The sequence below is a fragment of the Cupriavidus sp. GW823-FHT06D04 genome, assembly GCF_058795055.1.
In genome coordinates, this window is sequence record NZ_JBXAHL010000008.1 from 168,524 (window position 1) to 212,010 (window position 43,487).

The following is a 43,487-nucleotide window of genomic DNA, read 5'->3' on the forward strand; positions in this document are numbered from 1 at the left end:
TGCGGCCGCTGTGGCGCGGCATTGCGCTGCTGCCGCTGTTTGCGCCGTCGCTGCTGCCGGCGATCGCGCTGGTCTACCTGTTCGGCAACCAGGGCATTTTTCGCGGCGCCTTCGGGCAGGGCGGCATCTATGGCTTCTGGGGCATCGTGCTGGGCGAGGCCTTCTACACCTTCCCGCATGCGCTGATGGTGCTGGTGGCGACGCTGTCGCTGGCCGATGCGCGCCTCTATGAAGCGGCGCGCGCGATGGGCGCCAGCCCGTGGCGCACCTTCTGCACGGTCACGCTACCGGGCGCGCGCCAGGGCCTGTTCGCCGCCGCCTGCCTGGTGCTGACGCTCGTGATCACGGACTTTGGCGTACCCAAGGTGGTGGGCGGCGGTTACCCGGTGCTGGCGCTGGAAGCATACAAGTCCGTGGTCGGGCAGCAGCAGTTTGACCGTGGCGCGCTCATCGGCATGCTGCTGCTGGCGCCCGCGCTGCTGACCTTTGCGGTGGACATGGCAATGCAGCAGCGCCAGCGCACGCAGATGGGCAGCCGCGCGCAGGTGTATGTGCCGGCGCCCGAGCGCGGCCGCGACGGCGCGTGCCTGCTGCTGGTGGCGCTGGTCAGTGCCGCGCTGCTGGCAGTGATCGCCACCGCGGTGGGCGCGTCGCTGGTCAAGCTGTGGCCGTACAACCTGGGCCTGACGCTGGCGCATTACGACTTCGACAACATGGACGGCGGCGGCTGGCTGGCCTACCGCAACAGCCTGAAGCTGTCGGCGCTGACCGCGCTGGCGGGCACGGCGGCGATCTTCCTGGGCGCCTGGCTGACGCTGCGCACGCGCGGCCCGGCCTGGCTGCACGGGGTGCTGCGCGCGAGTTTCCTGTTGCCGATGGCGGTGCCGGGGCTGGTGCTGGGCCTGGGCTATGTGTTCTTCTTCAACGCGCCCGGCAATCCGCTGCACGCGCTGTACGGCACCATGGCGCTGCTGGTGCTGTGCAACGTGGCGCACTGCTACACCACCGGCCACCTGACCGCGGCCGCGGCGCTGCGCCAGCTCGATAACGAGTTCGAGGCCGCGGCGCTGTCGCTCGGGGTGGCGCCGCTGGTGACATGCTGGCGCGTGACCGTGCCGGTGTGCCTGCCGGCACTGCTTGATATCTTCCGCTACCTCTTCGTGTCGTCGATGACCACGGTCTCGGCGGTGATCTTCCTGTACAGCCCCGACACCGTGCTGGCCGCGATCTCGGTGCTGAACATGGACGATGCCGGCGACACCGCGCCCGCTGCCGCGATGTCGACGCTGATCCTGCTGACCTCGGTGCTGGCGGCCTTGCTGCTGCACGCGGTCTCGGCCGGCTGGCTGCGCCGCGCGCAACGCTGGCGCGCCGGCTGACCCTTGCCCGATTCGCCGTACCCCTGCATTCCGGAACACTCACCGAACCCAAGGAGAAACCATGTCCCGCATCACCAACCTTGTCACGGCGCTTGCCGCCGCGGCCGCCCTGCCGATGCTGGCGGGCAACGCCAGCGCCGCCACCGTGCTGACGGTCTATACCGCGCTCGAAGCCGACCAGATCGCCGCCTACAAGGCCGCGTTCGAGAAGGTGCATCCCGATATCGAAATCAAGTGGGTGCGCGACTCCACCGGCATCGTCACCGCCAAGCTGCTCGCGGAAAAAGCCGCGCCGCGCGCCGACGCGGTGTGGGGCCTGGCCGGCTCCAGCCTGGCCATCCTGGACAAGGAAGGCATGCTCGACCCGTATGCGCCGAAGAACCTGGCCGCAATCGATGCCAAGTACCGCAGCCCGGCCAACCCGCCGGCATGGGTCGGCATGGACGTGTGGGGCGCGGCGATCTGCTTCAACACCGTGGAGGCGCAGAAGCAGGGCCTGCCCAAGCCGACCTCGTGGGCCGACCTGACCAAGCCGATCTACGCGGGCAAGGTGGTGATGCCGCACCCGGCCTCGTCGGGCACGGGCTTCCTCGATGTCAGCGCCTGGCTGCAGATGATGGGCGAGCAGAAGGGCTGGCAGTACATGGATGGCCTGCACAAGAACATCGGCCTGTACACGCACTCGGGCTCCAAGCCGTGCAAGATGGCCGCGCAGGGCGAGTTCCCGATCGGCATTGCGTTCGAGTACCGTGCCATGAAGTCGAAGAAGGAAGGCGCGCCGATCGATATCGTGCTGCCGAGCGAAGGCCTGGGCTGGGACATCGAGGCCACCGCCATCGTCAAGGGCAGCAAGAACCTGGACGCCGCGCGCAAGCTGGCTGACTTCTCGGCCTCGCGCGAAGCGATGGCGCTGTATGAGAAAAACTTTGCCGTGCTGGCCGTGCCCGGCATTGCCAAGCCCGACGCGCTGCTGCCCGCCGACTACGAGAAGCGCCTGATCAAGAACGACTTCCGCTGGGCGAGCGACAACCGCGACCGCATCCTGGCTGAATGGAGCAAGCGCTACGAAGGGAAGGCGGAGAAGAAGTAAGGCACAAGGCGCGCCTAGCGGCGAGGGGATGGCCCGCAGAAACGGGTACGCCCCCCGCGCCGCGGCGGCCGCCCTGGCCGGATCAGGCCAGGCGCGGCACTTCGTCGGTGGCCGGCTGGCCGGCGTGCAGGCGGCGGTAGAGATCGTCGATGCGCTTGCGGCTGGCCTGCAGTTCTTCGCGGCCGCGCTCGGTCAGCAGGTAGACCCGGCCGATGCCGTCGCGCAGCACGCTTTCCAGATAGCCTTCCATTTGCAGGGCGCGCAGCAACGGGCGCACTGAGCCGATATCGACCTGGAAGCCGTATTCCAGCAACATGTCGGCAAGCATGGCCACCGTAGCCGGGACTTCGAGCGCAAATTGCAGGACGTAGACGCGGGCCAGCAGGCCCAGGAACTGTCGTTTCATGTGGACTGGCAACGCGGCAGACGCCGCGCCGGTTGACGCAGGCGCCGTCCGGAACCCGGGGTTTGCAGGCGTTGTGACGCCGGCGGCGCGGCAGCCTGCCATTCTGTTGGACTGGCAGTGCGCGATGCGCCGGGCAAGGCGCATTTTACCCGTTCGGGCAAAAAAGAAGCCGCCAGGAGCCCTGGCGGCTTGTCGGGAATGCGTCGGAGGGGTCAATTAACTCTGGCGCAGACCAGAGTTTAATTTAATCGAAGGCGGCTTGTCACGCGTCGGTAACAGCGCCCCCTCCAGCGTGGGGTGATGATGAAAGGCTTTGATAAGAAAAGTGACGAGTTCGCGCGACATTGTGCCGAGAACGGCGCTCAAACATGTCGTAGATTCGTCAACATCACTTAAATTCCTAGGCAGAAAGCGGGTCGCCATCGTGGCAACGGCGGGCACAGGTCCGAATCCGGCTTGCGGTATGCGCTGCACAGGCGTCCAATCGCGGCAACCCTCAACCTGCGTCGGCTTGCACGGCGCCTCCTGGTTCCCCCGATGAAACCCGCCGATCTCGCCCGCTTGCTTGCCCTGGCCGCCATCTGGGGCGCCAGTTTCCTGTTTATCCGCATCGGCGCGCCGGTGCTGGGACCGATGCCGACCGCCTTCGCCCGGGTGCTGATCGGCGCGCTCACGCTGGCGGCATGCCTGCCGCTGCTGAAGCTGCGCTGGGATATGCAGGGCAAATGGCCGGCGGTGCTGGCGCTGGGCGTGGTCAATTCCGGTATCCCGTTTGTCATGTACGCCGTCGCCGCGCTGTGGCTGCCGGCCGGCTATTCGGCCGTGTTCAATGCCATGACCCCGCTGATGGGCGTGCTGATCGGCGCGCTGGCGTTTTCCGAACGGCTCACGCGCGCCAAGGCCGCGGGCGTGCTGCTGGGCGTGGCGGGCGTCGCGGTGCTGACCCGCACCGGACCGGTGGCGTTCTCGGCGGACGTGCTGCTGGGCGCGCTGGCCTGCCTGCTGGCCACCGCCTGCTACGGCCTGTCCGGCTTTCTCGCGCGGCGCTGGATCACGCAGCGCGGCGGGCTGGACAGCCGGCTGGTCGCCGCCGGCAGCATGGTCGGTGCCACCGTGTTCCTGCTGCCCTTCTGCCTCGCCGCGCTGTGGCGCCACAATACGCTGCCCGCTGCCGGCACCGGCGTGTGGGCGGCCATGCTGGGGCTGGGCGTGTTGTGCACGGCGCTGGCCTACATCCTGTATTACCGCCTGATTGCCGACCTGGGCCCGGTGCGCTCGCTGAGCGTCACCTTCCTGATCCCGCCGTTCGGCATCATCTGGGGCGCGCTGTTCCTGGGCGAGGCACTATCGTGGGCGCACGCGGCGGGTGGCGCGCTGATCGGGGTGGCGGTGTGGCTGGTGTTGCGGCCGGTGGCGGGGGTGGAGACGCCCGTGCAGGCGCGGCCGGTGGCAGGACGTTGAGGTCGTAACGCTCCGAAACTTGGGCCCGGTAACGGTGCCCGTGGCGTATAGTCATCCTCGTCGGGATATAGTCGGGCCCATGAAGATCCAGACAATCTTCGGCGCGGATGGCCAACCTGCATTCGTCGTGATCCCTTACGCCGACTATCTCTCGCAACATGCGCGCGCAAGCGAGCTGATTCCATATCCGGTCGTGCGCCGCGTGCTGGCCGATGACGTGCCGCCACTGCGCGCCTGGCGCGAGCATCTTGGCCTGACCCAGGCAGACGTCGCAGTGCGCCTCGGCATTTCACTGCCCGCCTATGCGCAGCAGGAGAGCAGCACCCGCCTGCGCAAGACCTCGCGTGAGCGCATTGCCGCCGCACTCGGCATCACTGCCGCGCAACTCGATATCTGAGCCAGGACGCCAGGCCGCGGGTTCAGGCCTGTGCCGTCGTGCCCGCCGCCACGTTGTACTGCTCGCGCACCATCACCACCACGCGGCGTGCCTGGCGCAGGTGACGCACGGCGTCGGCTTCGCTGCGTTCGGGGAAGTCGACTTCGGCGCTCCAGTTGCAGCCGGTGTGGTCGGGCCGGTGCACGCAGACCGCGCGCAGCTGGCAGTCGTGGCAGCCGGGCTCCTGCCGCAGGCACAGGTTGATCAGGCGTATGAGTTCGGACAGGGGCTTCTTCAGGCGCTCCATGGATGGCTCCGTCAGGTGCGCGGCGCGCTTACGCCCGGGCGGGCAGCCCCGGCGTGGGTTCGGCCTCGGTGGCGCCGGCCCGGCATTGCGGGCAGACACCGTACAGCACCAGCATGTGCTCGCGCAAAACAAAGGCGTTGTCGGCGGCTACCTGGCGCTGGCGCTGCTCGATGCTTTCGTCGCGGAATTCCTCCACGCGGCCGCAGGCAACGCAGATCAGGTGGTCATGATGGCCGCCTTCGTTGAGTTCGAACACGGCGTGGTCGGACTCGAAGCTGTGCCGCAGCAGGATGTCGGCCTGCACCAGCTGGTTGAGCACGCGATACACCGTGGACAGTCCCGCGTCCTCGTCCTGCGTCAGCAGGATGCGGTAGACGTCTTCGGCGCTCAGGTGGCGCCGGGCGCTGGTGCGGAACACTTCAAGGATCCGCATGCGCGGCGACGTGGCCTTCAGGCCGGCGCGCTTGAGATGGATCGGCTTTCGGCTCTCGAATGACATGGCGGAAGGCATTGGCATGCGGCTGGCGCCCCGCGGGCAGGGCGGCGCCCGGCCCGGCGCCGCGCACGGGCGGCGTCGATGGCTTGGCGGGATTTCAGGCTGAAGCGCCAGGGACGGACCAGCGCTGGCGCTCCCGTCCCTGGCGGCGCGCCGTGCCTGCACGACGCGCGGAATAAAAAGGTGGCCTGGCTTGTCACCGGAAGACGCGATCGGGAAAGCGGGGTCTGGTTGCTTTCCCGATCTTCCGAAGACTGGCTACTGCCAAACGCTCCGCGTGACGGAGCGGTCCCCACAAAAGTCGGTGTCGAATGCCGCCGCAGCGGCATCCGGAAATCCTGTTCCTGCCAGCTTCGGTTGCTGCCGCGTGCCGCGGCGCGCCGGACCTGGCCGGTCTGCCTGTCGGGCGGTGCGCCGTGCGTCAGGCAGTGATCGAATGGTAAATGGGAATCGATCTCATTACAAGAGAAATTTTACCGGGCAACCTCTTTTTTGAGGGTGGTCTGGTGGCTGCAGGGGGCGATCCGGCGGCGGTAGCTGGCTTCGACCTGATGACGCTGGCGCTCGCGGCAGCAAGCCGGCGCGCTCGCGCTGGCCTGGTCGCTCCATGTTGCTGTCGACGGCGGGCCACTGGGAACGGTGTCGTGGCTTGGCACGCTGACCGCCAGCGCGTTTGCCGTGGCGCTGGGCCGTTCCTATGCGCCACGCGCGGTGCAGCGCCTGCTGCCCGGCGTGGCGGGTATCGGCCTGGCCGCGCTGGTTGCTCGCTGGTTGCTCGCAACCTGGGTGTAGCCCCTGCGTAGCCTTACAGCGGCGGGGACACCCAGTACGGATCGCGGCCGTAGTACTCGTGCAGCGACTTGCCCCACTGGGGATCGGCCATGCTCGGCCAGCTGTCCTTGTTGAAGCCCGGTGCGGATTTGAGCCGGTCTGCCGTCACGGCAATCCGGAAGCATTTCTCGTCGGTGTCCATGACCAGTGCATTCCATGGGATGGCGTGCAGTGTGTCGCCGATGCCGAGAAAGCCGCCGGTGGTCAGCACCGCGTAGGCGATGCGGCCGTGCGGTACATCCAGCATGATCTCGGAAATCTTGCCGACGTGTTCGCCGTCGGATGAATAGGCCTTGGTGCCGTCAAGGCTCGATGCCGCCATCACTTCAGGGCCCGGGCCTTCGCCCACGCCTGAACCGATGATGGCCGCGCCTTCACGGGTGGGAGGTTGGTTCGGCATGCTGTGCTCCTTGTCGCAAGACGTTGGAATGCATGGCATGCGCAATGACCATGCCTGCGCCGTTTGTGGCGCCGTGCGCATGGAGCTGAAGTCGCCAGCTGCCGCCGTGGTAATTCTTTCGTGTGGCATGGAAAAAAGGCGCGTCAGCGTGGCGCTGCGCGCCTTCCTGCAGCGGTTCCCGGCGGAGCCTAGAAGCGATGCCGCATGCCAAGCATGACGCCCACGCGCGTGGCGCTGTCCACGCCCGCGGCGGGCGGCGCGCCCTGCTGGAACATCAGCCCGCCCCCCAGCGTGGTGCCGCGCGCCAGGCTGCCAGGCTGCTCGCCGGCGGTCTTCATGTAGACCACGCTGTTGTTAATCCGGTAGTCCTGGAAGAAGAAGTCACCACCGATATACAGCGGCTCGGACCAGGCGCTGGTTTACCTGCATTGCGCAAACGCCCCCGGAAAGTGCGTCATCGACCGCAGCGAGGTGGCGCGATCAGTTGCCCGCAGCCGTGGCCGGCGCATCGCGCGACAGGCCCAGGATCCAGTTGCGGAAGGCCGCCAGCGCTTCGGATTCGGGCCGGCCCTCCGGATAGGCAAAGTAGTAGCCCTGCTGCTCGTCCAGCATGCCCGCCAGCGGGATCACCAGCTGGCCGGTCTGCAGCTCGCGCTCGATCAGCAGGCGCGGCGCCAGGCCGATGCCGAGCCCGGCCGCGGCGGCGGCCGTCATCATCGTGAACAGTTCATAGCGCGGCCCGCGCGAGGCGGCCAGGTCATAGGCCCAGCCCTGTGCCGCGTACCAGTCGCGCCAGGCGTTGGCGCGCGTGCTCAGGTGCAGGTGTCGGCAGCGCGCCAGGCTGGCGGCGCCGGTCACGGGGTGCCCGGCCAGGAAGGCGGGACTGCACACCGGCACCATGCCCCCTTCGCGGAAGATCACGCCGCCGCGCGTGCCGGGCCAGAACTGGTCGCCGAAGTAGATCGCCGCGTCATAGGCGCATTCCTGGAACGAAAACGGCTGCGAGCGCGCCGACAGGTTGACCGTCACATTGGGATGGCGCCGCGCAAAGTCCGGCAGGCGCGGGATCAGCCATTGGGTGGCAAAGGTGGGCACCACCGCCAGCTCCAGCGTGTAGCCCATGGCCCGGCCGGTGGTGATTTCCAGCGTGTCGCGCTGCAGGTGGTCCAGGTGCCGGCGGATGCGCGCGGCGTATTCGCGCCCGGTATTGGTCAGCTCCAGGCGCCGGCGCACGCGCGTGAACAGCGCCACGCCCAGGCGCTGCTCCAGCTGCGCCACCTGCCGCCCCACCGCGCTGTGCGTCAGCGCCAGCTCTGCCGCGGCGCGGGTAAAGCTGCCTAGCCGTGCCGAAGCCTCGAAGGCCTGCAGCGCGCCCAGGTTGGGGATGTCGTTTCTCATGGGACTGCGAGGGAAGGAAGGCTGACAGTATAAACAGCGGCGCCAGGCCGCACCGCTACCGCGGTCGTGCGCCGCACGCACAACGTTGTGCGCAATGCGCGCTTGTGCGCGCCATGGGGGCGCCCCTATCCTGCCTCGCGGATCGTCGCCAGCCCGGCTGCCATCCAGTGCTCACCTGTTTGCGCCCATGACCTCCAAACTCTCCACGCTCCTTACCGCCAACGTCGGCGCCGCCCGCGCCGCGCAACTGCTCGCGCTGGTCACCTTGCCCGCGGATCTGCCGCAGGCCCCGCAGGGCCGTGCCAGCCGCGCGGAAATCGCCCAGGCCCTGAACATGGTGCTGTTCGGCGGCATCCTCGAGCGCGTGCCGAGCGGCCGCGCCTACACCGACGATGTCGCCGCTGCCGGCGGCAAGGTCACCTTCGACCATGGCGCGCTGCGCACGGTCAAGTGGCGCGACAACGGCGCGCTGCCCGAAGGCGAGGCCGCCTTCACCCGCATCCTGCGCCCGCTCGGCTACGTGCTCAACGGCACCTATCCGCTGGACTGCATCGGCATGACCGGCCGCTCATACGCGCATGCCGACGCGCCCGAGGACATCGCCCAGTTCTTCCTCAGCGAATTCCATCCGGAACGCTTCAGCGAAGCCTTCCGCGCCGCCGTCAGCCGCGTCACCGGCACCTCCGCAGACCCGCTCACGCCGCGCGCGCAGACCCTGCTGTGGCAGCTGGAGCGCGACGGCGCGCTGGACCTGGCCGACGGCGCCGAGCTGGTCGGCCTGCTGGTGCCATGCTTCGAGCGCCAGCACGCCACGCCGAGCCTGGCCGACTATGAAACCCTGCTGAGTGAATCGGCGGAGATGGCCTGGGTCGCCACCGAAGGCAACGCCTTCAACCATGCCACCGACCGCGTCGACGACGTGTTCGCGCTGGCCGAGCAGCAGAAGCAGCTGGGCCGGCCGATGAAGGACAAGGTGGAAGTCTCGCGCAGCGGGCGCGTCAAACAGACCGCGTTCCGCGCGGATACGGTGCGCCGCAACTTCGTCGGCGCGCAGGGCGAGACGGTGGAGCGGGACGTGCCGGGGTCGTTCTACGAGTTCATCACGCGAGACCGCTTTGCCGAAGAAGCGGCCGCGCCGCAGCGTTATGACCTGGGGTTTGATGCGGGCAATGCGCAGGGGATCTTCAAGATGACGGCGGCGGCCTGCTGAGGTGATGAGGGGGGAGGGCGCGGGCGCGTGGATGCGCCGGCCCTCTCCCCCGGCCCCTCTCCCGCAAGCGGGCGAGGGGAGCACACCCTTGTTACCCCGCCCGCTTCGTCGAAATCACCGCCTCAGCCACATTGGCCGGCGCCTCGGCATAGTGCTTGAACTCCATCGTGTACGTCGCGCGTCCCTGCGTCAGCGAGCGCAGCGTGGTGGAGTAACCGAACATGGTTGCCAGAGGCACCTCGGCGCGCACGATCTTGCCGCCGCCACCGGCGATGTCTTCCATACCGTGCACCATGCCGCGGCGTGACGACAAATCGCCCATCACGTTGCCAGTGAATTCCTCAGGCGTTTCCACCTCGACGGCCATCATCGGCTCCAGCAGGATGGGCCTGGCCCGGCGCATGCCTTCCTTGAACGCCATCGAGCCGGCCATGCGGAATGCGTTCTCGTTCGAGTCGACGTCGTGGTAGGAGCCGAACACCAGCGTGGCCTTGATGTCGACTACCGGGTAGCCGGCCAGCACGCCTGACTGCAGGGTCTCGCGGATGCCCTTGTCCACCGCGGGGATGAACTCGCGCGGGACCACGCCGCCCTTGATGGCATCGACGAACTCATAGCCGCCGCCGTGCGGCATCGGCTCGAGGTTGAGCACCACGTGGCCGTACTGGCCGCGTCCGCCCGATTGCTTGATGAACTTGCCTTCCACGTCCTTGACCGGCTGGCGGATGGTCTCGCGGTAGGCCACCTGGGGCTTGCCGACCGAGGCCTCCACGCCGAACTCGCGCCGCATGCGGTCGACCAGGATTTCCAGGTGCAACTCGCCCATGCCGGAGATGATGGTCTGGCCAGATTCCTCGTCCGTAGTCACGCGGAAGGACGGGTCTTCCTGCGCAAGGCGGTTCAGCGCAATGCCCATCTTTTCCTGGTCGGCCTTGGTCCTCGGCTCGACGGCCTGCGAGATCACCGGTTCCGGGAAGCTCATGCGCTCCAGGATGATGACCTTGTCGGGGTCGCACAGGGTGTCGCCGGTGGTCGCTTCCTTCAGGCCGACGGCCGCGGCGATGTCGCCGGCGCGCACTTCCTTGATCTCCTGGCGCACGTTGGCGTGCATCTGCAGGATGCGGCCCAGGCGCTCGCGCTTGGCCTTGACCGGGTTGTAGACGGTGTCGCCGGATTTGACCACGCCGGAATAGACGCGGAAGAAGATCAGCTGGCCGACAAAGGGGTCGGTCATGATCTTGAACGCCAGCGCTGCAAACGGCTCGTCGTCGCTGGGATGGCGCTCGGCCTCGCGGTCGTCTTCGGTGTGGCCCAGGATGGCCGGCACGTCGGCGGGCGAGGGCAGGTAGTCGATGACGGCGTCCAGCATGCTCTGCACGCCCTTGTTCTTGAAGGCGCTGCCGCACAGCATCGGCACGATCTCGTTGGCGATGGTGCGCTTGCGCAGGCCGCGCTTGATCTGCTCCTCGGTCAGCGGCTCGCCCGACAGGTACTGGTGGAGCAGCGTCTCGTCGGCCTCGGCGGCGGCTTCGACCATCTTGTCGCGCCATTCCTGCGCGGTGGCCAGCAGGTCCGCCGGAATGTCCTGGTATTCGAAGCGCACGCCCTGGCTGGCATCGTCCCAGACGATGGCCTTCATCTTGACCAGGTCGACCACGCCCTGGAAATGGTCCTCGGCGCCCAGCGGGATCTGGATCGGCACGGCGCGGCCCTTGAGGCGGTCGGCGATCTGCGTCTGCACGCGGAAGAAGTCGGCACCGACGCGGTCCATCTTGTTGACGAAGGCAATGCGCGGCACCGCGTACTTGTTGGCCTGGCGCCAGACCGTCTCGGACTGCGGCTGCACGCCGCCGACAGCGTCATAGACCATGCAGGCGCCGTCGAGCACGCGCATGGAACGCTCGACTTCGATGGTGAAGTCGACGTGTCCCGGCGTATCGATGATGTTGATGCGGTGTTCGGGGTAGTTGCCGGCCATGCCCTTCCAGAAGGCAGTGGTGGCGGCCGACGTGATGGTGATGCCGCGCTCCTGCTCCTGCTCCATCCAGTCCATGGTGGCAGCGCCATCGTGCACTTCGCCCAGCTTGTGGTTGACGCCCGTGTAGAACAGGATCCGTTCGGTCGTCGTGGTCTTGCCGGCGTCGATATGCGCGCTGATGCCGATATTGCGGTAGCGCTCGATGGGGGTCTTGCGAGGCACAGTGTTCTCCATGGATGAAACACGCTGGAATAGAGTAGCACCACTGGCCGTTTGCCGTTGTCCCTGCCGTGCGCAGGGGCACACCGCCGCAGCCCGGTGCTCCGGCATGAGCGTGTGTCTGAGGCGGGCCTAGGATTCGGCTTCATGCGAAACCGATTTCTCCCATCCTGCCAGCGTCCGCGGCTCCCTATACTGGCGCAGCATCGCGCCCCGCGTGTTCATCGCCCTGCCATCCCATGGCCGGTCAGGATGCGCCCGGTTGCCGATGCATTCCCGGACTACGAAGCCACGCATGACAACCATCCTGATCGTTGACGACCATCCGGCGATGCGGCTGGTGCTCAGGCACCACCTGTTGCAGCTGCTTGGCGTAGACGAGGTGATCGAAGCAGACAACGGACAGTGCGCCATCGAGTTGGTGCGCGCGCGCATGCCGGACCTCGTGCTGCTCGACCTGGACATCCCGCGCTCCAGCGGGCTGGATGTGGCGCCACGCCTGCGCGCGATCCATCCGCAGGTGCGCATTCTGGTGGTGACGGCGCTGGACCCGGCGGTGTTCATCAGTCGGTCATGGCAGGCCGGTGCGCAGGGCTTCGTCAGCAAGACCCAGGACATCAAGGAAATCCTGCGTGCGGTCGAGGCGGTGCTGGCGGGCTATACCGTGTTCCCGGTGCTCAACCGCGGCGGCGCGCCGCGCCAGGCCATGTCGGCGGACGAGGAGATCCTGCGGCGCCTCTCCGACAAGGAACTGGTGGTGCTGCAGATGCTGGCGCGCGGCATGTCCTACAAGGCCATCAGCGCCAGCCTCTTCATCAGCAACAAGACCGTCAGCAGCTACAAGGCACGCATCATGGGCAAGCTGCAGGTCTCGTCCCTGGTGGAGCTGGTGGATTTTGCGCGGCGCTGCCGGCTGACGCCCTGAGCCCGGTCATTCTCATTAGACATCATATGACTTGGCGGGGCGACACCCACCCAGGTGCGTGCGCGCCGGTCAGCCTTGGGCGGCGGCCGTCCCTGAGGCCTTGCGCAGCCGTTCGCGGCTGTTGGTCAGGTGCATGCGCATGGCGGCCTTGGCCCCGTCGGGGTCGCGGCGCTCGATCGCGTCGTAGATGTTCTCGTGCTCGATGCTGACGCGCTCCAGGTACTGCTCGCGCTCGGGCGTGCTGACCTGCAGGCGGCTGCGCGGGATCACCATGGTGCCCAGGTGGCCCATGATGTCCGTGAAGTAGCGGTTGCCGGTGGCGCGCGCGATCGCCAGGTGGAAGGCAAAGTCGCTCTCCACGGCGTCGTTGCCGGCGCCGGCGCTGCGCTTGAGCTCATCCAGCGCCTGGCGCATGGCGGCCAGCTGCGCGTCGGTGCGGCGCGATGCGGCCAGGCCCGCGGCCTCGGCTTCAAGGCTGACGCGGAATTCCAGCATCGCCATCACATCCATGGCCGTGCCCAGCGCGTCCGGCCCGATGCGGAAGGGCGAAGGCGCCTCGGCCGCGCGCGCCAGCACGAAGGTGCCGATGCCGTGGCGGGTCTCCACTAGGCCGCTGGCCTGCAGCCGCGACAGTGCCTCGCGCACCACGGTGCGGCTGACCCCCATCGACGCCATGATCTCCGACTCGGTCGGCAGCTTGTTGCCGGGCTTGAGCTGGCCCTGGCGGATCTCTTCGCCAAGGGCCTGCACCACTTCCTCGGCAAGCGTGCGGCCGCGGCGGCGCAGCGGCGCTTGCGGCGCTTGCGGCGCAGGAACGGGCGGAACGGACTGGGCGGGGGTGGAGTTCGGCATGGTGGATACGGGCGGGGTTTCCCGGACTTGACCGGTTCGAGATGGCCTCATTATACTGGGTTATCAGTCATACGATGACAGATAACATACGCGACACGATGGTCGGGGTGAACGATACTGCGCCCGCCATCAGAAATGCCGGAGACAACCCAGAGATGACCCCAACCGCCGCCCCCATGGCGTCCGCCCACACCCCGGTCGTAACCGAACTGACCGTGGTGCCCGTGGCCGGGCATGACAGCATGCTGATGAACCTGTCCGGCGCCCATGGCCCGTACTTCACGCGCAATATCGTGATCGTGCGCGACAGCGCCGGCCAAACCGGCGTGGGCGAGGTCCCGGGCGGCGAGGGCATCCGCCAGACGCTGGAAGACGCGCGGCCGCTGCTGGTGGGCCAGCCCATCGGCCAGTACCAGGCCATCCTGAACCGCGTGCGCGCGGCATTCGCCAGCCGCGATGCCGGCGGCCGCGGCCTGCAGACCTTTGACCTGCGCATCACCATCCATGCGGTGACGGCACTGGAGGCGGCCCTGCTCGACCTGCTCGGCCAGCACCTGGAGGTGCCCGTGGCCGCGCTGCTCGGCGAAGGCCAGCAGCGCGACGCGGTGGAGATGCTGGGTTACCTCTTCTATATCGGCGACCGCCAGCGCACCACGCTGGACTACCGCACCGAGCCCGATGCCGACAACGCGTGGTTCCGCCTGCGCAATGAAGTGGCGATGACCCCCGCGGGCGTGGTGCGCCTGGCCGAAGCCGCTTATGAGCGCTACGGCTTCAACGACTTCAAGCTCAAGGGCGGCGTGCTGAGCGGCGACGAAGAGATGGAAGCGATCCTGGCGCTGGCCGAACGCTTCCCGAAGGCGCGCATCACGCTGGACCCAAACGGCGCCTGGTCGCTGGCAGAAGCCGTGCGCCTGTGCCGCGACAAGCGCGGCGTGCTGGCCTATGCCGAAGACCCGTGCGGTGCCGAAGACGGCTACTCCGGGCGCGAGATCATGGCCGAGTTCCGCACTGCCACCGGCCTGCCCACCGCCACCAACATGATCGCCACTGACTGGCGCCAGATGGGGCATGCGGTGCGGCTGCAGTCGGTCGACATCCCGCTGGCCGACCCGCACTTCTGGACCATGCAGGGCTCGGTGCGCGTGGCGCAGATGTGCGCGGAGTGGGGCCTGACCTGGGGCTCGCACTCGAACAACCACTTCGATATCTCGCTGGCGATGTTCACCCACGTGGCCGCCGCCGCACCGGGGCGCGTCACCGCCATCGACACGCACTGGATCTGGCAGGACGGCGAGAACCTGACCCGCAACCCGCTGCAGATCGAAGGCGGCCTGGTTCAGGTGCCCAAGACGCCGGGCCTGGGCGTGGAGCTCGACATGGATGCCCTGGCGCGCGCGCACGCGCTGTACCAGCGCAAGGGCCTGGGCGCACGCGACGATGCCGCGGCGATGCAGTTCCTGATCCCGGGCTGGAAGTTCAACAACAAGGCGCCCTGCATGGTGCGCTGACGCGGTACCGGCAATGACGCCAACCGGCCGTTGCCGTTATCGGGACGGCCGGGCTCATCTGATAAAGACACACTGCAGGAGACAACGATGTACACGTTCCAACGCCAGCCCGCCCTGCGCCTGCACCACTGGCTGCGCGCCTTTGCGCTCGGCTCTGTCGTCACGGTGGCGGCCCTGACCGTCAGCGCCGCCGCCTACGCCGCGCCACAGGACTGGCCGCAACGCCCGGTATCGGTCGTGGTGCCGTTCCCGCCGGGCGGCTCCAGCGACGCCATCGCGCGCATGCTGACCGTGCCGCTCAATGAAAAGCTGGGCCAGCCCTTCGTCATCGACAACCGCCCCGGCGCGACCGGCGCCATCGGCGCCACCTTCGTCAAGCGCGCGCCGGCGGACGGCTACACCATGATGGTGGCGTCGATCGGCGTGTATGCGGTGAACCCGTTCCTGCAGAAGAACCTGGCCTATGACCCGGCCAGGGATTTCGACCTGCTGACGGTGGCGGTGCGCGCGCCCAACGTGCTGGTGGCCAATCCGCAGTTCCCGGCCAACACGCTGCAGGAACTGGTGGCCTACATGAAGAAGAACCCGGGCAAGGTCAGCTTTGCCTCGTCCGGCGCGGGCTCGTCCGATCACCTGACCGCGGCGCTGTTCTGGCAGAAGAGCGCCACCGACGGCCTGCACGTGCCCTACAAGGGCGGCGGCCCGGCCATCTCCGACCTGCTTGCCGGCCAGGTCGACGTGTCGTTCCAGAACGTCAACGCCGTGCTGCAGCACATCCGCACCGGCAAGCTCAAGGCCATGGCGGTGACCTCCGACAAGCGCTCGCCGGTGCTGCCCAATGTGCCGACCATGGCCGAGGCCGGCGTGAAGGATGTGGAGGTGTACTCCTGGCAGGGCGTGGCCGCGCCGCGCGGCCTGCCGCCCGAGGTGAAGAGCCGCCTGCACGGCGCGCTGGTGTCGTCGCTGAACGACCCGAAGATGCGCCAGAAGCTGTCCGAGAACGGCTTCGAGGTGGTGGCCAACACGCCTGAGCAGTTCAGCCAGTTCGAGGCGCAGGAGCTGCAGCGCTGGAAGACCGTGATCGAGAAGGGCAAGATCGCGCTGGACTGAAGCCATCCCACTGAACCCGGACACTGCAGCACCGACCGCGCCGGCCATGCACGCATAGCGTGCCGCGCCGGCGCGCGCGTCATCGACAGGAGACAACAGCATGACCCAGGGACGCCGCACCTTCCTCAAGCAATCCTCCGCACTGGCCGCCGGCCTGGCCGCCGGCCCGCTCGCGGGCCTGTCATCGGCGGCGCACGCCGCGCAAGACTGGCCCACCCGCCCGATCCGCCTGGTGGTGCCATACACCGCCGGCGGCTCGTCGGACATCATCGCGCGCCTGATTAGCAAGCAGCTGGGCGAAGCGCTGGGCCAGTCAGTGGTGGTGGACAACCGCCCCGGCGCCAACGGCAACGTCGGCGCGGCACTGGTCGCGCAGGCCACCGACAACCACACGCTGATGCTGTGCGATATCGGCGCGCTGGCGATCAGCCCGTCGGTCTATACCAAGCTGACCTTCAATATCGCCAAGGACCTCAAGCCGGTGTCGATGCTGGCCTACTCGCCGCACCTGCTGGTGGTGCATCCGTCGGTGCAGGCGGCCAGCGTGAAGGAACTGGTGGCGCTGTCGCAGCGCAGCCAGCTCAACTTCGCCGTGACCGCCATCGGCAGCGCGCCGCACCTGGCCGGCGTGGCGGTGGAGCAGGCCACCGGCGCCAAGTGGCAATACGTACCCTACAAAGGCGGCTCGCAGGCCATTGCCGATACCGTGGGCGGCAGCGCCCAGGTGCTGATGAACGGCATGCTGGCCACGCTGCCGCACGTGCAGTCGGGCAAGCTAAAGCTGATCGCCCAGTCCAAGCGCACGCGCATGCCGCTGCTGCAGAACGTGCCGACCATCGCCGAGCAGGGCGTGCCGAATTTCGAATCCGGAACGTGGCAGGGGGTGATGGCCCCGGCCAGCATGTCCGATGCGATGGTGGCGCGCATCAGCGGCGAGTTGATCCGCATCATCCGCGCGCCGGATCTGCGCGCGCAGCTGGTGGCCCAGGGGGCGGAGGTGGTGACGATGACGCCGGGGGAGACTGGGAAGTTCTTTGTTGCCGAGCAGACGCGATGGGCGGGGGTGGTGAAGCAGGCGGGGATCAAGCTGGAGGCTTGAGTGGGAGCTAGCGGACCGCAGCACGTTCTTCACAGATTTGCGGGTGTGGCTGGTTTTGGCTTGGTGCCATGCGCTCGGGTGTCGCTCTTGACTAGCGTGGGCTGTTTCGCCGGCGTAGCCGGCGAGTCACTTTTTGTCCGAGCGACAAAAAGTAACCAAAAAACGCGTCGCCTATGCGGCTGGCAATCAATTCCACGGCGTTGGTGGTTCGCACGGTGGTGCTTGCCGTTTGGGCGTGGTTGCTCGTTCGACCCTGCTACGCCATGTGAGTCAGGGATAGTGCCTGCGTTAGCCCACTATTGAACGATCCCCATGCGGGGCGTAGGCCGCCTGCTGCAAACGGCATCGCGGGGACGCCTACGGCTGCTGCGCGGGCTCAAAATGCGCTGACGGTCATCGGGCGCTTGCGCGAAGCGCAGCCCACGCCCGCCAAGAACAACACCCGACCGCATGGCGGCCAATCCAAAGCAGCCCCGTTCGCCAAGGGCTCCCCTAATCTAGCGAAGTCCCCAATAAGAAAAGGCCCCGCGTACTGCGGGGCCTGCGGGATTAACCCTTCACCGCTTCCGGCAACAACGCCTGCGGCAAGTTCTGATAACAAACCGGCCGCAAGAACCGGTCAATCGCCGTCGCCCCCACTGAAGTCGAACGCGCATCCGAAGTCGCCGGGAACGGCCCGCCATGCACCATCGCATAGGCAACCTCAACCCCAGTCGGATAGCCATTGCACAGCACCCGCCCGGCTTTGCGTTCCAGCACCGGCAGCAGGCGCCGCGCGGCCGCGTGGTCGGCATCGTCGAGCTGCATCGTCGCCGTCAGCTGGCCCTCAAGCTGCCGCGCCACCGTCAGCATCTCGTCGAGATCGCGGCACACCACCAGCACCGTCGACGGCCCGAACACCTCGGCCTGCATCCGGTGATCCGCCATGAACTGCGCCGCGGTGGTCTCGAACATCACCGGCCGCGCCTGGTTGGCCCCGTTGCCGTCGACGCCGTCGCCAATGCGTTGCAGACCGTCGAGCGACGACAGCTGCGCCACGCCTTGCTCAAAGGCGGCATGGATGCCGGGCGTCAGCATGGTCGCTGCCGGCTTGCCTTGCAGCGCGCCGAGCGCCGCTGCGCGGAACTTGTCGAGCGCGGGGCCTTCAATGCCGATCACCAGCCCGGGGTTGGTACAGAACTGGCCGACGCCCATCACCAGCGAATCCACCAGCTGGCGGCCGATTTCCTCGCCGCGTGCATCGAGTGCCGCCGGCAGCAGGAACACCGGATTGATGCTGCTCATCTCCGCATACACCGGAATCGGCTGCGGGCGGCGCTGGGCAGCCTGCATCAGCGCCAGGCCGCCGGCGCGCGAGCCGGTGAAGCCCACCGCCTGGATTGCCGGATGCGAGACCAGTGCCGTGCCGATGGCATTGCCCGCCCCGACCAGCAGCGAGAACACGCCTTCGGGCAGGCCCGCGTCCTGCACGGCCTTCTGGATCACGCGTCCCACCAGTTCCGACGTGCCCAGGTGCGCCGGGTGTGCCTTGACCACGACCGGGCAGCCCGCGGCCAGTGCCGAGGCGGTGTCGCCGCCGGCCACGGAGAAGGCCAGCGGGAAGTTGCTGGCGCCGAACACCGCCACCGGGCCGATGGCGATGCACTGCATGCGCAGGTCCGGGCGCGGCGGGTTGCGCTCGGGCAGCGCGGCGTCGAAGGTGGCCTGCTGCCAGCGGCCTTCGCGCAGCACGGTGGCGAACAGGCGCAGCTGGCCGGCGGTGCGGCCGCGCTCGCCCTGCAGGCGCGCGATCGGCAGCGCGCTTTCCAGGTGGGCGCGTTCGGTCAGCGTGTCGCCCAGCGCTTCGATGCCGGTGGCGATGGCTTCGAGCAAGGCCGCGCGCTGCTCTGGCGTGGTGTTGCGGTAGGTGTCGAAAGCGGCTTCAGCCAGCGCACAGGCGCGCTCGACCTCGGCCTGGCCGCCGCCATGGAAGTCAGGGCCCAGGGCTTCGCCGGTGGTGGGATTGATGGCCTGCAGCAGGGCTTCGGTGCCGCGCACGGCTTGCGCGCCGATCAGCATGTCGCCGGTGATGTGCATGGAAGGATTCCTTGTCAGCGTTTGAATGGGAAAGCCGGCCGGAGGGCATATGCCCCGCGGCCGGCCTGTCGCTATGCAGTGCGAGGACGGGCTTACGTTGGCGATTACTGCGGGCCGAGCTTGTTGATCAGCGTGCCCAGCATCTCCATCTCCTCGCCGGTCAGGTCGGTCAGCGGCGCGCGTACCGGGCCGCCGTCGCGGCCGACCAGGCGGGCGCCGGCCTTGACGATGCTCACGGCATAGCCGGCCTTGCGGTTGCGGATGGCCAGGTAGGGCAGGAAGAAGTTGTCGAGCAGGCGGCCCACGGTGTCGTGGTCATCCGCGGCGATGGCGCGGTAGAAGTCCATCGCGGTCTTGGGGATGAAGTTGAACACGGCCGACGAATACACCGGCACGCCCAGCGCCTTGTAGGCCGCGGCATAGACCTCGGCCGTGGGCAGACCGCCGAGGTAAGAGAAGCGGTCGCCCAGCTTGCGGCGGATGCTGACCATGGCCTCGATGTCGCCCACGCCGTCCTTGAAGCCGACCAGGTTGGGGCAGCGCTCGGCCAGGCGTGCCAGCTGCGTCGCATCCAGCTTCGAGTTGGCGCGGTTGTAGACGATCACGCCGATGTCCACCGACTTGCAGACCTGCTCCACGTGCGCGGCAATGCCGTCCTGGCTGGCTTCAGTCAGGTAGTGCGGCAGCAGCAGCACGCCGGCCGCGCCCAGGCGCTGGGCTTCCTGCGCGTAGGCGATGGCGGTGCGGGTCGGGCCGCCGGCGCCGGCCAGGATCGGCACCATGCCGGCGCAGGTGCGCACAGCCGTGTCGACCACGGCCGAGTAGTCCTGCGGCGTCAGCGAGAAGAACTCGCCGGTGCCGCCCGCAGCGAACAGCGCGGTGGCGCCGTAAGGGGCCAGCCACTCCAGCCGCGCGGCGTAGGCGTGCGGCGCGAAGTCGCCCTGGGCGTCGAAGTCGGTGATGGGGAAGGACAGCAGGCCTTCAGAGACGATTTTCTTGAGTTCGTTGGGTGCGAGCATCGCGGCAATCCTGAGCGGGCCAGTGGCCCCGGGTGGCAGTGGCGGCTGACTGCGACGGCGCAGGTCATCCGAGTTATCAGTCATCGTACGACAAGGTTTTAGCGAAGGCAATAGGGCAGGCGATCATTCGGGGTTAACCGGGATGGGGCCGGCGTTTCCGCTGGAGAGCCTTGCGGGCGCCAAAAAAAACGACAGGAACGCGCAGTCAGGGGCACTTCATGCCTGCGATGGCGGCGGTCGTACTGTGGTGAGGCCCGGTGAGGCTGGAATGTGATGTTGTAGGACAACGTAGGTCAGGCGGCTCCCTGCCGGCGCGCCGTCCACTCAGGAAATTTGAAACACCGATGCAAAGCTGCCGGTGCACGGGTCCCCGGCGACTGGCACACTGGCAACCTGGACTGACGGGGAGAACATGGTGGGAGAGTTACAGGCCTTGCTGGAGAATCACGGGCTGATGCTGGTGTTCCTGAACGTGCTGGTCGAGCAGGCCGGGCTGCCGGTGCCCGCGTACCCGATGCTGTTCGTCGCCGGCGCGCTGGGCGTGCAGGACACCGGGCCGTCGATCGGCGCGGTGCTGGCGGCGGTGATCTTTGCCTGCCTGATTGCCGATACCGGCTGGTACTTCGCCGGACGCCGGCTGGGGCAGCCGATGCTGCGCACGATCTGCCGGGTATCGATTTCGCAGGACTCGTGCATCCGCCAGACCCAATCGCTCTATCTGCGCGTGGGGCCGCGCTCGCTGGTGATTGCCAAGCTGCTGCCCGGTGCCGGGGCCTTGTCCACCGCGATGGCGGGCATGACGGGCACGCCGTTGCCGGTGTTCCTCTTCTATGACGCCATCGGCGCGCTGGTCTGGGCTGGCAGCGCCTTGCTGATCGGCGTGGTGTTCAGTGATTTCATCGATGCCATCCTGGAGGCGTTCAGCGCCTACGGGCATATGGCCGTGGTGGGGCTGTTGGTGGCGTTCGCGCTGTTCCTGGCGTGGCGCTGGTGGCGCCGCCTCCGGCTGCTGCGCCGCACGCGGCGCGTGCCGCGCATGACGGTGGATGAGCTGGAAGCGCGCCGGCTCGCCGGCAGCCTGCCGGTGGTGATCGACGTGCGCGCCCACGGCGACACGCCGATGGAGCGCATCCCCGGCTCGGTGGTGCTCGACATGCAGGGCGCGCTGGACAGCCTGGACGCGCTGGGCGTGCCGCACGCCGGGGCCGACATCGTGGTCTATTGCGCCTGCCCCAATGAACTGTCCGCCGCGCTGCTGGCCGAGCGCCTGCGCGTGGCCGGCTACCCGAAGACCTGGGCCCTGGCCGGCGGCTTCGACGAATGGAAGCGGCGCCACGGCGGCACCGCGCCGACCGAGGCGGCCAACCAGCCAGGGCCGGCCGAAGCCGCCTGAACCTGCCAGGCCGTCGGCGCTGCGCTCAGCGCTTGCCCGCGGTCTGGAAGACCGACAGGTCCGGGTAGACCGCGCGGATCTTCTCCCACTCGGCGGCATTGAAGAACTGGCACTTGCCGGCGCCGAAGCGCTTGGACACCTCCACGCAGAAGCGCACGGCTTCAGCGATGTCGATCTCATGGTTGGCCGAGGTCGCGCTGCCCGACACCACCGACTGCGCCGTCACCGCCACGCCGACCACCGGCGCCTGGGTGGCCACGTGCGGCTGCATGATGCTGTTGAAGTGGTACAGGCCGTTGTGGTACGGCGTGATGTCCTGCTGCGAGATCGGGAAGGTCACCGCCGGGCAGCCGGTGGTGGACTCCATGGTCGCCACCAGGTCTGGCGCCACGCGCAGGATGTAGCCCTGCATCGCCGTCGGCGAAATCGCAAAGCCGCGGTGCTTGATGATGCTGTTGCCCTTGGAGGCATCGATCGACAGGATCGCGTCCATCTCGGGCAGCACCTGGTAGTCGTTCATGGTGTCGGACGAGACCGGCATGCCCATGAACGGCACCGGGTCGTGCGGCTGCATCGAGACATTGGTCGACAGGTGCGTGGTCACGATCACGTCGCCCACCAGGTGGTCGCCGCGCGCCTTCATCTGCGCCAGCTTGAGCGCCACCGTCAGGCAGCCGATCGGACCGTCGGCGTCAGACACCAGCCCCACCAGTTCCGGGCGCGCGCCGATCGCGCCGTTGCGGCCGATCACGCCCAGCGTCGGCGCACTGCCGCCGCTACGCTTGCCCGTGGCGCCGGGGATCACGATGGTGATGAAGTCGGTGGTGTTGGCAGTGTTCTCGGGCGGGGCGTTGTGGACCGTGGTCACTTCCACGCTCACGCCGGCGCCGGCATAGGGCACGAACAGTTCGCTGACGACCGCACCGTTGGCGTGCGGGCTGTCCAGGGCTTCATGAATGACCAGCGTCTGCTGCAGGGCCATGGCTTTCTCCAAATGATGTGCCCTGCCCGCGCGGCGCGGGCAGGGCGTCTACAAAAAGTCAGAACTGGTGGCGCAGGCCGACCATCATCGTGGTCTGGCTGTCGCGCCCGTCCAGCGGCTTGCCGCTGCCGCCGGTCCAGCTGGTGGTGTTGTTGCCGAACAGGCCCGACCAGTCACCGTGCACACGGTCGTAGGCCAGCGCCAGGTAGGCATCGGTGCGCTTGCTGAAGGCGTAGTCGGCGACTGCGTAGGCAGTGGTGCGGTTGCCGCTGAAGCCGTCGGCGCGGGTGCGGTTGTGCATCACGCTGCCGATCAGCGTGACGTTGCCGGTGACCGGGTAGCTCGCGCCCAGCGTGAAGAAGTCGTCGTGGCGGCTGCCGCCGAAGACCGAGTTGATGGCGGCGCGGTTGGTCGGCGTGGCGGCGGTGGACATGCTGGTGATCGTGGCCGTGTCGGTGCCGCCCTTGGAAGAATCGAAGCCCGCGTCGCGGTCGCTGTGGATGTAGTTGGCGAACAGGCTGGCGCGGCCCACCGCGGCCTTCAGGCCGGCCAGGTAGATGCTCGCGGCGCGGCTCTGGCTGTCGCGGGTCTGCTGGAAGTCGCCCACTGCGGCGATGGGGCCGGCGGCGTACCTCACGCCGAACGACATCGACGAGGTCGCGCGGGTGTTGCCCGCGGTTTCGCCCAGCGCGTATTCGGCGATCACCGAAACCGGGCCGAAGTTGCCGGTGTAGCTGACGGCGTTGTCGTAGCGCTGGCCGGTCAGGTAGACCATCCACGCATTGGACGGCGCCGCGCCCACGCCGAGCGGGTCGACGTAGTACAGCATGGTGTTGGCGGTGGTGTACTGCCGGCCCAGCGCCAGCTCGCCCCACTGGTTGCCGATCTTCACATACGCCTGGCGCCCGAACAGCTGCCCCTGCTGGTCCAGCTTGCCGGTGTCGGCCAGCAGGCCGTTTTCCAGCACGAAGCCGGCCTTCAGGCCGCCGCCCAGGTCTTCAATGCCGCGCAGGCCGAAGCGGCTGCCCGACAGGAAACCTTCGCCACCTTGCTGCAGCCCGATCTGGGCATCGCCCGCCGGGTTCGAATGGGACTGGTAGGTCAGCGCGGTGTCAATCACGCCGTACAGCGTCACCCCGGACTGGGCCATCGCGGCGGCCGGTAGGCCCAGCAGCAACGGCAGTGCCAGGCGGCCCGCGTGGCGAGTGGTGTGGCTCATCTTGTTTTCTCCTCCAGAAGGCAAAGGGGGGCCCGCGCGGGCGGCACGGCGCGGCCCGCGAGGCGGCTTTCTCTTTGTTGTGCCCGGGACCGGCCCGGGTCAGTGCGTCAGCGGATCAGGGCAGTGCCGCCGGCTCAGGCAGCAAAGCCCGGCCAGTCCGGCATCCCGGCCGGACCGGTGATCTGCGACAGCGGGAACGTCTCGCCTTCGCGAATCGTTTCGGCCTTGCCTTCGGCCGGGAACCACAGCGCATGGCGCTCGCCCAGCACAGTGCCGCGCGTGCCGTCCGAGAACAGTGCCGAACCCTCCGGCAGCGCAAACACCTGCTCCGGCGCGTTGATGTGCAGGAACTCGGCCAGGCGCTCTTCGCGGCTTTCGCCGTTGTGGCCGGCGGGCTTGCCGCTGATGAAGTGCGGGTTGATCTGGAACGGCACCAGCCCCAGCGCGCGCAGCGACGGCGGCTGCACGATGGGCATGTCGTTGGTGGTGCGGATGGTCGGGCAGGCGGCGTTGCTGCCGGCGCTCCAGCCGACGTACGGCATGCCCGCGCGCACCCTGGCGCGGATCGCGTCGACGATGCCGGCGTCGTACATGCGCTTGAGCAGCGCAAAGGTGTTGCCGCCGCCGACCGCGATGGCCTCGGCCTGCTCTACGGCGCGCAGCGGATCGGCGCTGTGGTGGATCGATTCCAGCGCGTAGCCCAGCGTCTCGAACACCGGCTTGACCATGCCTTCATAGGTGTCGAAGCTGAACGTCACGCCGGCGAACGGAACGAACAGCACCTTGCGCGGCTCGCGCCTGAGCAGCGTGTGGATCTGCTCGCCGGCGTGCTCGAGGTAGCCGTGGTTGTCCTTGCGCGAGCTGCTCATCAGAAGGATGCGTTGGGTCATGTCTTGGTTTCCGTCAGGAGAGTCTGGTGAATTTCAATGCGGGATCAGGCGATCGCGGCGCGGATCAGCGCGGCCACGCGGTCGATCTCTTCATGCGTGTTGAAGTAATGCAGCGAGACGCGGGCCATGGTGGACACGCCGTAGCGCGCCAGGATGGCGTCGGCCATGAAGTTGCCGGCTTCGATGATGCATTGCTGCGCTTCCAGCGCTGCGACGATGCGCGCCGGGTCCACGCCGCGCACATTGAACGGCACGATGCCGATGCGGTTGGCCAAGTCGGCCGGACCGTACAGGTCGAAGCCCGGGATCGACGCGAACTTTGCCACCGCATACCCGGTCAGGTCGCGCACGCGCGCTTCGATGGCGTCGATGCCGATGGCGGCGGCGTAGTCGATGGCGGTGCCCATGCCGAGGATCGCCGGCACGATCGGGCAGCCAGCCTCGAAGCGCCTGGCACCAGCCACCAGCGACAGCGCGCCGGTGGCGCGGTCATAGGCGCCGTTCCACCAGCCCACCAGGGCGGGCTCGACCTGCTCGATCAGCGCGCGGCGCACATACAGGAAGCCCGAGCCCTCGGTCGCGCGCAGCGCCTTGCGGCCGCAGCCAGCCAGGAAATCGCAGCCCAGCTCGGCCACATCCGAGCGCAGCATGCCCACGCTCTGCGCCGCATTGACCAGCGACAGCACGCCGTGGCGGCGCGCCACCGCGCAGATCTGCTTGGCCGGCTGCACCGCACCCGTCGAATTGGGCAGGTGCGAGAAGGTGAGCAGGCGCGTGCGCGGGGTCACGGCGCCCTCGAACGCCTCGGGCGAAAGCAGCCCTTCGGCATTGGCCGCGACGATCTTCACGACGATGCCGTGCGATTGCTCCAGCCGGCGCCAGGGCAGCAGGTTGCTCAGCATCTCGGTGTCGGCCACCAGCACTTCGTCACCGGCCTCCCAGGCGATGCCGCGCGCGACGATCGAGATGCTCTCCGTGGCGTTCTTGGTGAAGGCGACTTCGTCGGCGGCGCAGTTGAGCAGCCCGGCCAGCTTGCCGCGCACCGCTTCCACGCGCGTATAGGTCTCTTTGCGGAAGGCTGGCAGGTAGATGCCGACATGGCCGGTATCGAGCAGGTAGCTGCGCACGGTATCGAGCACCGCGTCGGGCGGCAACGAGGCCGCGGCGGTGTCGAGATAGATGGTGGAGGCCGTCAGCGGGGTGTCGGCGCGGATGGCCTGGATGGCTTGGATATCCATGGAACGTCTCGGGTAATGACAGGCGGGACGCGGCGGCCGCGCCCCGAGGTAAGACTCAGTTGCGCACTTACTTGCGCAGCTTGGTGACGGAGCCGAAGAAGCTGAACAGCGCGTCGCCGGCAATCACGCCGCCGGCGAAGGCGCTCATCTCGGCCACGTGCTTGTCGCCGCGCAGGCGCTGCAGCACGAAGCGGATCGCCAGGCCGGCCAGCACGGCCCAGCCGGCCAGCGGCGAGGCAATCAGCATGCCGGTGGAGAGCAGGATGCCAAGCTGGCGCCTGGAGCCGCCGATCAGCTGCAGCAGCGCGCCGGGGATGGCCCAGATCATCAGGTTGCGGGCAATTTCCGCCGACGAGCCCGCCTTGATCGAAGCCGCGTAGACGCGGTCCACCGGCGGGATCATGTTCTGCGCGAAGAAGGTGCGGTGGAACACCAGCACCACCACCGCGGCCACGGCAAAGCCGATCATCGCGGCCAGGAACTGCTGCTTGCGCCCGGCCAACTCGGCCTCCATGTCGCGGCCTTCGCCACGCAGCAGGTAGCCGGTCTTGAGGTCGTAGCCCATGTCGGCAAAGGCCGGGCCGGTGGCGGCGGAGAAGCCCACCAGCACCGCCAGCGCCGTCGGCGGGAAGCCGATCAGGATGCCGATGGTCAGCGTGATCAGCGCCACCGCGAAGGCCGGGAACCAGCCCGAATGCATTGCCGCGATGCCGACGATCAGCTCATGCACATAGGCGGCAAAGGCGGCATACAGCACGAACACCACCAGCATGCCCAGCGACATGTCAGAGACATGGCCGGCCAGCACCGAGATCAGCAGCGCAATCGCCAGGTAGATCAGGAAGCCGCCCGACAGGATGCGGCTCGCGCGCGAGGCCGGGACTTCGATGGTGCGTGCGTCAGCGGCCGGGGCGTAGCGCGCGCGGCGGATTTCATTGGCGACCTGGAACAGCGCGACGATGCCGGCGCCGATCATCAGGCCGTGCGGGATATAGGCCTTGGCGATGTCGATGCCGGTCAGCGCCACCGAATAGCCACGCACCAGCAGGCCGATGCCGAACATGGTCAGTGCCGCCAGGTTGCCCAGGAAGGCCGCGCCGAACGCGGACATCGGCACGCCCAGCCAGGCGCCGCCCACACCCACGGCAATGCCCAGGCCCAGGAACGCGGCCTTGCGTCCGCCGCGGTCGCCGGCCCAGATGGCCTCTGCCGTGGCGATGCCGGCCGGCCAAGTGCCGGTGGCGGGGAAGATCCTGCTGCCGAACAGGAAGTACAGCATCGCGCCGTCGACGAACATGGCGATCACCGCGCCGATCAGCATCGGCGTGGCCAGCTCCGGCATGCCCATCGCGTATGGCACGCCGATCGGGATCATCAGCGAGTTGGCGGCGCCGAAGGTGGCCGACGAGATTGCCGTCTGCACCAGGTTCTGCCGCTCCAGCACGCGGAAGCGCCGCGTGATCTCCAGCGGGATGCGCGAGAACACGATCGCGATCAGCGCGCCGATGATCGAGGTGTTGGCCGAGATCCCCAGCGACACGATCAGCTGCATCCCGATCATGGCGCCGAATACCGACAGCCCCACGGAGACCAGCAGCAGCAAGGGCTCCATGAAGCGTGTCCGTGTTGCAGGCTGCGCCGCCATCGGCGCGTTCAGTTGTGTTGGCATGGTCATGTTGTCCACCGCTCCCCGTAGTGTTGTCTGGTTTTGTCTGTTGTGTGTGATGCCTTGCGTGCGCTCAGCGCATGAAACCCGCCACCGGTCCGATGGTGTTGCGCGTGGTGCGCAGCGCCTCCAGCAAGCGCGGCACCGCCTCAGGCGTCAGGCGCTGCAGCGGGCCGGCGATGGCCAGCGATCCCACCACCGCCTGGGTGTCGCGGTGGCGCAGCGGCAGCGCCAGCCCGGCCACCGTGGCGGCGGATTCCTCGCAGGTGTAGGCCCAGCCGTCGGCGCGGATCTGATCCAGCCGTGCTTCCAGTTCTGGCGCGTCGCCCGCTACCTGGCGCCGGAACGCTTCCGGCTGGAATGCCAGGATGGCCTTGGCGTGCGCGCCCGCGTCCAGCGCGAAGCGCTGGCCCACTTCGATCGAAAAGCGCAGCTGGTGCTGGCTCTGGGCGATATCCGTGCACAAGCCCTCGCCACCGTCCAGCCACGACAGGAACACGGTCTCGCCGCATTCGCGCGCCAGCGCTTCCAGCGCGGGCTGCACCACCTCGGCCGGCGAAAGTGTCTTGCGAATCACTTGTCCCAGCTCGAACCAGCGCAACCCTAGGCCGTAGCGGCCAAGCGCGTCCTGCACCAGGAAGCCATTGCCGGCAAAGGTCGCCAGCACGCGATGCACCACGGCGTGGTGCACGCCGCTGTGGCGCGCCAGTTCGCGCACGCCCCAGCTGGGCTGGCGGGCGGTGAAATGGGTCAACAGCGCCAGGGCGCCGTCCAGGGTCTTGAGCATGGTGAGTGGTTGCGTCAACTGCTTGTGTCTCTATACAAGAGACACCGTCTCTGATACAGAGAAATGCTAGGCTTCGGCCAGGCTCTCAACAATCAGGGTTAACGCGGGGCCGGCTGGCCGCGCCGGGCGAATGCCGGCGCCGGCAACGGCGGAGCGCCGCCGCCTATACTTGGCGCAGACCGACTGCTACCGGGAGGGCGCGCATGGCCGCGGAACACCACGGAACCGGCGGATCTGGCGACGAGGCCACCCGCATCGCCCAGCGCCGCCGCCAGCTCGGCATTGCGCCGCGCGCCGACGATGGCCAGCGCAACTGGGCCCTGGCGCTGTCCGGCGGCGGCATCCGCAGCGCCACCTTCTGCCTGGGCGTGATGCAGGCAATGGCGGGCACCGCGATGCCCGCCAAGGCGGCAGCGCCGGCCCCCGCGCCGGAGGCCGCGACGCCGGCGGCCGCCACCGCCGCCGCGGCGCAGACCGTGCCGGGCCTGGCCTCGCTGCTGGCGCAGTTCGACTACCTGTCCACCGTCAGCGGCGGCGGCTACCTCGGCGCCTTCTTCGTCAGCCTGTTCGTGCCCGGCCGCCTGCACCGCGGCGCAGGCCCGGTCCAGGCCGCCACCGACGCCTATCACACGCTGCAATGCGAGCCGCCGGGGCGCATCCATACCTCGGTGTCCTACGCCGCCGACCCCGGCCGCGGCGCGGTCGCATGGCTGCGCGAGAACGGCCGCTACCTGTCGCCCACCGGCGCCGGCGACAACCTCTATGCCGCCGCGCTGGTGGTGCGCAACTGGCTGGCCATGCATTTCGTGATCGGCAGCGCGCTGCTGGTGCTGCTGGCTGCGCTGGCGCTCGGGCAACACATTGCGGTGGGGGTTTCCTACGGGTTGGGGCGCCATGAGATGGACCTGCTGCACGACGCGCGGCAGGCCTACAACCAGGGCGAATGCGCGATCTGGTGGAGCACGCTGCTGTGGCTGCCGCTGGCCACCGCGCTGGCTGGCGCGGTGCCGCCCGGGCTGGCCTACTGGCTGATCTACCCGCGCGCCAACGATCCGCAGGCGACGGCCCGCTTCCTGAGCCCCGCGCCGCTGCTTGCCACGCTGCTGGGCCTGATGCTGCTGGCCGCGGCGCGCTGGTCGGAATGGCTCGGTTCGGGGCTGGTCATCGGCAAGCTCTTTGCCGCGCTGGGCGTGCTGACGTTGCTGGGCGTGCTGTGGTGCCTGGCGCTGCTGCAGGGCGAGCCGCGCACCGTGGCCGCCTACCGCGTGCGTGCCACGCGCGCACTGCGTGGCGCGCTGACGCTGACCCTGTGGCTGGCGGCGCTGGGCATTGCCGACACCATCGCACGCACCGATTACCTGTTTGCCCACCAGGCCCACCACCAGTGGGGCGCGGCGCTGCCCGCAACCGTGCTGGGCGTGCTGGTCTGGCTCGTGCGCTACGGTTCGCGCTGGCGCGATGCCGGCCGCCAGGGCAGCACCGACACGCCATGGCGCGCGCTGTGTGCCCGGCTGCCGGTATCGCTGCTGGCGGGCGCGGTGGCGGCCGTGCTGGCCCTGCTGTTGTTCGTGCTGTGGTCGTGGCTGGTGCTGTGGGTGCGCTGGGACGGGCGCGAGCCGGTCGACTGGCTGGTGTTCGGCAACGCCTATACCGGCCCGGCGCTGGCCATGCTGACCGTGGTGAGCCTGGCGCTGGCGCTGGTGGTGGGGCGCTTCGCGGGCTTCCTGAACCTGTCGACGCTGCAGCCGTTCTATGCGGCGCGGCTCACCCGCGCGTACCTGGGGGCGTCCAACGGTGAGCGCTTTGCGCCGCCCGATCCGACGACCGACCAGGACGGCAGCCAGGGCGCCCGCTTCAGCGTGGCCGAGCCCGTGCCCGGCGACCAGCTCAGCCTGAACACCTACTACGATCCGCGCGTGCTGGCGCCGCTGCACCTGATCAACGTCACGCTGAATCTCACCGTCGACCCGGCCGAGCAACTGGTGCAGCGCGACCGCAAGGGCAAGCCGCTGTGCCTGGCGCCCGGCCCCTGCGTGGCGCAGTCCGGCGTGGCGGCGGCGATCCCGCCGGACGCCTACGCGCGCTTTACCATCGACGGCCGGGGTTGCTGCCCCGACGTTTCATGGCCGTCGTCGGGCAAACTGGCCGAATCGCGCACGGTGGGAGATTGGATGGCGATCTCCGGCGCGGCCGTCTCCACCAGGCTGGGGCGCGCGACCACGCTGGGCACATCCATGCTGCTTGGCCTGGCGAACCTGCGGCTGGGCATATGGTGGCCGTCGTATCCGGCCAGCCACGCACGCGAAGGCGGGCGCCGGGGCCGCGCCAGGCGCCATCCGGAACGCGCCACGCATCCGTGGCTGGCCGCGGGCATCGCGCTGTTCCGCACGCAGTACTACCTGGGCTGCGAACTGAGCGCGCGCTTCCATGGCACGCGGCGCGGCTGGCAATTTCTGTCCGATGGCGGGCATTTCGACAACACCGGCGTGTACGAGTTGCTGCGCCCGGGCCGCGATGTCTCGCTGATCGTGCTGTGTGATTGCGGGGGCGACCCCGACTACCGCTTCGGCGACCTGGCCAACCTGATCCGGCTGGCGCGCATCGACCATGGGCTGGAGATCGTGGTCGATACCGAGGCTGCCACCACGCACCCGGTGCTGAGCCGGGTCTTCGGCGTACCGGATGATTTCATGCCGGGCGCGCCGACCGGCGACAAATGCGCGGTGCTGCTCAACGTCTTTCGCACCGGACCGGAGTGCGGGGCGCCACGCGCACGCACCTGCCGCATCGTGCTGCTCAAGCCGCGGCTGGTGTCATGGGCGCCGGCCGACGTGCGCCACTACGGCGCGACCCATCCCGCGTTTCCGCAGGAGGCCACCGGCGACCAGTTCTTCGATGAGGCGCAATGGGAGAGCTATCGCGCGCTGGGCCATGCGATCGGCCAGCGCGTGCTGGGCGGGGCCGTGGGCAAGGCCCTGCTGGTGTGAGGAGACTGCGCGTCAGCGCACGAAGCCGATGACGTCTTCCAGCCGGCCGCTGGCATCGCGCAGCGCCTCCAGCAGGCGCGGTACCGCGGCTTCGTCCAGCCGCTGCTGCGGCCCGGCGATGGCGACCGAGCCCACCACCGCACTGCGGTCGCGCGACCACAGCGGCAACGCTAGGCCGGCCACGCTGGCGGCGGCTTCCTCGCGCGTATGGGCCCAGCCGCGCTCGCGCACCTCGGCCAGCTGCTGCTCGATGCGCTCGCGGTCCAGCGTCGTGTGGGGGGCCATTCGCGCCAGCCCCTGGCGGTAGACCTCATCGCGAAAGGCATCGTCCTGGAAGGCCAGCATGGCCTTGGCATGCGCGCCCGCATAGAGCGGGAAGCGCTCGCCCAGCTCGATCGAAAAGCGCAGCTGGTGCTGGCTCTGCACCAGTCCCACGCACAGGCCCTCATGGCCATCGAGCCAGGACAGGAACACGGTCTCGCCGCTTTGCGCGGCGAGCTTTTCCAGCACCGGGCGCACGATCTCGTCGGCCGAGAAGCTCTTGCGCACCACCTGTCCCAGCTCGAACAGCCGCAGTCCCAGCGAATACTTGCCGGTGGCCGCGTCCTGCACCAGGAAGCCGTTGGCGGCAAACGTGGCCAGCACGCGGTGTACCACCGCGTAGTGCACGCCGCTGTGCTTGGCCAGCTCGCGCACGCCCCAGGTCGGCTGGCGCACGGTGAAGTGGGTCAGCAGCGCCAGCGCACCGTCCAGTGTCTTGAGTGTCATCGCTTGTTCCTTCGCATCGGGCTGCATGGTACGGGCAAGCGCGGCGCGACTCAATCTTTCGTGCCCCGACTATACCCACGCCGCCCGAAGGGCCGCGATCAGGCCCCCAGCACGATCGCGCCGGGGTCACTAAGATAGCGAGCCATATGCATTGCCCGCGTGCGGCACCAGCCGCCCGCCATCCACCACATGAATCACGACTCTATCCCCAACGGCGCAGGCGTCGCCTGGTCCGTGCTGGACCTGGCCCCCATCCCTGAAGGCAGCGATGCCGGCCAGGCCATGCGCAACTCGCTCGACCTGGCCCGCCATGCGGAGCAGTTGGGCTACCACCGCTACTGGCTGGCCGAGCATCACAATATGCCCGGCATTGCCAGTGCCGCCACCGCCGTGCTGATCGGCTATGTCGCCAACGGCACCAGGACCATCCGCGTGGGTTCGGGCGGCGTGATGCTGCCCAACCATTCGCCGCTGGTGATCGCCGAGCAGTTCGGCACGCTGGCCTCGCTCTACCCGGGCCGCATCGACCTGGGCCTGGGCCGCGCGCCCGGCACCGACCAGGCCACCGCGCGCGCCTTGCGCCGCCACCTGTCGGCCGACAGCGCCGATACCTTCCCGCAGGATGTGGAAGAACTGCAGGCCTATTTCGAAGACGTGCGCCCCGGCCAGCGCCTGCGCGCGGTGCCCGGCGCCGGGCTCAAGGTGCCGATCTGGTTGTTGGGTTCGAGCCTGTTCAGCGCGCAGCTGGCCGCGGCGATGGGCCTGCCGTTCGCCTTTGCCTCGCACTTTGCGCCGGGCTTCATGCGCCAGGCGGTGGACCTGTACCGACGCACCTTCCGGCCCTCCGAAGCGCTGGACCGGCCTTATGTGATGCTGGGCCTGAACGTGTTTGCGGCCGAGACCGGCGACCAGGCGCGCCGCCTGTTCAGCTCGCTGCAGCAGCAGTTCCTGGCGCTGGTGCGCGGCACTCCGGGGCAGCTGCGCGCGCCGGTGGATGATATCGAATCACTGTGGACCGAGAGCGAGGCCGACCATATCCGCCGCTCGCTGGCGTGCTCCGTGGTGGGCGATCCCGACGCCGTGCGTGCCGGCATGCAGCGTTTTGTCGATGACCTGCGCCCGGACGAGCTGATGCTGGCCGGGCAGATCCATGACCACCAGGCGCGCCTGCGCTCGTTCGCCATCGCCGCCGATGCGGCGCGCAGCCTGAAGACCTCATCAGCGCTCTGAGCGCCTGCGATGCTCCGGTATGGCGTGCGCCGCACTTGCGGCGTGCGCCCGTGAGCGCGTCTCCCCTAATCCTGTTTGCGCACCGCCGATCCGCTCGGATACATTAGAAGGTCCGAGACACAGAGAGGCACGGCTCCCGCAGCACGCGCCCGACAGTCCGCCCGATCCACCACCCCATTCATCACCCATGGGGCCGACGGCAGCGACGACAGGAGACAACGATGGACCTGCGGCAACGCGAGCACATCGAGACGGTGGTCCAGGCCACCACATACCTTGCCCCGCCGGCCGTGCTTGCGGACCGGATCGCGCACGACGCCATCATCCAGAACTCATGGCGCCGCTGCGTGCACCAGTACGGCCTGGATCCGTCGCGCATGCAGGAGGCGCGCATCCTGCCGCAGCCGCGCCTGCGCGAACACCAGGAACGTATCGACGACTTCGCGCGCATCGCGCGCCACGGCCTGCAAAGCCTGTATGGGCAGGTGGCGGGCCTGGGCTATGTGGTGCTGCTGACCGATGCGCAGGGAGTGACCGTCGACTATATCGGCGAGGCCCGCAGCGATGCCGCGCTGCGCCACGCGGGCCTGTACCTGGGCGCCGAGTGGAGCGAGAGCGGCGCCGGCACCTGCGCGGTCGGCACCGCCCTGGCCACGGGCCAGGCGCTGACGGTGCACCAGGCCGACCATTTCGACGCCACCCATATCCCGCTGACCTGCACCGCCGCGCCGCTGTTCGACACGCACGGCAACCTGCATGCCATCCTCGACATCTCCGCGCTGACCTCGCCGCAGGCCAAGGACAGCCAGGGGCTGGCGCTGCAGATGGTGCGCATCTACGCCGCGCATATCGAGAACGCCAACTTCCTGCGCGCGCACCGCCGCGACTGGATCCTGAAGCTGAACGTGGCGCCGGAGTTCGTCGACGTCAATCCCGAATACCTGCTGGCGCTGGACGAGGCGGGCCGCATCGTCGGCCACAACCACCGCGCCAGGCTGATGCTGGAAGGCGAGCTGGGTGTTGCACCGGGCGCCACCGTGCTGGGCCAGCGGTTCGAGACGCTGTTCGACGCGCGCCTGGAAGACCTGGGCCATTACGTCTATTCGCGCCCGAGCGAGCAGCGCCTGGTGGCGCTGACCCGCAGCGGCGGCCTGCTGTACCTGAGCGTGCTGCCGCCCGCGCTGCGCTGGCAGGCGCCGCCCGCCGAAACGCAGGTGGAGATGCCGGATGCGCTGGCAGCACTGACCGGCGGCGATGCCGCGCTGCAGCAGCAGTTGCAGCGCGCGGCGCGCCTGGTCGATTCGCCCATCAACCTGCTGATCCACGGCGAGACCGGCAGCGGCAAGGAGTTCCTGGCCAAGGCGCTGCATCTTGCCAGCGCGCGCCGCGGCGGGCCGTTCGTAGCGGTGAACTGCGCGGCGATCCCTGAAACCTTGATTGAAAGCGAATTGTTCGGCCACCTGCCCAACAGCTTCTCCGGCGCAGGCCCGCGCGGCAAGCGCGGCCTGATCCAGGAGGCCGACGGCGGCACGCTGTTCCTGGACGAGATCGGCGACATGCCGCGCGAGCTGCAGTCGCGGCTGCTGCGCGTGCTGGCCGAGGGCGAAGTGCTGCCTGTCGGCGCCGCGCGGCCGGTGCCGGTGCGGCTGCGGGTCATCTCCGCCACGCACCACAGCCTGGAGCAACTGGTGGCCGACGGGCGCTTCCGCGAGGACCTGTACTACCGCCTCAACGGCGCGCGCTTTACGCTGCCGCCGCTGCGTGCGCGCACCGACCTGGACTGGCTGGTCCGCAAGCTGCTGCAGGAAGGGGGCGCAGAAGGCGGCGAGATCACGCTGTCGCCCGCGGCACGCGAGCGGCTGCACCGCCACCGCTGGCCCGGCAACCTGCGCGAACTGCGCAACGTGCTGGAGTACGCGCGCGCGGTCTGCGCCGACGGCTATATCGATGTGCCGGACCTGCCTGACAGCCTGGCGGGACCCGCTCCGTCCGCCGCCCTGCCGCAGCCAGGGCCCGCCCAGTCACCCGCTGCCGCGCCGTTCGATCCGCACCAGTTGCCGCCGGAAGGCATGCTGCTGATGCAATACCTGCGCGCCTCCGGCTGGAACCTGAGCGCGGTCGCGCGGCAGATCGGCGTCAGCCGCATGACGCTGTACCGCCGCATGGAGCGCTACGGCATCCAGTCGCCCAACCGGCGCGACGGCGGCCCAGAGCCCACCGACGCATAAGCCGGCAGGCAGCACGGCGCACGCGCGCCATCCCTGCGATACGGTTGTCCATCCCCTGTACACCTGCGCTGTGACACCTGTCACAGCGCAGCGTCGCTTTTGCCCTTCCGCCTCGGGGTAATCCCTCGGATCCGACCCCGCTGATACCCCTGTTTCCCCGGTTTTCACTGCCTGCGCGCACTGGCACGGCCATTGCAAATACGCTTGGCAAGACAACGACAACAGGAGACAGGCAATGGGGCACGCAGCAGGCGCCAGCGCGCAGATCGCGCCAGTGGTCGGCATCATCGCCAACCCGATTTCCGCGCGCGACATCCGCCGCGTGATCGCCAACGCCAACAGCCTGCAGCTGGCCGACCGCGTCAATATCGTGCTGCGCCTGCTGGCCGCGCTGGCGTCCTGCGGCGTGGAGCGCGTGCTGATGATGCCCGACCGCGAAGGCCTGCGCGTCATGCTGGCGCGGCACCTGGCACGCCGGCAGGGGCCGGACTCGGGGCTGCCCGCGGTCGACTACCTTGACATGCCGGTCACCGCGCGCGTTGACGACACCCTGCGCGCCGCGCGCTGCATGGCCGATGCGGGCGTGGCCGCCATCATCGTGCTGGGCGGCGACGGCACCCACCGCGCGGTGGTGCGCGAGTGCGGCGCGGTGCCGATCGCGGGCCTGTCGACCGGCACCAACAATGCCTACCCCGAAATGCGCGAACCCACCATCATCGGGCTGGCCACCGGCCTCTATGCCACGGGCCGCATTCCCCCTGCGCAGGCGCTGGCGTCGAACAAGCGGCTCGACATCGTCATCCGCGACGGCAACGGCGGCTTTCGCCGCGATATTGCGCTGGTGGATGCGGTGATCTCGCACGAGCACTTCATCGGCGCGCGCGCCTTGTGGAAGACCGACACGCTTGCCGCCGTCTACGTGTCCTTTGCCGACCCCGAGGCCATCGGCCTGTCATCCATCGCCGGGCTGCTGGAGCCGGTGGGCCGGCGCGAAGAGGGCGGCCTCGCGATCGAGCTGGCCGCCCCCGGCGAAGGCGAATTCGACCTGTGCGCGCCGATCGCACCCGGCCTGATGTGCACCGTGCCGGTGGCCGGCTGGCAGCGGCTCGAACACGGCCGGCCCCATCGCGTGCGCCAGCGCAGCGGCATTGTCGCGCTGGACGGCGAGCGCGAACTGGCCTTCGGGCCGGACGACGAAGTCACCGTCACCCTGCATGACCACGCCTTTCGCAGCATCGACGTCGCGGCCTGCATGCGCCATGCCGCGCGCCACCACCTGATGCGCCGCCTGCCGCGGCACGCCGCGGCGGGATGACGCGCGGGCACCGCGTCCGCCCGCTTTTCCCCTTTCTTGAAGTGCAACACCTGAAAACGAAGGAGACAGACATGACAGCCAGAGCTTCTCAAGATTCCGCCGCGCTGCCGCTCGATAAGGAGACGTTGCTGACGGTGTACCGGAAGATGCGCACCATCCGCGATTTTGAAGAACGCCTGCACGTGGACTTCGGGCGCGGCGACATCCCGGGCTTCGTCCACCTGTACGCGGGCGAGGAAGCCGCGGGCGTCGGCATCCTGCACCACCTGAACGATGGCGACCGCATCGCCAGCACGCACCGCGGCCACGGCCACTGCATCGCCAAGGGCGTCGATCCGGTGGCGATGATGAAGGAGATCTACGGCAAGAAGGGCGGCTCGTGCAATGGCAAGGGCGGCTCGATGCATATCGCCGACCTGTCCAAGGGCATGATGGGCGCCAACGGCATCCTGGGCGCGGGCGCGCCGCTGATCTGCGGCGCCGCGCTGGCTGCCAAGTTCCGCGGCAAGGGCGAGGTCGGCATCACCTTCTGCGGCGACGGCGCCTCCAACCAGGGCACCTTCCTGGAGAGCCTGAACCTGGCCGCGGTGTGGAACCTGCCGGTGATCTTCGTGATCGAGAACAACGGCTATGCCGAATCGACCTCGCGCGATTACGGCACCGCGGTGGACAGCTACGTGGACCGCGCCGCCGGCTTCGGCATCCCGGGCGTGACGGTGGACGGCACCGATTTCTTCGCCGTCCATGAAGCGGCCGGCGAAGTGATCCGGCGCGCGCGCGAAGGCGGTGGGCCGTCGCTGCTCGAATGCAAGATGGTCCGCTTCTACGGCCACTTCGAGGGCGATGCGCAAACCTACCGCGCCGCAGGCGAACTCGACGATATCCGCGCCAACAAGGATTGCCTGAAGCTGTTTGGCCGCGCCGTGACCCAGGCCGGCGTGGTCGCGCGCGAAGAACTCGACGCCATCGACCGCGAGGTCGCCGCGCTGATCGAGCATGCCGTGCAGGAGGCCAAGGCCGCACCGCAGCCCGGGCCCGAAGACCTGCTCACCGACGTCTACGTCAGCTACTGATCCGCCACGCGCTAACTCAATATCAGGAGACAAACCATGGCTCGCAAACTGAGCATCAAGCTGGCGATCAACGAGGCGATCGACCAGGAAATGACCCGCGACCCCAGCGTCATCATGCTGGGCGAAGACATTGTCGGCGGCGCCGGCGCGGACGGCGAGAAGGACGCCTGGGGCGGCGTGCTGGGCGTGACCAAGGGCCTGTACGCCAAGCACGGCGACCGGCTGCTGGACACGCCGCTGTCTGAATCCGCTTACGTGGGCGCCGCCATCGGCGCCGCGGCCTGCGGCATGCGCCCGATCGCCGAGCTGATGTTTATCGACTTCATGGGCGTTTGCTTCGACCAGATCTTCAACCAGGCGGCCAAGTTCCGCTACATGTTCGGCGGCAAGGCCGAGACCCCGGTGGTGATCCGCGCGATGGTCGGCGCGGGCTTTCGCGCGGCCGCGCAGCACAGCCAGATGCTGACGCCGCTGTTCACTCATATCCCCGGACTGAAGGTGGTGTGCCCGTCCACGCCGTACGACACCAAGGGCCTGCTGATCCAGGCGATCCGCGACAACGACCCGGTGATCTTCTGCGAGCACAAGAACCTATACGGCCTGGAGGGCGAGGTGCCCGAAGGCGCCTACGCGATTCCGTTCGGCGAGGCCAATATCGTGCGCGACGGCAAGGATGTGTCGATTGTCACCTACGGGATGATGGTGCATCGCTCGCTCGAAGCGGCCGCCACGCTGGCCAAGGAGGGCATCGAGGCGGAAGTGATCGACCTGCGCACGCTCTCGCCGCTGGACATGGACACCGTGCTGGAATCGGTCGAGAACACCGGCCGCCTGGTGGTCGTGGACGAGGCCAGCCCGCGCTGCAATATCGCCACCGATATCTCCGCGCAGGTCGCGCAGCAGGCCTTCGGCGCGCTCAAGGCCGGCATCGAGATGGTGTGCCCGCCGCATACGCCGGTGCCGTTCTCGCCGACGCTGGAGGACCTGTACATCCCCAGCGCCGCGCAGATCGTGGCCGCCGCGCGCAAGACCATGAAGGGAGGCAAGCACTGATGGCAACCGCAATTTCCCCCACGATTATCCCGATCGTGATGCCCAAGTGGGGCCTGTCGATGAAAGAAGGCACGGTCAATGCGTGGCTGGTCGACGAAGGCACCGAGATTACCGTGGGCCTGCCGATCCTCGACGTGGAAACCGACAAGATCGCCAATGCGGTGGAGGCGCCCGACGCGGGAACGCTGCGCCGCAAGGTGGCGCAGGCCGGCGACGTGCTGCCGGTGAAGGCGCTGCTGGGCGTGCTGGCACCTGCGGAGGTGAGCGATGCGCAAATCGATGACTATGTCGCGGCTTATGAAACGCCGGCGGACGATGCTGGCGAAGAAGAAGCCGCTGCCGCGTACCAGTTTGCCGACGTCGACGGCATCCGGGTCCGCTATGCCCGCAAGGGTGGCGGCGCCGAAACCGTGCTCTTCATCCACGGATTTGGCGGAGACCTGGACAACTGGCTGTTCAACCTCGATCCCCTGGCCGACGCGTACACCGTGGTGGCGCTCGACCTGCCCGGCCACGGACAGTCGTCGCCGCGGCTCGCGGGCACGACGCTGGCGCAGATGGCCGGCTTTGTAGCGCGCTTCATGGACGAGACCGGGATCGAGGCGGCGCATGTGGTCGGCCATTCGATGGGCGGCGGCGTGGCGGCGCAACTGGCTGTGGATGCACCGCAGCGGGTGCTTTCGGTGGCGCTGGTGTCGCCGGTGGGCTTTGGCGACGCCGTCAACAGCGGCTATACCGAAGGCTTCGTCAGTGCTCAGTCCCGGCGTGAGCTCAAGCCCGTGGTCGAGCTGCTGTTCGCCGACGCGGGGCTGGTCAGCCGCCAGATGCTGGACGACCTGTTGCGCTACAAGCGGCTGGACGGCGTCACCGAGGCGCTGACGGCGCTGGGGCAGGGGCTCTTCGGCGGCGGCCGCCAGAGCGAGCAGCCTGGCCAGCGGCTGGCCGGCAGCGGCAAGCGCGTGCTGGTGGTGTGGGGCGGTCAGGACCAGATCATCCCGGCCGCGCACGCTGAAGCCGCGCCGGCGGGAGCAACCGTCAAGGTCTTTGCCGATGCTGGCCACATGAGCCAGATGGAGAAGGCCAATGACTTCAACGCGCTGCTGAAAAAGCATCTGGCCGGCTGATGCCGCGCGCGGATGGCGCCGCCCCAGGGCGCCATCCGCTCGGCCAGTTCGCCTTGTTCGAATTCAAGACAGGACACCTCATGACCACAGACCTGAAGACCCGCCTGACCGAGATCAACAAGCAATTCGGTGCGCTCGGCCAGGCCCAGCCCGCCGCCATGAGCGCCTTCCAGGGCGTGATGAAGGCCGCCACGCAGGACGGCAGCCTGCCGGCCGCCGTCAAGGAACTGATTGCCGTCGCACTGGCGGTGCAGAAGGGCTGCGACGACTGCGTGCTGTTCCACACCAGTCAGGCGCTGCGCCATCGCGCCACGCGCGAGCAGCTGGCCGAAGTGCTGGCCATCAATATCGAGATGGGCGGCGGACCCGGCGCCATGTATGCGTCGAAGGCGCTGGCGTACTTCGATGCGCTCAACGTCTAGCCTTGCTAGACTCGGCACGTTGCCATCCGGAGGCTGGTGCCATCCCATGCCGTTTGAATTTGTCGATGCGGCCCATGCCGGGCAGGCGGGCAGCGACCCGCTGCAGGATGAGCTGGCCTTGCTGGATCTCGCGGCACAGGGCCGGCAGGTGGCGCAGCTGTGGGAGGCGCCGCTGTCGCTGGTGGTGCCGCGCACCTACCTGCGCCATGCCGCGCTGGAAACCGCGCGCGCCGACTTCGCGCAGCAAGGGTGCCCGGTGTTCCTGCGCATGTCGGGCGGCGGGCTGGTGCCGCAGGGCCCCGGCATCCTCAACCTGAGCCTGGCCTACGCAGTGGGACAGCCGCCGGGTGCGCGCAGCGACGCGGTCTACCTGCACTTGTGCGAGGTCATCGGCGATGCGCTGCAAGCGCTGGGCGTCGACACGCACTGGCAGGCCGTGGCAGGCTCCTTCTGCGACGGCCGCTTCAACCTGGCCTGGGGCCCGCCCGAAGCCGCGCGCAAGATCGCCGGCACGGCGCAGTACTGGCGGCGCGCACCCGCGGCCATGCAAGGGCCCGACGGGCAGCGCCACCTGGTGCTGGCCCATGCGGTGCTGCTGGTCAGCGCCGACCCTGTGCAGATCAACGCGCGCGCCAACGCGTTCGAAGCGGCCATCGACAGCGGCCGGCGCTATGACGCGGGCAAGGTCGTCAGCGTGCGCGAGGCATTGTTGGCCGGCGGCCGCGCGGTCGATGACGACGGCGCGCTGATGGCGCAGGTATCGGATGCGCTGCGGCGAAGCGTCGGGCAGACGCCGCCGCCGGCGTAGCCACTTGAAGCGGGAGACGCCAATTGGCGACCCCAAAAAAATCGCGGCCCACGCGGGGCCGCTAAAAATCGGGAATGCGAGGCGTGTCAGATGCCTCAGGAGACGTTATCGACACAGTGTGGACCACCGAGACCCCACTTCGGTGGGGTCTAGCGAGTACAATCATGGAGGCGAGTGACCGCTTACGCGATCAGGTAGGCGGAGTGCGGGTCCGGCCGGATGGCAGTGCGCAGCTTGCGCACGCTGGCTTCCAGTTCGGCATGGGCGGCATCGAGCCAGGCGACGCGATGGCGCACCGGGTCCTTGGCCGACAGATCGCTGGCGGCGATCTCGCGCAGGAAGTAGCGCACCATGCTGCCGGCGCGCGCCGGCACTGGCATCATCCCCAGCAGTTGAGACTTCGCCAGCAGCCGGCGGCTGACTGCATGCCGCAGTCCTGCCCAGGCGGTACGGCCCAGCGCGATGTACAGCGCATCCGTGCGCATCTGCCGCACGGCGCCCAGGAACTGCGCTTCGAATACCTCGCGCAGCATCGGTGTCTCCAGCAGTTCTTCCAGTGGCCCGTCGAACGCCAGACCGCGCCGCGTGGTGGCATGCGGCAGCAAGGCAAGCGGTTGCAGGCGCTCGAACCCGTCATTCCACAATGCCGCGGCGTGCGGCAGGCCGACCAGTTCGGGCACCCGGAAGTGGTCGAGCATGCGGATCAGGTTGGGCCGCACCAGCTTGCCGCCCAGCTCGACGCGCCGCTTGTTCTCGCGCTGAATCACGCGGCCGGGTGCATGGGCGCGCATCAGTTCCTCGGTGACGGCGGCGGCCAGCCGCACATGGGCGTGGCCGGGCGTGGTGCTGACCAGCACCAGGGGTGCCTGGGTGTTCAGGTATTCGCAGGGCACGTAGTGCATGGCGTAGGTGCTGTCCTGTGCCACCACAACCGGTTTGGCGATCACGCCGACTGCGCCCGCAAGCCGAACCTGCGCGCAATACGCTTCGATGAAGTTGGTCAAGGAATCCCCCCGCTCGCTTCGATGTATCGGCGCTTTCTATTGGCGCCTTCTACTTGTTCTGCTTTCCGTTCATGGTAAGCCTGCGGTGCAGGGCAGATAAAGCGCGCGGCGCCGGTTTGACCGGAATCCGACGAAACCTTGGTGGGCCAGCCAACATACCGGAGCAGGATGCCCCTCGAACGGGTGGGGCACGCGCGTGGTTCACGGCAGGTACGGTATCGCACCGCGTGCGTCAGGACGATGACATCAGACGGGAGGGAATCAGCCGGAACGGGACGGCCGCGGGCGGCGGGTCGCCGGAAAGAAAAGACCGGACACGTGCGTGTCCGGTGAACCCATTTGCTGACTCAGGTAGTGTCACAGCCCGAGAGCTACAAATGATAACGATTATCATTTGAGTTGACAATAGCAAAGGGCGCGATCTTGCCGGTGGGGTCAGGCAATCGAAGTCTGGATGGAAAACTGTCCCGACAAGGTTTTGTGCACCGGGCAGCGGTTCGCCACGCGGAGTAGGTCATCCAGGATCTGGGGCGTGAGCTCACCGCTGACCTTGACCTCGCGGTTCATGGTGTAGGTCCCGTTGGCCTCTTCATGAGCGACCGATACATGGACTCCGGTGATCGCGTAGCCCTTGCGTTTGGCGTACAGCTGCAAAGTCAGCGTGGTGCAGGCGGCCAGGGCCGAATCCAGCAGGTCATGCGGGTTCGGGTATTGGGTGTCGCCGCCGGCAGATGCATCCAGGTCGGCCCGCCACTCGGCAGTCCCGTTGGTCAGGTGGCAGATGCTGTTGCCCTGGCTTGGTTGCCAGGTCGCTTGGATAGTCATCAAACGTCCCCATCTATAAGAGAGCGGCCCGGTGGGCCGGAACAGCCATTCTATAAGCAGCGCCGGGCGAGGGCTGAAGTGGCTTGAAATGCCTTTTTCGGGCGAGTTGGCTTTTTTTCAAAGAACCTCTTGCCAACCCCGCTGCGGTCACTTAATATTCGCCCCCTCGCAACACAACGCAGCGCTGCAAAGCAGACGCAGCAAGGGTTTGCGGGGTCGACCGGGTAGGTTGGCGCAGCGAAGTTAGCGCGCCGGCCGCAGCGAAAAAAGTTGCTGAAACGGTTGACGAAACGAAGAAAGCTCTGCATAATCTCGTTTCTCTGCTGCAGACA

38 protein-coding genes and 2 pseudogenes (1 of these 40 cut by a window edge) are annotated in these 43,487 nt (G+C 68.3%); 20 read left to right on the top strand and 20 right to left on the bottom strand.

The genetic code is table 11. From position 1 onward, the window contains the following. Window positions 1-1,379, top strand: the 3' portion of a protein-coding gene (locus tag AC1Q7H_RS13580; protein ID WP_013951818.1) for a putative 2-aminoethylphosphonate ABC transporter permease subunit. It extends 352 nt beyond the left edge of the window; 1,379 of the gene's 1,731 nt are visible here — the last part of the coding sequence; the start codon falls outside the window, past its left edge; the stop codon is at window positions 1,377-1,379. A gap of 61 nt (window positions 1,380-1,440) precedes the next feature. Continuing rightward, window positions 1,441-2,469 carry a putative 2-aminoethylphosphonate ABC transporter substrate-binding protein gene (locus tag AC1Q7H_RS13585; RefSeq protein WP_013951819.1) on the top strand — a complete coding sequence of 343 codons (1,029 nt, stop codon included), beginning with the start codon at window positions 1,441-1,443 and terminating at the stop codon, window positions 2,467-2,469. An 82-nt stretch (window positions 2,470-2,551) separates the two neighbouring features. Here the strand turns inward: AC1Q7H_RS13585 and AC1Q7H_RS13590 are convergent, their stop codons facing one another. Then, window positions 2,552-2,875 carry a PadR family transcriptional regulator gene (locus AC1Q7H_RS13590; RefSeq protein WP_041228506.1) on the bottom strand — a complete coding sequence of 108 codons (324 nt, stop codon included), beginning with the start codon at window positions 2,873-2,875 and terminating at the stop codon, window positions 2,552-2,554. 537 nt (window positions 2,876-3,412) lie between these two features. Here AC1Q7H_RS13590 and AC1Q7H_RS13595 point away from each other — a divergent pair. Continuing rightward, complete coding sequence (locus AC1Q7H_RS13595) at window positions 3,413-4,336, top strand: DMT family transporter (RefSeq protein ID WP_013951821.1); 924 nt, start codon at window positions 3,413-3,415, stop codon at window positions 4,334-4,336. 79 nt (window positions 4,337-4,415) lie between these two features. Continuing rightward, window positions 4,416-4,733, top strand: a complete 318-nt coding sequence (locus AC1Q7H_RS13600; protein WP_492381389.1) for a helix-turn-helix domain-containing protein — start codon at window positions 4,416-4,418, stop codon at window positions 4,731-4,733. Window positions 4,734-4,755: 22 nt separating this feature from the next. Here the strand turns inward: AC1Q7H_RS13600 and AC1Q7H_RS13605 are convergent, their stop codons facing one another. Together AC1Q7H_RS13605 and fur are read right to left on the bottom strand one after the other, a co-directional pair. After that, complete coding sequence (locus tag AC1Q7H_RS13605) at window positions 4,756-5,019, bottom strand: hypothetical protein (protein WP_492381390.1); 264 nt, start codon at window positions 5,017-5,019, stop codon at window positions 4,756-4,758. Window positions 5,020-5,047: 28 nt separating this feature from the next. Continuing rightward, window positions 5,048-5,536, bottom strand: coding sequence for a ferric iron uptake transcriptional regulator (gene fur / locus AC1Q7H_RS13610; RefSeq protein ID WP_013951823.1), 489 nt, complete (start codon window positions 5,534-5,536; stop codon window positions 5,048-5,050). Between the two features lie 567 nt (window positions 5,537-6,103). Here fur and AC1Q7H_RS13615 point away from each other — a divergent pair. Beyond that, window positions 6,104-6,307 (top strand): annotated as a pseudogene (locus tag AC1Q7H_RS13615) (DUF3325 family protein); the annotation flags it as partial. Between the two features lie 13 nt (window positions 6,308-6,320). On the opposite strand, the gene AC1Q7H_RS13620 reads toward AC1Q7H_RS13615, so the two are convergent. The 3 genes and pseudogenes from AC1Q7H_RS13620 to AC1Q7H_RS13630 form a co-directional block, all read right to left on the bottom strand. Further along, window positions 6,321-6,746 carry a PRC-barrel domain-containing protein gene (locus AC1Q7H_RS13620; RefSeq protein ID WP_013951825.1) on the bottom strand — a complete coding sequence of 142 codons (426 nt, stop codon included), beginning with the start codon at window positions 6,744-6,746 and terminating at the stop codon, window positions 6,321-6,323. 239 nt (window positions 6,747-6,985) lie between these two features. Further along, window positions 6,986-7,156, bottom strand: a pseudogene (locus tag AC1Q7H_RS13625) (porin); the annotation flags it as partial. 70 nt (window positions 7,157-7,226) lie between these two features. Then, entirely contained in the window at window positions 7,227-8,144 is a 918-nt protein-coding gene (locus AC1Q7H_RS13630) for a LysR substrate-binding domain-containing protein (RefSeq protein WP_153956633.1), read from the bottom strand. A gap of 187 nt (window positions 8,145-8,331) precedes the next feature. Between AC1Q7H_RS13630 and AC1Q7H_RS13635 the strand changes: the two genes are divergently transcribed. Further along, window positions 8,332-9,354: a DUF1338 domain-containing protein gene (locus AC1Q7H_RS13635; protein WP_492381391.1), complete on the top strand. Its 1,023-nt coding sequence runs from the start codon at window positions 8,332-8,334 to the stop codon at window positions 9,352-9,354. A gap of 91 nt (window positions 9,355-9,445) precedes the next feature. Here AC1Q7H_RS13635 and fusA read toward each other — a convergent pair whose 3' ends face one another. Then, complete coding sequence (gene fusA / locus AC1Q7H_RS13640; protein ID WP_041228508.1) at window positions 9,446-11,554, bottom strand: elongation factor G; 2,109 nt, start codon at window positions 11,552-11,554, stop codon at window positions 9,446-9,448. Window positions 11,555-11,846: 292 nt separating this feature from the next. Between fusA and AC1Q7H_RS13645 the strand changes: the two genes are divergently transcribed. Beyond that, complete coding sequence (locus AC1Q7H_RS13645; protein WP_211979527.1) at window positions 11,847-12,476, top strand: response regulator transcription factor; 630 nt, start codon at window positions 11,847-11,849, stop codon at window positions 12,474-12,476. Between the two features lie 69 nt (window positions 12,477-12,545). Here AC1Q7H_RS13645 and AC1Q7H_RS13650 read toward each other — a convergent pair whose 3' ends face one another. Further along, entirely contained in the window at window positions 12,546-13,328 is a 783-nt protein-coding gene (locus AC1Q7H_RS13650; protein WP_492378480.1) for a FadR/GntR family transcriptional regulator, read from the bottom strand. Between the two features lie 155 nt (window positions 13,329-13,483). Here AC1Q7H_RS13650 and gudD point away from each other — a divergent pair, with 155 nt between their 5' ends. From gudD to AC1Q7H_RS13665, 3 genes are all read left to right on the top strand, one after another. Next, complete coding sequence (gudD, locus tag AC1Q7H_RS13655; protein ID WP_211979528.1) at window positions 13,484-14,839, top strand: glucarate dehydratase; 1,356 nt, start codon at window positions 13,484-13,486, stop codon at window positions 14,837-14,839. 87 nt (window positions 14,840-14,926) lie between these two features. After that, window positions 14,927-15,949 (top strand): Bug family tripartite tricarboxylate transporter substrate binding protein, encoded by a 1,023-nt coding sequence (locus AC1Q7H_RS13660; RefSeq protein WP_013951833.1) that lies wholly within the window; start codon window positions 14,927-14,929, stop codon window positions 15,947-15,949. Between the two features lie 100 nt (window positions 15,950-16,049). Continuing rightward, a complete protein-coding gene (locus AC1Q7H_RS13665; protein WP_153956455.1) occupies window positions 16,050-17,048 on the top strand; it encodes a Bug family tripartite tricarboxylate transporter substrate binding protein in 999 nt (332 codons plus the stop codon). A 549-nt stretch (window positions 17,049-17,597) separates the two neighbouring features. On the opposite strand, the gene AC1Q7H_RS13670 is transcribed toward AC1Q7H_RS13665, so the two are convergent. Both AC1Q7H_RS13670 and kdgD read right to left on the bottom strand, forming a co-directional pair. Then, window positions 17,598-19,124 carry an aldehyde dehydrogenase (NADP(+)) gene (locus AC1Q7H_RS13670; RefSeq protein WP_153956454.1) on the bottom strand — a complete coding sequence of 509 codons (1,527 nt, stop codon included), beginning with the start codon at window positions 19,122-19,124 and terminating at the stop codon, window positions 17,598-17,600. Window positions 19,125-19,228: 104 nt separating this feature from the next. Then, complete coding sequence (gene kdgD, locus AC1Q7H_RS13675) at window positions 19,229-20,143, bottom strand: 5-dehydro-4-deoxyglucarate dehydratase (protein WP_041228511.1); 915 nt, start codon at window positions 20,141-20,143, stop codon at window positions 19,229-19,231. Between the two features lie 412 nt (window positions 20,144-20,555). On the opposite strand from kdgD, the gene AC1Q7H_RS13680 reads away from it, so the two are divergent. Further along, entirely contained in the window at window positions 20,556-21,536 is a 981-nt protein-coding gene (locus AC1Q7H_RS13680; RefSeq protein ID WP_013951837.1) for a DedA family protein/thiosulfate sulfurtransferase GlpE, read from the top strand. A gap of 25 nt (window positions 21,537-21,561) precedes the next feature. Here AC1Q7H_RS13680 and AC1Q7H_RS13685 read toward each other — a convergent pair whose 3' ends face one another. From AC1Q7H_RS13685 to AC1Q7H_RS13710, 6 genes are all read right to left on the bottom strand, one after another. Beyond that, entirely contained in the window at window positions 21,562-22,518 is a 957-nt protein-coding gene (locus tag AC1Q7H_RS13685) for a DUF1177 domain-containing protein (RefSeq protein ID WP_492381392.1), read from the bottom strand. A 58-nt stretch (window positions 22,519-22,576) separates the two neighbouring features. Continuing rightward, on the bottom strand, window positions 22,577-23,737 hold the full coding sequence (locus AC1Q7H_RS13690) for a porin (protein WP_013951839.1): 1,161 nt from the start codon (window positions 23,735-23,737) through the stop codon (window positions 22,577-22,579). Between the two features lie 134 nt (window positions 23,738-23,871). Further along, window positions 23,872-24,627, bottom strand: coding sequence for a dipeptidase PepE (pepE, locus tag AC1Q7H_RS13695; protein WP_013951840.1), 756 nt, complete (start codon window positions 24,625-24,627; stop codon window positions 23,872-23,874). Between the two features lie 44 nt (window positions 24,628-24,671). Further along, window positions 24,672-25,865, bottom strand: a complete 1,194-nt coding sequence (locus AC1Q7H_RS13700) for an aminotransferase class V-fold PLP-dependent enzyme (protein WP_211979531.1) — start codon at window positions 25,863-25,865, stop codon at window positions 24,672-24,674. A gap of 67 nt (window positions 25,866-25,932) precedes the next feature. Then, the gene (locus tag AC1Q7H_RS13705) at window positions 25,933-27,540 is read right to left on the bottom strand and encodes an OPT/YSL family transporter (RefSeq protein WP_492381393.1); all 1,608 of its coding nucleotides are present in this window, start codon (window positions 27,538-27,540) and stop codon (window positions 25,933-25,935) included. Window positions 27,541-27,604: 64 nt separating this feature from the next. Continuing rightward, window positions 27,605-28,318 carry an IclR family transcriptional regulator gene (locus tag AC1Q7H_RS13710; RefSeq protein WP_211982233.1) on the bottom strand — a complete coding sequence of 238 codons (714 nt, stop codon included), beginning with the start codon at window positions 28,316-28,318 and terminating at the stop codon, window positions 27,605-27,607. Between the two features lie 203 nt (window positions 28,319-28,521). Here AC1Q7H_RS13710 and AC1Q7H_RS13715 point away from each other — a divergent pair, with 203 nt between their 5' ends. Next, window positions 28,522-31,305 carry a hypothetical protein gene (locus AC1Q7H_RS13715; RefSeq protein WP_492378484.1) on the top strand — a complete coding sequence of 928 codons (2,784 nt, stop codon included), beginning with the start codon at window positions 28,522-28,524 and terminating at the stop codon, window positions 31,303-31,305. A gap of 12 nt (window positions 31,306-31,317) precedes the next feature. Here the strand turns inward: AC1Q7H_RS13715 and AC1Q7H_RS13720 are convergent, their stop codons facing one another. Next, window positions 31,318-32,073, bottom strand: a complete 756-nt coding sequence (locus AC1Q7H_RS13720; protein ID WP_492378485.1) for an IclR family transcriptional regulator — start codon at window positions 32,071-32,073, stop codon at window positions 31,318-31,320. Between the two features lie 189 nt (window positions 32,074-32,262). On the opposite strand from AC1Q7H_RS13720, the gene AC1Q7H_RS13725 reads away from it, so the two are divergent. The 8 genes from AC1Q7H_RS13725 to AC1Q7H_RS13760 all read left to right on the top strand — a co-directional run bounded on the left by AC1Q7H_RS13725 (window position 32,263) and on the right by AC1Q7H_RS13760 (window position 41,326). Continuing rightward, a complete protein-coding gene (locus AC1Q7H_RS13725) occupies window positions 32,263-33,303 on the top strand; it encodes an LLM class flavin-dependent oxidoreductase (RefSeq protein WP_013951846.1) in 1,041 nt (346 codons plus the stop codon). Between the two features lie 221 nt (window positions 33,304-33,524). Continuing rightward, the gene (locus AC1Q7H_RS13730) at window positions 33,525-35,531 is read left to right on the top strand and encodes a sigma-54-dependent Fis family transcriptional regulator (protein WP_492381394.1); all 2,007 of its coding nucleotides are present in this window, start codon (window positions 33,525-33,527) and stop codon (window positions 35,529-35,531) included. 235 nt (window positions 35,532-35,766) lie between these two features. After that, window positions 35,767-36,846, top strand: a complete 1,080-nt coding sequence (locus AC1Q7H_RS13735; protein WP_013951848.1) for an ATP-NAD kinase family protein — start codon at window positions 35,767-35,769, stop codon at window positions 36,844-36,846. 71 nt (window positions 36,847-36,917) lie between these two features. Beyond that, entirely contained in the window at window positions 36,918-37,919 is a 1,002-nt protein-coding gene (locus AC1Q7H_RS13740; RefSeq protein WP_035824681.1) for a thiamine pyrophosphate-dependent dehydrogenase E1 component subunit alpha, read from the top strand. Window positions 37,920-37,955: 36 nt separating this feature from the next. Further along, a complete protein-coding gene (locus AC1Q7H_RS13745) occupies window positions 37,956-38,972 on the top strand; it encodes an alpha-ketoacid dehydrogenase subunit beta (RefSeq protein WP_013951850.1) in 1,017 nt (338 codons plus the stop codon). Beyond that, the gene (locus AC1Q7H_RS13750; protein ID WP_013951851.1) at window positions 38,972-40,096 is read left to right on the top strand and encodes an acetoin dehydrogenase dihydrolipoyllysine-residue acetyltransferase subunit; all 1,125 of its coding nucleotides are present in this window, start codon (window positions 38,972-38,974) and stop codon (window positions 40,094-40,096) included. The genes AC1Q7H_RS13745 and AC1Q7H_RS13750 overlap by 1 nt, the downstream gene beginning before the upstream one ends. Window positions 40,097-40,176: 80 nt before the next feature. Further along, the gene (locus AC1Q7H_RS13755) at window positions 40,177-40,518 is read left to right on the top strand and encodes a carboxymuconolactone decarboxylase family protein (protein WP_013951852.1); all 342 of its coding nucleotides are present in this window, start codon (window positions 40,177-40,179) and stop codon (window positions 40,516-40,518) included. Between the two features lie 46 nt (window positions 40,519-40,564). Continuing rightward, window positions 40,565-41,326 (top strand): lipoyl protein ligase domain-containing protein, encoded by a 762-nt coding sequence (locus tag AC1Q7H_RS13760; RefSeq protein ID WP_492381395.1) that lies wholly within the window; start codon window positions 40,565-40,567, stop codon window positions 41,324-41,326. A 182-nt stretch (window positions 41,327-41,508) separates the two neighbouring features. Here AC1Q7H_RS13760 and AC1Q7H_RS13765 read toward each other — a convergent pair whose 3' ends face one another. The 3 genes from AC1Q7H_RS13765 to AC1Q7H_RS13775 form a co-directional block, all read right to left on the bottom strand. Then, the gene (locus tag AC1Q7H_RS13765) at window positions 41,509-42,330 is read right to left on the bottom strand and encodes a hypothetical protein (RefSeq protein WP_211979536.1); all 822 of its coding nucleotides are present in this window, start codon (window positions 42,328-42,330) and stop codon (window positions 41,509-41,511) included. A 435-nt stretch (window positions 42,331-42,765) separates the two neighbouring features. Next, on the bottom strand, window positions 42,766-43,155 hold the full coding sequence (locus tag AC1Q7H_RS13770) for an OsmC family protein (protein ID WP_211979537.1): 390 nt from the start codon (window positions 43,153-43,155) through the stop codon (window positions 42,766-42,768). Between the two features lie 50 nt (window positions 43,156-43,205). Beyond that, a partial coding sequence (locus AC1Q7H_RS13775) for a hypothetical protein (RefSeq protein WP_492381396.1) occupies window positions 43,206-43,487 on the bottom strand: 282 nt, incomplete at its 5' end.

Coding starts and splice junctions, on each gene's coding strand:
- AC1Q7H_RS13705 (WP_492381393.1), bottom strand. CDS start 27,540: ATGACCATGCCAACACAACTGAACGCGCCGATGGCGGCGCAGCCTGCA.
- pepE (WP_013951840.1), bottom strand. CDS start 24,627: ATGACCCAACGCATCCTTCTGATGAGCAGCTCGCGCAAGGACAACCAC.
- AC1Q7H_RS13685 (WP_492381392.1), bottom strand. CDS start 22,518: ATGGCCCTGCAGCAGACGCTGGTCATTCATGAAGCCCTGGACAGCCCG.
- AC1Q7H_RS13650 (WP_492378480.1), bottom strand. CDS start 13,328: ATGCCGAACTCCACCCCCGCCCAGTCCGTTCCGCCCGTTCCTGCGCCG.
- fur (WP_013951823.1), bottom strand. CDS start 5,536: ATGCCAATGCCTTCCGCCATGTCATTCGAGAGCCGAAAGCCGATCCAT.
- AC1Q7H_RS13585 (WP_013951819.1), top strand. CDS start 1,441: ATGTCCCGCATCACCAACCTTGTCACGGCGCTTGCCGCCGCGGCCGCC.
- gudD (WP_211979528.1), top strand. CDS start 13,484: ATGACCCCAACCGCCGCCCCCATGGCGTCCGCCCACACCCCGGTCGTA.
- AC1Q7H_RS13745 (WP_013951850.1), top strand. CDS start 37,956: ATGGCTCGCAAACTGAGCATCAAGCTGGCGATCAACGAGGCGATCGAC.
- AC1Q7H_RS13700 (WP_211979531.1), bottom strand. CDS start 25,865: ATGGATATCCAAGCCATCCAGGCCATCCGCGCCGACACCCCGCTGACG.
- AC1Q7H_RS13735 (WP_013951848.1), top strand. CDS start 35,767: ATGGGGCACGCAGCAGGCGCCAGCGCGCAGATCGCGCCAGTGGTCGGC.
- AC1Q7H_RS13630 (WP_153956633.1), bottom strand. CDS start 8,144: ATGAGAAACGACATCCCCAACCTGGGCGCGCTGCAGGCCTTCGAGGCT.
- AC1Q7H_RS13755 (WP_013951852.1), top strand. CDS start 40,177: ATGACCACAGACCTGAAGACCCGCCTGACCGAGATCAACAAGCAATTC.
- AC1Q7H_RS13660 (WP_013951833.1), top strand. CDS start 14,927: ATGTACACGTTCCAACGCCAGCCCGCCCTGCGCCTGCACCACTGGCTG.
- AC1Q7H_RS13680 (WP_013951837.1), top strand. CDS start 20,556: ATGGTGGGAGAGTTACAGGCCTTGCTGGAGAATCACGGGCTGATGCTG.
- AC1Q7H_RS13715 (WP_492378484.1), top strand. CDS start 28,522: ATGGCCGCGGAACACCACGGAACCGGCGGATCTGGCGACGAGGCCACC.
- AC1Q7H_RS13590 (WP_041228506.1), bottom strand. CDS start 2,875: ATGAAACGACAGTTCCTGGGCCTGCTGGCCCGCGTCTACGTCCTGCAA.
- AC1Q7H_RS13665 (WP_153956455.1), top strand. CDS start 16,050: ATGACCCAGGGACGCCGCACCTTCCTCAAGCAATCCTCCGCACTGGCC.
- AC1Q7H_RS13670 (WP_153956454.1), bottom strand. CDS start 19,124: ATGCACATCACCGGCGACATGCTGATCGGCGCGCAAGCCGTGCGCGGC.
- kdgD (WP_041228511.1), bottom strand. CDS start 20,143: ATGCTCGCACCCAACGAACTCAAGAAAATCGTCTCTGAAGGCCTGCTG.
- AC1Q7H_RS13645 (WP_211979527.1), top strand. CDS start 11,847: ATGACAACCATCCTGATCGTTGACGACCATCCGGCGATGCGGCTGGTG.
- AC1Q7H_RS13710 (WP_211982233.1), bottom strand. CDS start 28,318: ATGCTCAAGACCCTGGACGGCGCCCTGGCGCTGTTGACCCATTTCACC.
- AC1Q7H_RS13750 (WP_013951851.1), top strand. CDS start 38,972: ATGGCAACCGCAATTTCCCCCACGATTATCCCGATCGTGATGCCCAAG.
- AC1Q7H_RS13720 (WP_492378485.1), bottom strand. CDS start 32,073: ATGACACTCAAGACACTGGACGGTGCGCTGGCGCTGCTGACCCACTTC.
- AC1Q7H_RS13635 (WP_492381391.1), top strand. CDS start 8,332: ATGACCTCCAAACTCTCCACGCTCCTTACCGCCAACGTCGGCGCCGCC.
- AC1Q7H_RS13690 (WP_013951839.1), bottom strand. CDS start 23,737: ATGAGCCACACCACTCGCCACGCGGGCCGCCTGGCACTGCCGTTGCTG.
- AC1Q7H_RS13770 (WP_211979537.1), bottom strand. CDS start 43,155: ATGACTATCCAAGCGACCTGGCAACCAAGCCAGGGCAACAGCATCTGC.
- AC1Q7H_RS13760 (WP_492381395.1), top strand. CDS start 40,565: ATGCCGTTTGAATTTGTCGATGCGGCCCATGCCGGGCAGGCGGGCAGC.
- AC1Q7H_RS13730 (WP_492381394.1), top strand. CDS start 33,525: ATGGACCTGCGGCAACGCGAGCACATCGAGACGGTGGTCCAGGCCACC.
- AC1Q7H_RS13605 (WP_492381390.1), bottom strand. CDS start 5,019: ATGGAGCGCCTGAAGAAGCCCCTGTCCGAACTCATACGCCTGATCAAC.
- AC1Q7H_RS13600 (WP_492381389.1), top strand. CDS start 4,416: ATGAAGATCCAGACAATCTTCGGCGCGGATGGCCAACCTGCATTCGTC.
- AC1Q7H_RS13595 (WP_013951821.1), top strand. CDS start 3,413: ATGAAACCCGCCGATCTCGCCCGCTTGCTTGCCCTGGCCGCCATCTGG.
- AC1Q7H_RS13725 (WP_013951846.1), top strand. CDS start 32,263: ATGAATCACGACTCTATCCCCAACGGCGCAGGCGTCGCCTGGTCCGTG.
- AC1Q7H_RS13620 (WP_013951825.1), bottom strand. CDS start 6,746: ATGCCGAACCAACCTCCCACCCGTGAAGGCGCGGCCATCATCGGTTCA.
- AC1Q7H_RS13740 (WP_035824681.1), top strand. CDS start 36,918: ATGACAGCCAGAGCTTCTCAAGATTCCGCCGCGCTGCCGCTCGATAAG.